Source organism: Bifidobacterium polysaccharolyticum (assembly GCF_016101585.1).
Taxonomy (GTDB): domain Bacteria; phylum Actinomycetota; class Actinomycetes; order Actinomycetales; family Bifidobacteriaceae; genus Bombiscardovia; species Bombiscardovia polysaccharolytica.
Genome location: NZ_JACFQG010000001.1, coordinates 519,045 through 576,715 on the forward strand (window position 1 = coordinate 519,045; position 57,671 = coordinate 576,715).

At 59.0% G+C, this 57,671-nt stretch carries 45 protein-coding genes (1 of these 45 only partly in view); 15 read left to right on the forward strand and 30 right to left on the reverse strand.

The features are described from left to right. The 11 genes from H3T90_RS02100 to msrB form a co-directional block, all read right to left on the reverse strand. Positions 1-391, reverse strand: the 5' portion of a protein-coding gene (locus tag H3T90_RS02100; RefSeq protein ID WP_198229429.1) for an alcohol dehydrogenase. The gene continues 74 nt to the left of window position 1, outside the view; 391 of the gene's 465 nt are visible here — the first part of the coding sequence; the start codon lies at positions 389-391; its stop codon lies off the left edge, out of view. A gap of 71 nt (positions 392-462) precedes the next feature. Then, positions 463-2,382 carry a translational GTPase TypA gene (typA, locus tag H3T90_RS02105; RefSeq protein WP_046322747.1) on the reverse strand — a complete coding sequence of 640 codons (1,920 nt, stop codon included), beginning with the start codon at positions 2,380-2,382 and terminating at the stop codon, positions 463-465. Positions 2,383-2,496: 114 nt separating this feature from the next. Continuing rightward, positions 2,497-3,159 carry an SMC-Scp complex subunit ScpB gene (scpB, locus tag H3T90_RS02110; protein ID WP_198229430.1) on the reverse strand — a complete coding sequence of 221 codons (663 nt, stop codon included), beginning with the start codon at positions 3,157-3,159 and terminating at the stop codon, positions 2,497-2,499. Beyond that, positions 3,156-3,959 (reverse strand): segregation and condensation protein A, encoded by an 804-nt coding sequence (locus H3T90_RS02115; protein ID WP_198229431.1) that lies wholly within the window; start codon positions 3,957-3,959, stop codon positions 3,156-3,158. The genes scpB and H3T90_RS02115 overlap by 4 nt, the downstream gene beginning before the upstream one ends. Beyond that, entirely contained in the window at positions 3,956-4,795 is an 840-nt protein-coding gene (locus H3T90_RS02120) for a ParA family protein (protein WP_046322744.1), read from the reverse strand. Before H3T90_RS02120 ends, H3T90_RS02115 begins: the two co-directional genes overlap by 4 nt. A 45-nt stretch (positions 4,796-4,840) precedes the next feature. Continuing rightward, a complete protein-coding gene (gene xerD / locus H3T90_RS02125) occupies positions 4,841-5,770 on the reverse strand; it encodes a site-specific tyrosine recombinase XerD (protein WP_198229432.1) in 930 nt (309 codons plus the stop codon). A 109-nt stretch (positions 5,771-5,879) separates the two neighbouring features. Then, positions 5,880-7,475, reverse strand: coding sequence for a spermidine synthase (locus H3T90_RS02130; RefSeq protein ID WP_232350487.1), 1,596 nt, complete (start codon positions 7,473-7,475; stop codon positions 5,880-5,882). Positions 7,476-7,757: 282 nt separating this feature from the next. Further along, on the reverse strand, positions 7,758-8,141 hold the full coding sequence (gene rplT / locus H3T90_RS02135) for a 50S ribosomal protein L20 (protein WP_015021618.1): 384 nt from the start codon (positions 8,139-8,141) through the stop codon (positions 7,758-7,760). A gap of 48 nt (positions 8,142-8,189) precedes the next feature. Continuing rightward, positions 8,190-8,384 (reverse strand): 50S ribosomal protein L35, encoded by a 195-nt coding sequence (rpmI, locus tag H3T90_RS02140; protein ID WP_015021617.1) that lies wholly within the window; start codon positions 8,382-8,384, stop codon positions 8,190-8,192. Next, entirely contained in the window at positions 8,365-9,057 is a 693-nt protein-coding gene (infC, locus tag H3T90_RS02145; protein WP_121913680.1) for a translation initiation factor IF-3, read from the reverse strand. Before infC ends, rpmI begins: the two co-directional genes overlap by 20 nt. Before the next feature lie 238 nt (positions 9,058-9,295). Next, positions 9,296-10,273, reverse strand: coding sequence for a peptide-methionine (R)-S-oxide reductase MsrB (msrB, locus tag H3T90_RS02150; protein ID WP_198229433.1), 978 nt, complete (start codon positions 10,271-10,273; stop codon positions 9,296-9,298). Positions 10,274-10,445: 172 nt separating this feature from the next. On the opposite strand from msrB, the gene H3T90_RS02155 reads away from it, so the two are divergent. The 5 genes from H3T90_RS02155 (at position 10,446) to gap (ending at position 14,049) form a co-directional block, all read left to right on the forward strand. Then, positions 10,446-11,183, forward strand: coding sequence for an AzlC family ABC transporter permease (locus tag H3T90_RS02155; RefSeq protein ID WP_198229434.1), 738 nt, complete (start codon positions 10,446-10,448; stop codon positions 11,181-11,183). Continuing rightward, positions 11,180-11,536 (forward strand): branched-chain amino acid transporter permease, encoded by a 357-nt coding sequence (locus H3T90_RS02160; RefSeq protein WP_198229435.1) that lies wholly within the window; start codon positions 11,180-11,182, stop codon positions 11,534-11,536. The genes H3T90_RS02155 and H3T90_RS02160 overlap by 4 nt, the downstream gene beginning before the upstream one ends. Positions 11,537-11,550: 14 nt before the next feature. Then, positions 11,551-12,336 (forward strand): thiamine diphosphokinase, encoded by a 786-nt coding sequence (locus H3T90_RS02165; RefSeq protein WP_198229436.1) that lies wholly within the window; start codon positions 11,551-11,553, stop codon positions 12,334-12,336. Between the two features lie 42 nt (positions 12,337-12,378). Further along, positions 12,379-12,804: an arsenate reductase family protein gene (locus H3T90_RS02170; RefSeq protein WP_121913685.1), complete on the forward strand. Its 426-nt coding sequence runs from the start codon at positions 12,379-12,381 to the stop codon at positions 12,802-12,804. Between the two features lie 189 nt (positions 12,805-12,993). Next, on the forward strand, positions 12,994-14,049 hold the full coding sequence (gene gap / locus H3T90_RS02175; protein ID WP_029677985.1) for a type I glyceraldehyde-3-phosphate dehydrogenase: 1,056 nt from the start codon (positions 12,994-12,996) through the stop codon (positions 14,047-14,049). A 73-nt stretch (positions 14,050-14,122) separates the two neighbouring features. On the opposite strand, the gene H3T90_RS02180 is transcribed toward gap, so the two are convergent. Further along, complete coding sequence (locus H3T90_RS02180) at positions 14,123-14,719, reverse strand: DedA family protein (protein WP_198229437.1); 597 nt, start codon at positions 14,717-14,719, stop codon at positions 14,123-14,125. Between the two features lie 76 nt (positions 14,720-14,795). On the opposite strand from H3T90_RS02180, the gene ybaK reads away from it, so the two are divergent. After that, a complete protein-coding gene (ybaK, locus tag H3T90_RS02185) occupies positions 14,796-15,302 on the forward strand; it encodes a Cys-tRNA(Pro) deacylase (RefSeq protein ID WP_198229438.1) in 507 nt (168 codons plus the stop codon). Positions 15,303-15,321: 19 nt separating this feature from the next. On the opposite strand, the gene H3T90_RS02190 is transcribed toward ybaK, so the two are convergent. Next, positions 15,322-16,389: a 4-hydroxy-3-methylbut-2-enyl diphosphate reductase gene (locus H3T90_RS02190; RefSeq protein WP_198229439.1), complete on the reverse strand. Its 1,068-nt coding sequence runs from the start codon at positions 16,387-16,389 to the stop codon at positions 15,322-15,324. A 172-nt stretch (positions 16,390-16,561) separates the two neighbouring features. On the opposite strand from H3T90_RS02190, the gene H3T90_RS02195 reads away from it, so the two are divergent. Beyond that, positions 16,562-17,530, forward strand: a complete 969-nt coding sequence (locus tag H3T90_RS02195) for an aldose 1-epimerase family protein (protein WP_198229440.1) — start codon at positions 16,562-16,564, stop codon at positions 17,528-17,530. A gap of 85 nt (positions 17,531-17,615) precedes the next feature. Then, complete coding sequence (locus H3T90_RS09080; protein ID WP_099327425.1) at positions 17,616-17,690, forward strand: 50S ribosomal protein bL37; 75 nt, start codon at positions 17,616-17,618, stop codon at positions 17,688-17,690. 156 nt (positions 17,691-17,846) lie between these two features. On the opposite strand, the gene H3T90_RS02200 is transcribed toward H3T90_RS09080, so the two are convergent. Continuing rightward, a complete protein-coding gene (locus H3T90_RS02200) occupies positions 17,847-18,134 on the reverse strand; it encodes a hypothetical protein (protein ID WP_232342039.1) in 288 nt (95 codons plus the stop codon). Between the two features lie 39 nt (positions 18,135-18,173). Then, positions 18,174-18,794 (reverse strand): sigma-70 family RNA polymerase sigma factor, encoded by a 621-nt coding sequence (locus tag H3T90_RS02205; RefSeq protein ID WP_046323714.1) that lies wholly within the window; start codon positions 18,792-18,794, stop codon positions 18,174-18,176. A 154-nt stretch (positions 18,795-18,948) separates the two neighbouring features. On the opposite strand from H3T90_RS02205, the gene H3T90_RS02210 reads away from it, so the two are divergent. Both H3T90_RS02210 and H3T90_RS02215 read left to right on the forward strand, forming a co-directional pair. Then, a complete protein-coding gene (locus tag H3T90_RS02210; protein WP_198229441.1) occupies positions 18,949-19,707 on the forward strand; it encodes an exonuclease domain-containing protein in 759 nt (252 codons plus the stop codon). Between the two features lie 205 nt (positions 19,708-19,912). Then, complete coding sequence (locus H3T90_RS02215) at positions 19,913-21,481, forward strand: Mur ligase family protein (protein ID WP_198229442.1); 1,569 nt, start codon at positions 19,913-19,915, stop codon at positions 21,479-21,481. A gap of 177 nt (positions 21,482-21,658) precedes the next feature. Here H3T90_RS02215 and smc read toward each other — a convergent pair whose 3' ends face one another. Further along, complete coding sequence (gene smc / locus H3T90_RS02220; RefSeq protein WP_198229443.1) at positions 21,659-25,297, reverse strand: chromosome segregation protein SMC; 3,639 nt, start codon at positions 25,295-25,297, stop codon at positions 21,659-21,661. After that, positions 25,297-26,718 carry a bifunctional folylpolyglutamate synthase/dihydrofolate synthase gene (locus H3T90_RS02225; RefSeq protein ID WP_198229444.1) on the reverse strand — a complete coding sequence of 474 codons (1,422 nt, stop codon included), beginning with the start codon at positions 26,716-26,718 and terminating at the stop codon, positions 25,297-25,299. Before H3T90_RS02225 ends, smc begins: the two co-directional genes overlap by 1 nt. 155 nt (positions 26,719-26,873) lie before the next feature. Here H3T90_RS02225 and H3T90_RS02230 point away from each other — a divergent pair, with 155 nt between their 5' ends. Further along, the gene (locus H3T90_RS02230; protein WP_046322722.1) at positions 26,874-28,475 is read left to right on the forward strand and encodes an aminopeptidase P family protein; all 1,602 of its coding nucleotides are present in this window, start codon (positions 26,874-26,876) and stop codon (positions 28,473-28,475) included. Positions 28,476-28,478: 3 nt separating this feature from the next. Beyond that, on the forward strand, positions 28,479-29,021 hold the full coding sequence (locus H3T90_RS02235) for an NUDIX hydrolase (RefSeq protein WP_198229445.1): 543 nt from the start codon (positions 28,479-28,481) through the stop codon (positions 29,019-29,021). Between the two features lie 40 nt (positions 29,022-29,061). Here H3T90_RS02235 and H3T90_RS02240 read toward each other — a convergent pair whose 3' ends face one another. Further along, positions 29,062-30,297, reverse strand: coding sequence for an ROK family protein (locus tag H3T90_RS02240; protein WP_198229446.1), 1,236 nt, complete (start codon positions 30,295-30,297; stop codon positions 29,062-29,064). A gap of 192 nt (positions 30,298-30,489) precedes the next feature. Between H3T90_RS02240 and H3T90_RS02245 the strand changes: the two genes are divergently transcribed. Next, the gene (locus H3T90_RS02245; protein ID WP_198229447.1) at positions 30,490-32,031 is read left to right on the forward strand and encodes a xylulokinase; all 1,542 of its coding nucleotides are present in this window, start codon (positions 30,490-30,492) and stop codon (positions 32,029-32,031) included. A gap of 19 nt (positions 32,032-32,050) precedes the next feature. Here H3T90_RS02245 and H3T90_RS02250 read toward each other — a convergent pair whose 3' ends face one another. The 12 genes from H3T90_RS02250 to H3T90_RS02305 form a co-directional block, all read right to left on the reverse strand. Beyond that, positions 32,051-35,374, reverse strand: a complete 3,324-nt coding sequence (locus H3T90_RS02250; protein WP_408610678.1) for a glycoside hydrolase family 2 TIM barrel-domain containing protein — start codon at positions 35,372-35,374, stop codon at positions 32,051-32,053. A gap of 55 nt (positions 35,375-35,429) precedes the next feature. Further along, on the reverse strand, positions 35,430-36,524 hold the full coding sequence (locus tag H3T90_RS02255) for a LacI family DNA-binding transcriptional regulator (protein ID WP_232350488.1): 1,095 nt from the start codon (positions 36,522-36,524) through the stop codon (positions 35,430-35,432). Positions 36,525-36,582: 58 nt separating this feature from the next. Continuing rightward, on the reverse strand, positions 36,583-39,138 hold the full coding sequence (locus H3T90_RS02260; RefSeq protein WP_198229448.1) for a glycoside hydrolase family 31 protein: 2,556 nt from the start codon (positions 39,136-39,138) through the stop codon (positions 36,583-36,585). 87 nt (positions 39,139-39,225) lie between these two features. Next, positions 39,226-40,494 carry a glycoside hydrolase 5 family protein gene (locus H3T90_RS02265; protein WP_198207137.1) on the reverse strand — a complete coding sequence of 423 codons (1,269 nt, stop codon included), beginning with the start codon at positions 40,492-40,494 and terminating at the stop codon, positions 39,226-39,228. A 16-nt stretch (positions 40,495-40,510) separates the two neighbouring features. Beyond that, on the reverse strand, positions 40,511-41,344 hold the full coding sequence (locus H3T90_RS02270; RefSeq protein WP_110425066.1) for a carbohydrate ABC transporter permease: 834 nt from the start codon (positions 41,342-41,344) through the stop codon (positions 40,511-40,513). Then, complete coding sequence (locus H3T90_RS02275; RefSeq protein WP_082097733.1) at positions 41,334-42,308, reverse strand: carbohydrate ABC transporter permease; 975 nt, start codon at positions 42,306-42,308, stop codon at positions 41,334-41,336. The genes H3T90_RS02270 and H3T90_RS02275 overlap by 11 nt, the downstream gene beginning before the upstream one ends. Beyond that, entirely contained in the window at positions 42,308-43,573 is a 1,266-nt protein-coding gene (locus tag H3T90_RS02280) for an ABC transporter substrate-binding protein (RefSeq protein ID WP_046322711.1), read from the reverse strand. The genes H3T90_RS02275 and H3T90_RS02280 overlap by 1 nt, the downstream gene beginning before the upstream one ends. A 21-nt stretch (positions 43,574-43,594) precedes the next feature. Further along, positions 43,595-46,741: an alpha-mannosidase gene (locus H3T90_RS02285; protein ID WP_144176829.1), complete on the reverse strand. Its 3,147-nt coding sequence runs from the start codon at positions 46,739-46,741 to the stop codon at positions 43,595-43,597. A 30-nt stretch (positions 46,742-46,771) separates the two neighbouring features. Then, complete coding sequence (locus tag H3T90_RS02290; protein WP_198229449.1) at positions 46,772-49,930, reverse strand: alpha-mannosidase; 3,159 nt, start codon at positions 49,928-49,930, stop codon at positions 46,772-46,774. A gap of 505 nt (positions 49,931-50,435) precedes the next feature. After that, positions 50,436-50,660, reverse strand: coding sequence for a hypothetical protein (locus H3T90_RS02295; RefSeq protein WP_198229450.1), 225 nt, complete (start codon positions 50,658-50,660; stop codon positions 50,436-50,438). 416 nt (positions 50,661-51,076) lie between these two features. Next, entirely contained in the window at positions 51,077-52,420 is a 1,344-nt protein-coding gene (gene xylA / locus H3T90_RS02300) for a xylose isomerase (RefSeq protein ID WP_045935202.1), read from the reverse strand. Positions 52,421-52,873: 453 nt separating this feature from the next. Next, positions 52,874-54,880 carry a glycoside hydrolase family 20 zincin-like fold domain-containing protein gene (locus tag H3T90_RS02305; RefSeq protein WP_198229451.1) on the reverse strand — a complete coding sequence of 669 codons (2,007 nt, stop codon included), beginning with the start codon at positions 54,878-54,880 and terminating at the stop codon, positions 52,874-52,876. Positions 54,881-55,289: 409 nt separating this feature from the next. Between H3T90_RS02305 and H3T90_RS02310 the strand changes: the two genes are divergently transcribed. After that, the gene (locus tag H3T90_RS02310; protein ID WP_198229452.1) at positions 55,290-56,567 is read left to right on the forward strand and encodes an ROK family transcriptional regulator; all 1,278 of its coding nucleotides are present in this window, start codon (positions 55,290-55,292) and stop codon (positions 56,565-56,567) included. Continuing rightward, entirely contained in the window at positions 56,557-57,456 is a 900-nt protein-coding gene (locus tag H3T90_RS02315) for a carbohydrate kinase family protein (protein ID WP_198190622.1), read from the forward strand. The genes H3T90_RS02310 and H3T90_RS02315 overlap by 11 nt, the downstream gene beginning before the upstream one ends. Positions 57,457-57,671 lie beyond the last annotated feature (215 nt).

Consider the following 57,671-nt stretch of genomic DNA (forward strand, 5'->3'; position numbering starts at 1 on the left):
GGATCAGGACCAGCCCGCCCATCCAGAGGAAGACCGCATACTTGGCAAAGAATGTAGGGAAGTTGGCATAGGGCATGAGCACATCGCCGCCCGGCCCCCGCATGGAGAGCAGCCAGACCGTGACCGTGGAGGCCACCAGATGCAGGGCCAGGCCCATGGTGCCGCTATCGCAACGAACCCACCAGGCGGCCAGGGCCACCAGCAGATAGGCCAGGACCATCCCCCAAGGCAGACCCTGAGCGGCTCCGGAACGCTGAACCAGAGTACCCAGCACGCCCACCGCCAGCCCGATGGGCAGGCCCAGCAAACAACGGAAGGGACTTGCCTTGTCAGACTCCCCCGTCGAATGGGAGACGGTCTGGTCCTTGGATTTGGAAACCTGAGACTTCATGGATTCAAGACTAGTCCGACCCGGTCACCGTGGGGCGGCCGGGTCGCACTGATCCGATTGTGAGAAAAGGTTTACTTGTTGTTGGCCCTGCGCTGACGGGCGTTCCACTTATACCAGGCATCCCGGTCCAGGATGATCTTGCGCACGCGGATGGACTCGGGTGTCACCTCCACGCACTCGTCATCGTTGGCGAAGTCCAAAGACTCCTCCAGGCTCATGTCGATGGGCGGAGTCAGGGTCTCCAGCACGTCGGCGGTGGAGGAACGCATGTTGGTCATGTGCTTCTCCAAGGTGATGTTGATGTCCAGGTCGCCAGGCTTGTTGTTGATCCCCACGATCTGCCCCTCGTAGACGGGCGACTGGGGCTTGACGAAGAACTCACCGCGGGCCTGGAGCTTCTGCATGGCATAGGGGCTGGCCTTGCCGGAGCGGTCGGAAACCATGGATCCGTTCTGCCGTGTCTTGATATCACCTGCCCAAGGGGCGTAGCCAGCGGAGATCGACGAGGAGATGCCGGTGCCGCGGGTGGCGGTCAGCAGGGCGGTGCGGAAGCCCAGGAGGCCACGGGAGGGCACAGTGAACTGCATCCTAACCCAGCCGGAGCCGTGGTTGGTCATGGTCTCCATACGACCCTTGCGATCGGCCATGAGCTGGGTGACTGCGCCCATGTATTCCTCGGGCACATCGATGGTGTCGGACTCCATGGGCTCCTGAATCTTGCCGTCCACGGTCTTGGTGACCACCTGGGGACGACCTACGGTCAGCTCGTAGCCCTCGCGGCGCATCTGCTCAGCCAGAATGGCCAGGGCCAGCTCGCCACGGCCCTGAACCTCCCAGGCGTCGGGCCGATCGGTGGGCAGCACCTTGATGGAGACGTTGCCGATCAGCTCGCGGTCCAGACGGTCCTTGAGCATGCGGGCGGTCAGCTTATGGTCCTTGCCCTCAGTGCCGGCCAGCGGCGAGTCGTTGGTGCCGAAGGTCATGGAGACAGCCGGGTCGTCAACGTGAATCAGAGGCAGGGGGCGCGGATCGTCCTGGTCGACGATGGTCTCGCCGATCATGATGTCCTCAACACCGGCCACAGCCACGATGTCGCCGGGGCCGGCCTCGTCCACTGGGGAGCGCTGCAGGCCCTTGGTACGCAGGATCTCAGTCAGCTTGAAGTTCTCAATGGATCCGTCCACGCGCGACAGGCCGTACTGGCGGCCCTTGGTCAGGGTGCCGTTGTAGATGCGTACCAGACCCAGACGGCCCAAGTAATCGGACGCGTCAATGTTGGTCACATGGGCCTGCAGGGGGGCGCCCTCCTCATACTCCGGGGCGGGGATGTTATTCAGGATGGCCTCGAAGAGAGGCTCCAGATCGTCGTTGTCTGGCACAGCGCCGTCGGCGGGCTGGTTGACGGAGGCCTTACCAGCCTTGGCAGCGCAGTAGATGACCGGCAGGTCCAGGAGGGAATCCAGATCCAGGTCCACTCCCTCCTCGCTCACGTCCTGAGCCAGGCCCAGGAGCAGATCGGTGGATTCTGAGACCACTTCGGAGATGCGGGCATCAGGACGGTCGGTCTTGTTGATGACCAGGATGACGGGCAGCTTGGCCTCCAGGGCCTTACGCAGGACGAAGCGGGTCTGGGGCAGAGGCCCCTCGGAGGCGTCCACCAGCAGGACTACGCCGTCGACCATGGAGATGCCACGCTCCACCTCGCCGCCGAAGTCAGCGTGGCCAGGGGTGTCCACCACGTTGATGGTGATGCCGTCGGGCTCGCCCAGCTTGGCTGCCAGGGGGCCTGTGTACTTGACGGCGGTGTTCTTGGCCAGGATGGTGATGCCCTTCTCCTTCTCCAGGTCGTTGGAGTCCATGACTCGGTCGGGCACCTCCTCCCGCTCGGAGAAGACGTGCGACTGCTGCAACATGGCGTTGACCAGGGTGGTCTTGCCGTGGTCAACGTGTGCCACAATCGCCACATTTCGTATATCGCCGCGTACCGCCATCAAAACCTCATTCTCGTGAATGCTATCCATGCCCCCACCGGCCTAGCTGCCGGCTGGCGTGGTCCAGGAATTGGACAAACAGAGACAAGTGTAACCGCTTTGCGTGACAGGTGTTCACTCCCCCTCGCCCTGGGGAGAACCCTGGGCAGGATCCGAGGATCCGGGCTGCCCAGACAGCTCCTGGCGTGCTTGGGCCAGAGCTGAGTCCTCGTCGGGCAAAAAGGGGGCCAGGGAGGGCAGATCCTCCAAGGATTGCAGACCCATCCGTTCAAGGAAGAGGTCGGTGGTAACCAGCAGCGCGGCGCGGGTCTGCTCGTCCAAGCCCTCCTCGCGAACCAGGCCACGCACCAGCAGGGCCCTGATGACCCCGTCTGAGTTGACCCCGCGAATCTGGCCCACCTGGGCACGGGTCATGGGCTGGCGATAGGCCACAATGGCCAGGGCCTCCAGGGCCGCCTGGGAAAGTCTGGCCGTCTGACCGTCCTTGACGAAAGCCGCCACCACGGGCTGGTAGGCGGCCCTGCTGGTCAACTGCCAGCCTCGGGCGGTCCGACGCAGTTCGAATCCTCGGTCGCTATAGGATTCGGCCAGCGATTCCAGGGCGGCATTGACCGGACCCGGATCCACGGCCAGCACCCGGGAAAAATCCTCTGCGGTCAGCGGCCGGTCCGTGGCCACCAAAATGGCCTCCAGGCAGGCAGTCAGTCCACCGGGAAAGTCCTGCACGTCGAAGTCCACGTATTCAGGACGGGTGTCGGGCGCCGAGGATTGGCTCATGCGAAGTCCCCCTCACTAATCAAGGCAGTTTCCGGCTCCTGGGTCGGCCCAACCCAGCGCAGGTAGAGCGGCTGATAGGGGCCATCCTGACGGTACTGGATCAGCTCCTGCCTGAAGAAAATCAACACAGCCAGGAATCGGGCCACCACCTGCGCCCGGCCCTTGGAGGAGGCGACAAGATCGGCGAAAGCCAACGGCTGCCCGGGCTGCGCCAGCAGGGCTTGGCGAACCTGGTCGGCCTCCTTGTTCAGGTCGACCAGGGGCACGTGCAACTGGTCCAGACGGACCTGGGAGGCCGGAGCGTTGACCAGGGCATTGGCACAGAGCAGGGCCAGATCCTCTGGCTCCAGGGTCCAGACCAGATCAGGCAGCAGATGGGCCAGCTGGGGCTCCAGATGGCCGGGATGCGGGTAGCGGCCCGAGTTGGCGGCCAGCCTGGCTCGAAAGTCCTGTCCAGCCTGCTTGAAGGCCCTGTACTGCAGAAGTCTGGCGAAGAGCAGGTCACGCTCACGAAGGGCATCCATGGAGGCCTGGTCACGCATGGATTCGTCCTCCACTGGCAGGAGGGCAGCGCTCTTGGCCTCTACCAGAACAGAGGCCACGTCCAGGAAGGCGCTGGCCTGATCCAGACCCTGACTGAAGTCCAGTGTGCGTACGTAGTCCAGAAACTCCCCAGTGATGGAGGCCAGCGAAACCTCCGTCAGGGAGAGCTTTCGGTTGGCCAGCATGCCCAGCAGCAGGTCGAAGGGCCCCTGGTAGACATCCAGGTCGACGGCGAAGCCGTCCGCTGATCCGCTCACGCCACGATGCCGCGGGCGATCAACTCCCGGGCAACCTCCCGATACTCCTTGGCGGTCTTGTGCTCGGGTGCGAACATAGTGATGGGCTCACCGGCCACCGTGGCGTCGGGCAGCTTGATGGACCGGCTGATGATGGAGTGCAGGACCTTGCCCCTGAAGGCCTCGTAGATACGCTGAAGCACCTCGTCCGAATGCAGGGTCTTGGTGTACATGGTGACCAGAACCCCGTAAACCTGCAGGTCAGGGTTGATGCGGCTACGGACCTTCTCAATGGATTGCATGAGCAGGGCCACGCCGCGCAGGGCGAAGAACTCGGCCGCCACGGGAATGATGACCCCGTCCGCGGCAGTCAACGCATTGACGGTCAGCAGTCCAAGCGAGGGCTGACAGTCGATGATGATGGCATCATACTCCTGCCGCAGGGGCCGGATGGTGGCTGCCAGAGCCTGTTCCCTACCGACCTCGGTAACCAGCTGAATCTCGGCGGCCGACAGATCAATATTGGCCGGGATGATGTCCAGCCCGTCAAAACGGGTGTGCCTGACTACCTCGTGAACATCCAGTGACGGGTCGAACATGGCAGTGTAAATGGTGTTGTCCACGCTGTTGGCATTGATGCCCAGACCCACAGTGGCCGCACCCTGGGGGTCGAAGTCCACGATCAGCACCCTTCGCCCGTACTGGCACATGGCCCCAGCGATGTTGATTGATGAGGTGGTCTTGCCCACACCGCCCTTCTGGTTGCACATGGCGAGGACACGGGCCGGGCCGTGCTGTTTCAAAGGCTCCGGGGCAGCGAACGTCTCATACTCGCGCCCTAACAAATCCGTAGGCATGCCTCTACCCTATCAAGTTTCCACCAGCATTCGCGGGTTGGCGGGTCAGCGGGCGCGGGGATGGGCCGTCTGGTAGGTCTCCATAAGGGCCTGGGGACTGACGTGTGTGTAAATCTGTGTCGTGGTCACCGAGGCATGGCCCAGCAGCTCTTGGACCGAACGCACGTCGGCGCCTCCCTCCAACAGATGCGTGGCGAAAGAGTGCCGCAGGGTGTGGGGATGCAGAGGTCTGTTCAGGCCCGCCCGGCGACCGGCGTCCCTGACCACCTGCCAGACGGTCTGCCTGGTCAGCCGCTTGCCCCGCTTGTTAAGGAAGACTGCCCTCAACTCCCTGCTCTTGGTGGCTCGATCACACAGGCTGGCCCGTCCCAGATTCAGGTAGGCCTCCATGGCCTGGCAAGCGTAGGAACCTATCGGCACTAGACGCTGCTTGTCGCCCTTGCCGGTCAGACGGACCACCCGCTCGTCCAGGTCCATGTCCTCCAGGTCGGTGCCAACGGCCTCCGAGACCCGGCAGCCGGTTGCGTACATGAACTCAAGCAGGGCCTTGTCCCGCAGGACCACTGGATCCTTGGACCCGCCCATCGCAGCCGCATCCAGCAGCCGGGTCACCTGGTCCACGTCCAACACATCCGGCAGGGCCGAGGTGCCCTTGGGAGCCTTGACCGTACGAGAAACATCCTGGTCGGTCACTCCCTGCTTGAGAGCGAACCGGTGCCACTCATGAACAGCGGCCATCCTCCGTGAGCGGCTGGCTGGACTCTCGTCGGCCAGGTGGGCCAGAAAACCCTCCACATCGACGGTTTGGATCTGCCCCATGCTGGTGATGCCGTGACCGGACAACCAGTTGATGTACATAATCAGATCGGACTTATAAGCCTTGACCGTGGCGGGGGCAAGACCCCGCTCCAGACCGGTGTAAGCCAGGAACTGATCCAGCAATGCAGTCAGCCCCTCCTGATGATCACCGTCCACTACTGCTTAACCTCCGGTTCTCTTCATCAGTGCTGGTCTTTAGGGCATATTCTAACGCTCCACTCCCCTGTTCCTGTACTTCCAACGTGCTTGGGATTGCGGCGGCATCTCAGGAAACATCCCGGATCAGTCCTTGAATCCCCTCTTGCTGAAGGATCCGTCGATAGGGGCCGGCCTCCCTGCTGATGATTCCGTCAATGGCGTGCATGCCAAGCAGCTCCACTGGCGCATTGTCATCAGTCAATACCCTCCCATTTACTTCCCCAACCGTGTTCAGGCGGGAGCTAACCTGCTTCATCATCTCGGACAGGTCTGGATCAGGGCTGACCCTGGCAGCGGACTCCGCCAGCAGATCGGAACCTGGATAGTCCCTCATGGCCTCCCTCTTATCCCCTCCTGCTCCCGAAAAATCCTCGGAAGCGGGGCGACGTGCAAAGAGCTCGCGGTTGGTGGTCTGGGGCACATCGGCCGTCAGGATGGCATCGGAGCCGAAGACCCTGGTAATGGTATTGGTCAGGGCTGCATTGATGGACCCCTGACCGTCGTCGATCATATTCATGTTGACCACCATGACCCCGCCAGGATTCAGGTGGTTCCTGACCAGGCTAAAGAACTCGGTGGAACTCATCTGAAAGGGTATGGTGATGTCCTGATAGGCGTCGACCATGATCAGGTCGTAGCACTGGCGACTGGCCGCCAGCCAGGCTCGGCCGTCATAGGTGGAAACCGGAACATCAGCTGGCTGGTCGAAATACTTGATGGCCAGGTTGCTGATGGACTGGTCGATCTCCACCCCCTGGATGGCCATCCGCGGATAGTACCGCTTCAGCTGCCGGGCGTAGGTCCCGGTCCCCATGCCCAGGATCAGGGCCGAGCGGGCCTGATTGGCCATGAGCGGCGCTGCCAAAGCCGTGTCGTAGTACATGCCGGTCATCCCGGGGTGCTTCATGGTCACCGACTGGACGCCGAAGAGGACGTTGGTGGAAAGGATGGTTCTATCCGCTAGGGTTTTGACCTGCAGGTAGTTGTAGATGGACTCGCCCTCATATGCCAGGCCCTTCTCCCAGAAGGCGAACCCCGTCATCGGCGACAGGGCGGCCGAGATGACAAAGGCCACCGTGGCCATGAAGCAGGCCAGGCGATGCACGTGGGAGGAAAGAAAGTAGATTAAGGCCACTAGGAGCAGTATTCCGGAGAAGATCAGGAAGGTGACGAAGGTCCCCACGGCCGGGATGGTCACAAAGGTGGGCAGGAAGGTGCCCAGGATGGATCCCACGGTATTGCAGGCGCTGAGCCGGCCGACCACCGAGGCGTTGTCGTCCAGGGAATCGGTGGCGCTCTTGACCAGGCCCGGGGTGATGGTGCCCAGGAGGAAGAGGGGCGGAACAAAGATGATCAGGCAGGAGATAAAGGCCGCCAGGACCAGGAAGTTGGTGGAAACAGCCACGATCAGCAGTCCCGAAACCAGGATGATCAGATACTTGCCGACCAGGGGGATCAGGGCGATCCAGACGGCCGCCGCCATAATGCACAGGTAGAGCCTGTCCGGGTCTGGATTCCTGTCGGCCCAGCGTCCGCCGACGACGGCACCCAGGGCCAAGGCGATCATGATGGTCCCGATTATGATGGTCCATACAATCTGAGAAGACGAGAAGTAAGGAGCCAGCAGACGAGAGGCCCCCAGCTCGGCAGCCATGACGGCCATGCCAGAAAAGAACTCCGTTACATAAAGAAAGATCCGCGACCGAAGGATGGGGCGCGGCTGATTAATTCTGGCCAGTATGGATGTACCGCTGCGAGATGATGGACTGGCTTGACCTGCTGATTCTGCCGAGACAGCCGACGCGTCTAGGCTGTGATCATCATTCATGGCGGCTCCCGGCATCATTGTCGTCAATCAACTTACCGTTCCACCGAGGAATGGTCAAATATGCAAAGAACCCCGCGAAAGGCGAGGTTCTTGCAATACAGTGTTCAGGTCCGCTGATCAGGCAGCGACCGGAGCATTTACGTCGGCAGGCAGGGCCTTCTTGGCCTCAGCCACGATGGCGTTGAAGGTGTCGATGTCGTTGACGACCAGATCGGCCAGGGCGCGGCGGTCCAGCTCGATCCCGGCCAGGCGCAGACCCTGGATGAAGCGGTTGTAGGTGATTCCCTGGGCGCGGCATCCGGCGTTGATGCGCTGGATCCACAGCTTGCGGAAGTCGCCCTTACGGGCCTTGCGGTCCCGGAAGTTGTATGTATATGAATGGAGCAGTTGCTCCTTGGCCTTGCGGTAGAGACGTGAGCGCTGGCCACGGTAGCCTGACGCCCGCTCCAGGACGACCCGACGCTTCTTATGCGCGTTGACTGCCCGCTTGACTCGTGCCATAGATATTCCTCAGCTTTCTAAAATCTCACTCGACGCGACAGCACCCGCTCAGCGGGCCAGCATCCTCTTCATGTTCTTGGACTGGGTCGGAGCGAGCACCTCATCAGTGGACAGGTGGCGACGCTTCTTGGCCGACTTGTGCTCCAGATTGTGGCGCATACCGGTCCCGGCGTGCATGAGCTTGCCCGAACCCGTGGTCCGGACGCGCTTGGATGCGGCGGAGTTACTTTTCATCTTCGGCATTGCTGCCCTCCTTGGATTTCATCTGCTTGGGAGAAGTATTGTTGGAGCCCGCAGTCTCTTTTTCATCGGCCTTGGCAGCCAGATGGGCCGCCTGACGGGCCTTGCGCTCGGCACGGGCCTGTCCGCCCCGCCGACGCTGCTCGGACTGGGTATGGATCTTCTTGCCCTTGGGTGACAGGGTCATAATGATGTTGCGCCCCTCCTGCTTGGGGGCAAACTCGATGGAGCCCAGATCCGCGACGTCATCAGCCAGCTTGCGCAGGAGCTCCACGCCGCCGATGGGCCGTGACTGCTCGCGCCCACGCAGCATGATGGTGACCTTGACTTTGTCTCCGGCGGACAGGAAGCGACGCACATGCCCTTCCTTGACCTCGAAGTCGTGGTCGTCGATCTTCAATCTGAAGCGGATCTCCTTGATCTCCGACATACTCTGGTTGCGGCGCGCTTCACGAGCCTTGATCTTCTCGTTGTATTTGAACTTGCCGTAATCAATGAGCTTGGCGACCGGAGGCTTGGCCTTGGGCGCAACCTCGACCAGGTCAAGGTTGGCCTCCTTGGCCAGGTTGAGGGCGACGGAGGTCGCAATGATTCCCACCTGCTCGCCGTTGGGCCCGATCAGGCGTACCTGAGACACTCGTATATCGTCGTTAATCCTTGGTTCGTCGCTAATGATGACTCCTTCTCAAATACCACAACATCCACTGCCCGGCGAAGAACCCATAGGTTTCGAACATGACCGTCGCAGCCGTATAGCAACGAAACCGTCAATGCCTGCACCGTAATACTGACGGTCAACCGTCACCGGCGCGGGTCGAACCCGAAGCCATGGAAGGCTCCCAGGTGGGATCATCCGCTTTCTTGATTTCTCAAGCCGAGTAGCAGTATAACACAACCCTTAGGACCGGGCCTAGTCAGGCGGTTGCTCCGTCCACCAGGGGCAGGTAGTCTCCGTAACCCTCCTCCTCCATCCGGTCCCGCGGAACGAACCGCAGGGCGGCGGAGTTCATGCAATAGCGCTGCCCGCCACGGTCAGCCGGGCCGTCGTCGAAGACGTGTCCCAAATGGATTCCGGTCTGTGCCGTCCGCACCTCGATCCGAGGACGACCCAGCAGCTTGTAGTCCTTGCGGTTGACCAGCAGGTCGGGATCTATGGGCTTGGTGAATGCCGGCCAGCCACAACCCGAGTCGTACTTGTCCGTCGAGGAGAAGAGCGGCTGGCCGCTGACCACGTCCACATATATGCCCGGGCGGAATTCCCCATCGTAGGCGTTGGCGAAGGGCCGTTCGGTGGCCGAGTGCTGGGTGACCTCGTAGCTTTCAGGGTCCAGGGACCAGATGCGCTCGATGTAGCGCTGGCGGGAGGCGGCGTTGGCGATGGCCTCCAGGGGAATGTGGCAGTATCCGCCGGGGTTCTTGAGCAGGTAGTCCTGGTGGGACTCCTCCGCCGGATAGAAGTTGATCAAGGCCTCCACCTGCACAGCGGGCTGACGGCCGGTCCTGCGCTCCAGCTCCTCCAGAGCGCGACGGAAGACAGGCTCTTCCTGCTCGCGATGCTCGGAATCCCAGTAGAGGCCGCTGCGGTACTGCCTGCCCCGGTCATTGCCCTGCCGATCCACCGAGAAGGGGTCGATCAGATCCAGCAGAAGCAGGGTCAGGGTCCGCAGAGTGACTGTCTGGGGATCATAGGTCAACCGCACGCTCTCCACAGCGTCGGTGACACCGCTGCAGACCTGCTCATAGCTTGGGTTGGGCACTGTGGACTGGGCGTATCCCACCTGAGTGTCGATAATCCCGTCCACCTCTTGGAAGAACCGCTCGATGCCCCAGAAGCATCCCCCGGCCAGAACGACCGTGGCCGGGTTGTTGGTCGAAATCTTGTTCTTGTCCATGATTCCTCCTCACATACCAGTGCCTATCGCCAGGTTCAACCAGATCCGCAGAGCCGCTATTCCGTCCTTCCTGCCTCTTGACAGCCTTCTCACATTGTCGACCAGTCTGTCCTTGCGGCGCAAGAGGCGATTATCATATGACCATCTCCAAATCGAAGTCAGGAGGCGGGTCATGCAGCGAGCGCAGGAAGACGCTGACGAAGACACGAGGTCCTCCGGGACCATCCTGGGCTCCCTGGCTGCGGCCTTCCCACGGACCCTGCCCATCATGGCCGGATTCTTGGTGCTGGGGATCTCCTATGGCTTCCTGATGACCAGCCGCGGATTCCCGGTGATTTACCCGCTGGCCATGAGTGCCCTGATCTACGCCGGATCCATGGAGTTCGTGACCGTGGACCTGCTCTTGTCCACCTTCAATCCCTGGGGCGCGCTGATGCTGACCCTGATGGTCAATGCACGCCATCTCTTCTATGGCCTGGCCATGCTGCCGGTCTTTCGAGGGACGGGCCGGAAGAAACCCTACCTGATCTTCGGCATGTGCGATGAGACCTTCGCCCTGGAGTCCGCCGATCCTCACCCGGCCGGAACCGACAAGGGCTGGTACCTCTTCTTCGTCACACTGCTCAATCAAATCTACTGGGTGGGCGGCGCCACACTAGGCGCTGTGCTGGGCAACCTGGCGAACTTCGACACCCGGGGACTGGATTTCGTACTGACCGCCATGTTCCTGGTGCTCTTCCTGGAGCAGTGGCGGCAGGCCGAGGCCCGCGTGCCGGCCCTGATCGGTCTGCTGGCCTCCTTGGCCTGTCTGCTGGTCTTTGGACCTGACCGGTTCATCATCCCGTCCATGGCGGTCATCCTGGCCGTCTTCATCCTCTTGGACTTCCGTAGCCAAAGGGAGGCCTCATGACCACTGCACAGCAACTGATCACCATTGGCATTGTGGTATTGGGAACCATGGCCACCAGATTCCTGCCCTTCATAATCTGGCCGGAGGGACGTCGGCCACCGGCCCTGGTGACCAGGCTGGGACGTCTGCTGCCAGCCGCCGTCATGGGACTGCTGGTGGTCTATTCGTTGAGGCACACCAACCTGGTCGGAGGCGATCACGGGCTCTACGAGGCCCTGGCTCTGCTGGTCACAGCCCTGGTCCACCTGCGCTGGCGAAACATGATGGTCAGCATCGCCTGCGGAACCCTGACCTACATGGCCCTGGTGCAAGGGTGGCTGCTCTTCCTGATCCGTCTGGTTGGTCTGGAATGATGGGGGCGCGTCCAATGGACGAGCGCAGAAAGAAGAATCTTATGCAGGATGACGGTCAGTCGGACCGTACAGGTCAGGCACCGCTCTGCCGAATCTGGGGTGCCGGACAGTACTTCGGTGAAGAGACGGCACGCGGCGAACAAGCCCTGGTCATAGCTGCGGATGGAGGACTGGAGCCGGCTCTGGAGCACGGTGACGAACCCGACCTGGTCGTAGGCGACTTCGACTCCCTGCCCGCTGGCAGCCGAAAGCTGCGCACAGACATCCCACGCCGTGTCCTGCCTGCTGAAAAGGACGACACCGACCTGCTGGCCGCAGTCAAAATAGGCTGGCAGCGGGGTTACCGACGATTCCTTATATATGGCGGTCTGGGCGGGCGTATGGACCACACGCTGGCCAATCTGAACCTGATCCATCTGATTGCTGCCAGCGGTGGCCGCGCCGAACTCTGGGGCCAGGGAATGCTGGTCACGGCTCTTGGACCCGGAAGCCTGGACTTCCCGGCCTGGGACTGCCCGCCCAAGTCCATGGTCTCCGTCCTGGCGGCCGACGACCAGGCTCTGGGTGTGGTCGAGCAGGGCCTCAAATACCAGACGGACGGCATGACCATGACCAACCAGCAGGTCACCGGTGTCAGCAACGAGTTCCTGCCCAGCAGACCGGCCCACATAGCACTGAAGCAAGGAACAGTGTTCGTCACCTACCCCACATCAGCGCCCGAGCCGGTCTGGAGCACCAGTCTGGAACCCAAGGCCGACCTGGGCCCCTTGGAGACCCGACCCTCCCGTCGTCTGGCCTGAGACCTCTTTTGACTTGAAACCCCACGTGGAAAGGAACAATCTATGACAGCATCATCAACCAAGCAGCCAACGACCCCGACAGCCGAGCACCCGCTCTTCATCTGCTACAGCCGCTGCTCCACTTGCGCCAAGGCCCGCACCTGGCTGCGTGACCACAATGTGGACTTCACCGAGCGCGACATCAAGGAGGACCGCCCCACTCAGGATGAACTGACCGCTTGGTTGGACATGAGCGGCCTGCCCGTCCGGCGATTCTTCAACACCTCAGGTCAGGCTTATCGCAGTCAGGGGCTGAGCAAACGCCTGCCGCAGATGGACACGGAGCAGGCTCTGCAGCTGCTGTCCACCGACGGCATGCTGGTCAAGCGTCCCATTCTGCTGGATGGCCGGCATGTCCTGGTCGGGTTCCGTCAGCAGCAGTGGGAGGATTGGCTGGCCGATACGAACGAAAATTCTCACAATTCCTGATCGTTTTGTTGCGCAAACAAACAACAAAACCTACCAATTTTTTTGTTCGTTTTTTCCTCGGCACAACCCGCGTAATCGCTTGCTTTAAGTACATAGGGTTCTATAAACTATGAGATGTTATCAGTAATCGGCCATATACGGTCCGGTAATTTTTGTGCTGTATACGGCCAATCTCCAAGGGAGAATTGAATGACAGTAAAGATTGGCATCAACGGATTCGGACGTATCGGTCGTCTGGCCTTCCGGCGCATCTTTGAGCTCCAGGCCCGTGGCGGCGACGCCTCCAACATCGAGGTTGCCGCCATCAACGATCTGACCACCCCGGCCATTCTGGCCTATCTGCTCAAGTACGACAGCACCCAGGGCACCTTCCGTCACGACGACGGCACCAATGTCTCGGTCACCTCCACCGACACCGCCATCGTGGTGGACGGCAAGGAGATTCCGGTCTATGCCGAGAAGGATGCCAACAACATCCCCTGGGTCAAGAACGACGGCGTGGACTACGTGCTGGAGTGCACCGGCTTCTACACCTCCTCTGAGAAGTCCCAGGCCCACCTGAACGCCGGAGCCAAGAAGGTTCTGATCTCCGCTCCTGCCAAGGACGACACCACGCCCACCGTGGTCTACGGCGTCAACGAGGAGACCCTGAAGCCTTCCGACAAGATCATCTCCGCCGGCTCCTGCACCACCGGATCCCTGGCCGCCATGGTCAAGATGCTGGATGACAACTTCGGCATCCGCATCGGCTACATGACCACCATCCACGCCTACACCGGCTCCCAGATGCTGCTGGACGGCCCCAAGGGCAACAAGCCGCGCAACACCCGCGCCGCTGCCCTCAACACCATCGAGCACTCCACCGGTGCCGCCAAGGCCATTGGCAAGGTCGTTCCCTCCGTCGACGGCAAGCTGCAGGGACATGCACAGCGTGTGGCCGTTCCCTCCGGCTCCGTCACCGAACTGTTCTGCATCCTGAACAAGAAGGTCACCGTCGACGAGATCAACGACACCGCCAAGAAGGCCTTCGAGGGCAAGGACTATTTCGGCTACAACGACGAGGGCATCGTCTCCTCCGATGTGATCGGCGACACCCACGGTGGCATCTTCGATCCCACGCAGACCGATGTCAACACCTACGGTGACGATCAGATGGTCCGCACCGTTGCCTTCTATGACAACGAGTACGGATTCACCAGCAACATGATCCGCACCCTGCTCTACTTCGCCAAGCTGGGCGACTGAGCATCCGGCCGGTTCTTCCGGCCATAGCGATTTCGGGGTCCGTTCCCTTCGGGGGCGGACCCCTTGCTTATAATCAGCGCCTCCGGGTGAGCGCCCGCATGGCCAGGTCGCAAACCAGGCCGACGACCATGCCCACCAGAAACCCGATGGCCATGACGGCCAGAGGGTTGTTTTCCAGCCAAGAGGCGGCCAGATACCCCAGGGTCCACATATAGATGGACCAGAGCAGACCAGCCAGTGCAGCCAGGGGCAGATAACGGGTCAACGGATATCGCGCCGCACCGGCAGTCAGATTTACCACGGTCCGGCCCGAGGGCACGAACCGCGAGGCCAGTGTGAAGAAGCCGCCTCCCTGCAGTAGCGCCCGGTGGGCCCATGATGTCACAGCCTTGCCTGCGGCACCCCGAAAGACGGCTAGACGATTCAACGGGACAAGTCGCCCCAGCCCATAAGTGCAGGCATCGCCGCCCGCAAAGGCCAGGGCGCAAACCAGAAAGACCAGGATGGGAAGGGGTCGCCCCGAGGCTCGAAAGGCCGAAGCCGTGGCCAGGACCATAAGCTCTGTAGGTATGGGAATGATCAGCGCATCCAGAAAAGCTGCCAGGAAAAGCACGGCCAGCCCCCATCCGCCCGTCACCGCATCGAGCAACCAGGCATTGACAGCGGTCATGGACTACCCTTTCCGCGAGATCGCACCAAAGACACCCCTAAGCCTACGCAAACGGTCAGTACCTTAGCATGGAGCCATGAGCAAGAAGAAGCGGGTGGACTCGGATGCCGCGACTCCGGCCATGGCCCAGCTGGAGCGTCTGGGGGTTCCCTTCACCGTCCACGAGTATCATCACAATGCCGACCACATGGACCAGGGGTACGGCATCGAGGCAGCCAAAAAACTGGGCCTGGATCCGCGCATGGTCTACAAGACCCTGATGGCCGACACGGGTAAGGAGCGGGTCATCGGCATTGTACCGGTGACCGGCCATCTGAACCTCAAGCACCTGGCAGCTGCCGTGGGTGCCAAAAAGGCTCGTATGGCCGACAAGGCCCAGGCCGAGCGGGAGAGCGGATATGTCTTGGGCGGCATCTCGCCCTTCGGCCAACGGACCCAACACCTGACTGTGCTGGACCAAGGTGCCCTGGAGTTCGACACCATTATGGTCTCCGGCGGCAAGCGCGGGATCAGCCTGGGTCTGGACCCGAGGGATTTGATACGGGTTCTCAAGGCCAAGACCGCACCTCTAGCCGCTGACTGAGAGATTTTAGCGCTGGGGCTCAGCCCTGCGGCTGTGGAATCTTCTTGGACGCGCGTGTTGAGCGCAGGGCAGCAGGCAGGACGAAGTGCATGTGCTCGTCGACTGCTCGTTCTCGGGTTACCCGGGTGAATCCTCGGGATGCCAGGGTTTCCAGCACCCCCTGAACCAGGTTTTCTGGAACCGAAGCACCCGAGGTAAGCCCTACCGAGTCCATGCCCTGCAGCCAGGTCGGGTCCAGCTCTCCCGCATCGTCGACCCGGTGGGCCCTCTGCTCACCCTGACCAGGAAAGCGCGCATCCAAGGCCTGACGCGCCACCTCGACCAGACGAACCGAATTGGAGGAGTTGGCCGACCCCACTACAATCATGCAGTCCGCCTGACCGGCCACCAGCTTGACCGCCTGTTGCCTGTTCTGGGTGGCGTAGCAGATGTCGGAACCCGGCGGCTCCTCTATCCAGGGAAAGCGTCGACGCAGGGCCGCAGCCAGATCGGCGGTCTCATCCAGGCTCAGTGTGGTCTGGGTCAGCATGACCAGCGGCGTGTCCGGACCGAAGTCCAAAGCCTCGATATCGGCCTCATGCTCCACCAGATGAACCCGGTCAGGTGCCTCCCCCATGACTCCAATAGCCTCGTCGTGCCCCCGGTGGCCTATGTAAATGATCGAGTAGCCGTCCCGGACGAAACGCTGGACTTCCCGGTGGACCTTGCTGACCAGGGGGCATGAGGCATCGACCACGCGCATCCCCCGCCGCTGGGCCTCCTTGACGACCGAGGGGGCGATTCCATGGGCCGAAAAGACCACGGGAACCCCGGCACGGACAGCCTGATCGGGAATCTGGTCCAGCTCGTCCACGAACACAGCCCCTCTCCGGGACAGGTCCTCGACCACATGCCGGTTGTGGACTATCTGCCGGCGCACATAGACCGGGGGCAGACCATGGTGGGGGTTGTCCGCATCCAAGATGGTCTGCACAGTCTGAATGGCACGGTCCACCCCCGCGCAGAACCCGCGCGGATCAGCAAGGATGACCCGGCCATGTCCCTGCGGGATCGGCTGTTCGCACACGGTGGTCCGAAATCCTGCCACTGCCGCTCCTTATCGATGTCAATCCGGACGGTTCCGGACGCTGCAAATCCATGGTAGAAAGCCAAAGCGGCCCCCGATAGTCCATTCGCCACTCTTTCACCAAGAAGCCAAGACCGCCCAGGCGCTAGGATGGTGGCGTACCAAGCATCAACGGCACTATGGAAGTGGGAGCATGCATACGAACGAGATGATGGGCGGGGCCGTGCCCCGGACAGGACAGCAGTACAGCATCCGTCATGGGGACTACGAGGCGGTGGTGACCGAGCTGGGAGCCATCCTGCGTGTCCTGAAATACCGGGGAAAAGACCTGCTGGCCTCATTTGACCCGAATGGAACCGTACCCTGCAGCAACGGGAACGTGCTGGTACCCTTCCCCAACCGGATCGAGGATGGCACCTACGAATTCCAGGGCCACACCTACACCCTGCCCATCGACGAGCATGACCGGAACACCGCCATTCACGGCTACGGATACCGGGCCTACTGGCGGCTGCAAGCCCTGACCGAGGACTCCGTCAGCCTCTCCTGGCGGGTGCCAGACATGGGCGGATACCCCTTCGACGTGGTTGTCACCGTCACCTACACCCTGGACGACCAGGGGCTGACCATGACCACCCGGGCTCTGAACCTGGGCGATGATGCTGCACCCTGGGCCTTCGGCATCCACCCCTGGCTAGCCAACGGCAAACAGGGCGTAGGTGACCAGATTCAGAAAGACAACGCTCCCTGCACCCTGTCCATTCCCTGCCGCACCCACGTGGTGGTCGATCCCGACAGGCTGCTGCCCACCGGTACCGAACCCGTCCAAGGGCGAACAGATCTGCGCCAGGGCCCTGCGCTGGGTGAGGATGCGGACTTCGACGATGCCTGGACTGATGTGGAGCGGGACGACGACGGCACTTGCTCGGCCTGGTTCACCAGGCCGGACGGCATCCGAATTCAGCTCTGGGGCGATGAGACCATCACCTCATGGCAGGTCTGCACTGGAACCGGCTTTGACGCGGGCATGCGCCCGGCCGGTGTTGCCGTGGAGCCCATGACCGCCTACGCCAACGCCTTCAGAACTGGTCGGAATCTGGTCATTCTGCAGCCTGCAGCCGTCTACACCACCCAGGTGGGTTACCGGGCACAAGAGGTCTGAACAGCCTGGTTGGTCGACAAAGGTCAGCCCGGTGTGCGATAATCGGCAAGGCTTATAGGTTCATCAGAAGCAAAGGAGTCCAATCATGGGCATGCGCGGACGCAAGCGCAGGGATCGCCGCAAGAAGGCCGCCAATCACGGCAAGAGGCCGAACACCTGATCGTCTGCCCCGGCACCAACGGTGCCGGGGTTTTGCATATATACATAAAAAAAAAACCATGGCTGCATAAGCATGGCCATGATCCCTGCAATAGCCTGAACAGTCGGATAGAACCGTCGTACCGCCAAGGAATCGACGGGATCTACCTAACTGAATCTACTTGTCCGTAGTGCGTTCCGTGGTCCCCTGCTCCAGTTCATCCATCTGATCGAACATGTGCCTGAGCCGGTCCAGCAGGCAGTCCGGAGCGCATTCGGGACGCAGATACCGACGCAACTCCTCGATGACCATGCGCTCCCGCTCGTCGCAGCAGGAATCCGGATCGAAGCAGTCGCTAGGATCAACGCAGGAGGCATCCTGGTAGATGCGAAGGCTGGTGTGGGTCACCCTGACAGAGCCGCCGTCATCGTATGCGTAGTGACTCATCTCCACGCGTCCGTCCATGCTCCTGCCCACTTCCTGATACCCGATCTTCGGGGGCCCTCAATGCCCCTTGCTGCTGATCTCTTTTTTTATACTAGGCCTGACCTCAACAGGTCCATGGCGTTCCGCTGAGGGCTTGCCTGCAGCCCCGCGCTCCTGCTGGTAGCCACGCTCCTTGGCATACCGCTCCAGCTCCTGGCGTAACTGCGAGCGCGCACGATTCAGTCGGCTCATGACTGTGCCGATCTTGATGCCCTCCTCGTCGGCGACCTGTTGGTAGCTCTTGCCATCGATGGCAGCGTCGATGAAGACCCGCCGGCGTTCCGGACTGAGCCGATTCAGCGCGGCCATGATCTCCTCGGGGGCGAAGGTCTCCATGTATTCCTGCTCAGCGGATTTGAGCCCTTCGGACCCGTGCTCCGATGCCGAATAAATATCCCAGTCGTTGTACTCGCCAGTCGAGTCGTTGGCCCTTTGCGGACGCCGCTTGGCCTTGTGATACTGATTGAAGTAGGCGTTGCGCTCGATGGTGGTCATCCAGGCCTCGAAATTGCTGCCGGGTTGGAAGCGGTCGAAGGCCTTGAATCCGCGCTCGAAAGTATCCTGAACCAGATCCTGGGCATCGTCGGGGTTGTTGGTTAGGCGCATGGCCTGTCGGTAAAGCACATCGACCGCAGGCATGGCCAGGGCCTCGAATTGACGTTTTCTGCTTTCGAGTTTGCTGGTATCTGCCACACCCCCTATTGTGCCATCCCCCCTCGCCCGTCGCGGCTCCGACCCGGTCGCGGGCCGGTCGCTCCTCGGTTACCATAAAGACTGAGGAGAAATCACGCTTATGGAAAACACCGAGTACACAAGCATGGAGCAGGCGCTTCAGTCAGCCCCGCAACAGGAGGGGTCGACACGCCTAGGGGACTCCTGGCTTCTGGGGTTCGACACCGAGACCACGGGCACCAAACCAGGCAAGGACGGCATTGTTTCGGCCAGTCTGGTTCTGCGTGACCCGACCAAGGGCTACGCAGGGGATGTAGTAGCCACCTGGATAGTCAATCCGCATCGGCATATCAGCAAGGGGGCCAGCAGGGTCAACGGGTTCACCGATGATCAGCTGGCCACTGAGGGCATGGAGCCTGAGCTGGCCACCGAGCAGATGGCCGGATTCATCGCCCGCGCCCAGAACAAGCGCATCCCCCTGCTGGCCTACAACGCCCCCTTCGACGTGCAGATGCTGGACGGGGACATCGCCCACTGGTGCGCAGGGTCAGTCAAGCCCCTGAGCGAGGGGAATCTGCTGGTGGTGGACCCTCTGGTCCTGGACAGGGAGATCTCCCACCGGTCGGGCCGCCGCACCCTGGGAATGACCAGCGAGTACTACGGCGTCATCCCCCATGGCAACTTCCACAATGCCACGGCGGATACGGTGGCGGCCGTGGATCTGATCAAGCCCATGACCACCCTCTTCCCCCAGGTGGCCCGAATCACCATGGACTCCCTTATGGACTGGCAGCGGCAGGCACAGGCCAAGTGGCGGGACCAGTTCAACCAGCACCTGATCTCACAAGGGCGCCGACCGGTCACTGACACCTGGCTCTGACCCCGGCCCTGACGTCCACTGGCCTCTGCCTGGAAATGCAGAGCAAGGGGCGGTCATGATGAGCGGCTACCCGCATTTGACCATTCAGTCAAAGGGTCGCCGGACCCGCCTTCTTCGGCCTCAACGGGGTTATAGACTTGGGTCTGGTCTCGGTCAGATCTCCTATCGGGACAGGCACAACCCAACGGACAAGGGGGAAGACGGCATGGCGCTGACGATGGCTTCGACCTTGGAGCTACTGCACGAACATGATCAACTGCGCGAGGTGATCCAAGGCGACCGGTGGACTTTGGATTCGCCCAAGGATATCCAGCCATCCAGGCCTTTCACCGATGTCACCTACGACACCCGTCAGGCGGGACCTGGCAGCCTGCTCTTCTGCAAGGGACACTTCCTGCCTGAATATCTGGATTCCTGCGGCCCTGAAGGACCGGCGGCCTACGTGGCCCAGCAGGACCTGTCCGCACACACCAAAGCTCCGGGTATCATCGTCAACGACGTGCGCAAATCCATGAGCCTGCTGGCCTCAGCCTTCTATGGCCGTCCCCAGGACCGGCTGACCCTGGTGGGAATCACCGGCACCAAGGGCAAGACCACCACTGCCTACTTCCTGCAGGCCATGCTCTCCAGGCTCTCCGGGGGCCACGCCGCCCTGCTCTCCTCGGTGGACAACTGCCTGGACGGCCGACACTATCAGGAATCCCAGTTGACCACCCCCGAGTCGCTGGACCTCTTCCGCATGATGCGCCATGCGGTGGATGCGGGCATGCGCTACATGGTCATGGAGGTCTCCTCCCAGGCCTACAAGGTGGACCGGGTCTATGGGCTGACCTTCGATCTGGGAGCATTCCTGAACATCTCCCCAGACCACATCAGCCCCATCGAGCATCCCAGTTTTGAGGACTATTTCTACTGCAAGCGCCGCATAACCTACAACAGCCGGCAGCTGGTCCTGGGAGCCGATGCGCGCGGAGCCGACCTGATCCGTCAGGATGCCCGCGCCGCCGGAGTTCCAGTGACCACCTTCGGCGATGGAACCCGACAGGCCGACTTCCTGGTCCGCAAGGCTCCCGGTGAGGGCGACGACTACCTGATAGGGCCCTCCGACGGAGCCCTGCGACCGGTCAGTCTGTCCATGGACGGGGATTTCAACGCCTTGAACGCGGCCGCCGCCCTGGCCATGCTGACCCGTCTGGGTCTGGAGCCTGATTCCGGAGCCATCCAGGCCATGGGGAACGTCAGAATCGCCGGCAGGATGGAACGCTTCAAGGCCGACAACCGGGTGGTTTACGTCGACTACGCCCACAACAAGGCCTCGGTCACAGCTCTTCTGAATTTTGTAGATGAGCGCTACGGCGAGCGTAAACCCCTGATTACTCTGGTTTCCGGTTCCGCTGGCGGAAAGGCCATCGATCGCAGGGAGGGCATCGTCAGCGCCGCTCAGGACCGTGTCGATCGCCTGATCCTGACCGCCGACGATGAGGACGGAGAGAGCTCGGACCAGGTGGACCAGCAGATGCTGGGCTTCGTGACCAATCCGAACCTGGATGTCAGCATCGAGCCGGACAGGACCCAGGCCATCAAGCAGGCCGTAGGGGATCCAGGCCAGCCAAGGGACCGTTTACGCGTCACCCTGGTCATCGGCAAAGGCGAGGAACGCTGGATCAAGAAGGACGGCAGCCACGTGCCCTATGAGGGCGACGACCATGTGGTAGCTCGCCTGCTGGGTACGAAAAGCTACAATCTGGGAGCCACCGGAACAGCCCGAGGATGACTATCCCGACAAGCCCCTAAGACGGAAATCCGATGCCCCGTGGCAGAACGGGACGCACAGCCACCTGGCAGGTGGTTTCAAATAAATCAAAGAATTCCAGCCGGTCATACAGGGCAGAGAAGGATCCCGCCATGCCGCAGCGGCCCATCGTGGACTCTCAGGCGGTCCTGACACAGGTCAACCTTGATCGGGCTCGGACTCTTCGCGACCTGAACGATCCGGATCCTTCAGCCGCTGAGAGATGACGGCCGTCACCCCGTCACCCCGCATGGTGACCCCATAGAGAGCGTCAGCGATGCCCATGGTCCGCTGCTGGTGGGTGATGATGATCAGCTGGGCATGCTCCCGCAGCTGCTCGAAGGCCTTGAGCAGCCTGGTCAGGTTCACGTCGTCCAGGGCGGCCTCGACCTCGTCCATGACATAGAAGGGGCTGGGCCGGGCCGTGAAGATGGCCAGAAGCAGAGCCAAGGCTGTCAGCGACCGCTCTCCACCCGAAAGCAGGGATAACCTGCGGACCTTCTTGCCGGCCGGGCTGGCCTCGACCAGAACGCCGGTGGTCAGCAGGTCGTCCGGATCCTCCAGCCGCAGTCGCCCGCGCCCGCCTGGGAAGAGGGTAGCGAAGACACGCTCGAAAGCCTGGGCGGTGTCGTCAAAGGCCTCCTTGAAGACTGTGACCATGGTCGAATCCAGATCCTTGACCAAGGCCATCAGGTCATCCCGTGAACCTATTACATCCTGACGCTGCTCGTGCAAGTAGCGGTTGCGGGACTCTAGAGCCTCGTATTCCTCGGTGGCCAGCGGGTTGACCTTGCCCAGGGCCGCCAGGTCCCGCTTGGCCTTGGCCAGCCGTTTCTCCTGCTCACTGCGCTGGTAGGGCACTGTTTTGAAAGCTGGCAAATCCCCATCTTCGCCCATCCCCTCCTGGTCCAGGGGCACCGGGTTGCCATCGTCATCCAGGACGGGAACCGGATGATCTGGGCCGTATTCGCGGATCAGTTCCTCCGGCTCCATGCCCAGGTCATCCTGGATGCGCTGACGCAGACGACCATCTTCACCTGCCAGACGCTCCCGCTCCAGGTCCAGACCGTGCTCATCCTGGCGCAGACCGGCCACCTTGGGTTCCAGAGCGTCCCTGCTGGCACGCAGATCTGTCAGTTCCTTGTCATGGGCCGAGGCCTTGGCCCTGAGCTGATCCCGGCGGCGGGCAACACGCTCCATCCTCTCCTTGATCAGCTGGGCCAGCAGGTCTGCCCTGAGAGCGATCAGCCCCAGGGAAGCCATGCCAGCCTTGCGCCGACGATTCTCCTCACCTATTCGCTGACGACGGCGTTCGGCCTGCTCGGCCTGATCCCGCAGCAGATCGATCTGACGCAGCAGGGAGGCATGCCGCCGATCGCTCTCGGTCCAGGTCAGCTTGGCTTCCATCTCGGCGGTGCGGGCCTGGTCCAGAGCCGTCTCCAATTCATGTTGCCGGTCTTCCATGCCCTCCGGGTCATCAGAGTCAGACTCCCCGTCCTCCTGGGCACGGGCCAGGCCGGTCTTGAGATCTTCCAGTTTGAGTTCGTGGGTGCGCACCTGGTCGCGCACCTGGGCCAGCCGATCATCCAGATCCTTGACTCCGGCCTGGGCTCGATCAGACTCCTTGCGGGCTGCCGCCAGCTCCCGGGCGGCCTGCTCGGCCTTGACCCGGGCCTCAGTGCACTGGTTGCGCGCCTCCTGAAGCTTCTGCTCTGCCTGCTCAAGGACGGCACGTGCCGCTTCCATCTGAGGCTGCAGTGTTTTGGATTCCTCCTGGAGGGCCTCCACCTGCGCCAGGGCCTTATCCTTACGCGCGGTCAGCGCCAAATCACTGGTGGCTGGAGCGGATCCGCCTACGGCGCCTACCCGGTCGTAGAGGTCGCCCAGGCGAGTCAGCGCCTGTTGCCATCCGTCTTCCAGGGCATGATGGGCCTGATCAACGTCATCGACGGCAGCTGTAGCGGCCAGCAGACTGCGGACAGCATCCAGCACCCCCTGGGCCCGGTCAGGATCGGCAGGATGTTCCCGCAGGGTTACCAGATCAGCGGCCGACCGCCATGGGCCGTCACCAGGCCTTACGCCTGCGCCCTTGATCGGGCCTGATGCCGAGATCAGCGCGGCGCGTCCCAAGCGATCCTGACGGGCCCGCTCCAGGATCTGGTCGACCGTCTGCTCATCCTTGGCCACCAGGGCCGAGGCATAGTCATGCAGGGCCTGGGCCAGAGGCTCCTCCCAGCCGTCCTGTACTCGGACGAAGTCGGTCAGCAGGCCCAGCAGGGCCGGATCCCCGGCCTGGGACAGGGCCTCGCCGGCGCCGCGATGGTCCAGCGTGTCCGCCAAGGCATCAGCCTTGGCCTGAGCAGAGATGGCATCGGACTGAATTCGACGTTCCCGCTCCTGAAGATCGTTGAGTCTGCTGCGGGCCTGGTCCCTGACCTGACCCGCCTGATCCAGGGCCTGTCTGCCGTCCTGCTCAGGGTTTTCCTCCTGATTATCCAGGTCCCGCACCCGGTTTCTAGCACGCTCCAGGCCTTCCCTGACCTGACTCTGCTGGCGGGTCAGGTCGCGCTCACGCTGCCTGGAAAGTTCCAGGGCCGATTCCTCCTTGGCCACCAACTGCGCCAGGTCACCAAGCCGAGCCTGTCGCTTCCTGGCAGCCTGCCGCAGCTCGGTCATGGTCTGCCGGTGAGCGGCCAGCCGCCGCTCCAGATCCGCACGGGCTTGAACGCAGCCATCCAGGGCGATCCGGTCGGCTCCGACCCGGCCCTCCTCCTGGTCGGCCTGGCCCTTGAGCTCGTCAGCCCGCCGCCTGAGCACCCCAGGATCCTGACCCTGATCGGCCACCATGCCCGCCTCCAGCGAACGGCTGCGCTCCCTGGCCAGGGATGCCAGGGACCCGGCACGCTCACCGAGCTTGGTCAGGTCATTCCACTGCTGGTTGACCGCATCCAGGGCCGGACTGGACTGCCTATCCAACCCCTCCAGCTGTTCGATGCGCAGCTTGACCCTGGTCAGGTCCTCCTGTCCCCTGGCCAGCCGCCCCCGGGTCTCAACCATCTGCGAGCGCAGATCCTCCAGCTTTTTCTGCGAAGTCAGAGCATCATCGGCATGGATACGAGCCTGGGCGTCCCGCATACTGACCTGGATCATGTCTGCCCGGCGGGAGACCTTGGCCTGGCGACCCAGCGGTCCCAACTGCCGATGAATCTCGCCAATCAGATCATCCAGACGGGAAAGGTTGGCCTCGGTGTTGGCCAGCTTGTGCAGGGCCCGTTCCTTGCGCTTGCGGTGCTTGAGGATGCCGGCCGCCTCCTCGATGAAAGCCCGATGGCCGGCGGGATCAGCCCGCAGGATGGCATCCAGCCGCCCCTGGCCGACGATCACGTGCATCTGCTGCCCTAGCCCGGTGTCGCTGAGCAGCTCCTGGATGTCAAGCAGGCGGCAGTCGGAACCGTTGATGGCGTATTCGGACCCGCCGTTGCGGTAGATGGTCCGGCTGATGGTGACCTCGGTGTAGTCGATATCCAAGGTCCGATCGGTGTTGTCGATGGTCAGGGTGACCTGCGCCCGGCCCAGCGGCGGCCTGGAGGAGGTGCCTGCGAAGATAACGTCCTCCATGGATCCGCCGCGCAGGCTTTTGGCCCCCTGCTCGCCCATGACCCAAGCCAAAGCGTCGACTATGTTGGATTTGCCTGATCCGTTGGGGCCCACCACAGCGGTGATGCCCGGCTCGAAGCGCAGGGTGGTAGCCGAGGCGAAGGACTTGAAGCCCTTGAGGGTCAGCTCCTTGAGATACATCAGGCGCGCTCCGCCTTAGGCTTGGCCAGATCGGGGTTGGGACGCTCGGCCAGCAGGGTGCGGGCATCGCCGGCGGTGACGAAGCTGCCACAGATCAGCACCCCACGGCCATAGCCCACGCCGGTCTGATCCTCGCTGTCGACCATGTCGACGGCCGTCTGGATGGCATCGGGCATCCGGTCGCGCCGGACCACCCTGTCGGTTCCGAAGACCCGTACGGCGACCCGCTCCAAATCCTCGGCCGGCATGACCCGGCCCTTCCAAGAGTTCTCGGTTACCACGACGCTGTCCAGCACGGGCTCCAGTATGCCCAGATAATCCTCCACCTGTTTGTCGGCCATCATGGAGATCACGCCCACCAGCTGCTTGAAGTCATAGTTCTCCTCGATGGCTGCACGCAGGGACTGGGCCGCGTTCAAGTTGTGTCCGCCATCGATGATGATGGTGGGCGAGGTGCGCACCTGTTCGATCCGTCCAGGAATGCGCACCTGACTTAAGGCCTCGGCCACCAGATCCTGGTCCAGGGCCCCGTTAACGGGGATGACCGTCTCGGCTGCCGCCAGGGCTGCCAAGGCGTTGTGGGCCTGGTGCTCCCCGAACTTGTCGATGGGCACATCCTTGTAGAGCCCCTGGGGTGTGCGCAAGGTGGCCACTTGACCACCCACTGCGGGCATGCGGGAGACCACCTCCAGCTCGTTGCCGTCCCTCAGCAGAGTGGGGGCACCCTGCTCGCGCACAGCCTGCTCGATGATGGGCATGACGGCATCCTCATGAGGCTGGGCGCCGACGATGACCGTGGACTTGGGCTTGATGATCCCGGCCTTCTCCCCTGCTATCTGCTCGACCGTATCTCCGAGCCACTGCATGTGGTCCATGTCCACCGGCCCGATGATGGAGGCATCGCCATCGAGGACGTTGGTGGCATCCCAGCGGCCGCCCATCCCCACCTCGACAATGGCCACATCCACGGGGGCATCAGCGAAGGCCCAGACAGCCATGGCGGTCAGGACCTCGAAGAAGCTCATGGGAGCCCTGCCCTTCTGAGCGAAGCGGTCGTCCACCATGGCGATGAAATCCTCGATCTGCTGGTAAAGGTCTACGAAGTCCTCGTCTGAGAGCTCCTTGCCGTCGATGGCGATCCGCTCATTGATCCGCTCCAGGTGGGGCGATGTATAGAGCCCGGTGCGCAGACCGTAGGCCCTCACCAGAGCCTCGGCCATCCGCGCGGTGGATCCCTTGCCGTTAGTCCCGGTGACATGGATGACCCGGAAGCTGTGCTCAGGGTGGCCCAGCAGGTCCAGCATCATCCCCATTCTGTCCAAGTCCAGATTGGGGCTGTCATGCTCAGCGGGACGCGCCATGATGGCCCGTTCGACATCGCGAATATTCTGACCCTTGCTATTGGGGTGTTCGAATGACATATTCTGCCTACGCCTCCTGCTGGCTGTGGATGCTTCCCGCCTATTCTATGCGCGACCGACCCCGATTGAAGGCCGAAACAGCCGACTGTCACATCGGCCAAACGCACTACCATGGAACCAACATAGTAAGAACCGAAATTTCAAGGAGGCCGGACGTGACCGCATCCGCACAGGAGCATTTACAAGGAGACACCGATCCCAAGAACGTGGACCTGGATGAGCAGAACATGGACGACCGGGTGAACAACCGAACCCTGCGACCCAACTCCCCCGCCTTCCAGAAGTTCATGACCACCGGTTGGCAGGCCCAGGAGCCCCAGATCGAGCCATTGGAATCCAGCAAATACACCGAGCGCCGCCTGCGTGAGCTGGGCCGGCGTTTCCCCGGTGAGCGCCTGGTCATCCCCGCTGGTTCCTACAAGACCCGAAACAACGACAACGACTACGCCTTCCGCCCAGACACCACCTTCGCCTACTACACGGGTCTGGGCGAGGACTACGAACCCGGAGCCATCCTGGTCCTGGACCCGGTGGACCCTGACAGTCCTGAGGCCGCCAAGGGCCTGACCCATACCCCTGAGCTCTTCGTCCACCCCCGGGCCGATCAGTCCACCCGCGACTACTATCGGTCCGCTCAGTACGGAGAGTACTGGGTGGGTCCCCGGGCCGGTCTGCGGGAGCTGGCCGTCATGACCGGCATCCCCACCAAGGACATTGCCTCCTTCCCTGATGCCATCGCCAAGGATCTGGGCCCGGACCAGGGAGCGGTCAAGCTGCGTGTGATCCGTACTGCAGACCAGGAGGTCCTGAACCAGGTGGAGGCCGCCCGCAAGGCCAACGGCATCGGCGGTCCGGACCGCAATGAGGAAGCCGACGACAAGCTCGAAGAGTTCACCTCAGAGGCCCGTATGATCAAGGACGACTATGAGGTAAACGAGCTGCGCAAGGCCATAGCGGCCACCAAGGACGGGTTCGACCGGATCCTGACCCATCTGCCTCAAGTGGTAGGTAAGCCCCGTTCCGAGCGGATGCTGGAGGGTGTCTTCAACGCAAACGCCCGTGAGAAGGGCAACGACGTGGGCTACGGTTCCATCATCGCCTCGGGCAAGCACGCCCCGATCCTGCACTGGATGCGCAACGATGGGACAGTCCAGAAGGGCGACCTGCTCCTGATCGATGCGGGCGTGGAGGTCAACAGCCTCTACACGGCTGACATCACCCGCACCTTCCCTGTAAGCGGCACCTTCAGCCCCCTGCAGAAGCGGATCTACCAGACCGTGCTCAAGGCCCAGCAGGCCGGCTTCGAAGCCGCTAAGCCCGGCGCCACCTACTCGGACATCCACCATGCCATCATGCGGGTGCTGGCCGAAACGCTGCACGAGTGGGGCATCCTCAAGGTCAGTGTGGAGGAGTCGCTCTCCCCGCAAGGCCAGCAGCACCGCCGCTGGCACGCCTGCGGATGCGCCCACCACCTGGGCCTGGACGTGCACGACTGCGCGGAGGCCAGGTACGAGTCCTACCAGGGTGCCCCCATCGCCCCTGGGATGATCTTCACCATCGAGCCTGGACTCTACTTCAAGGAGAACGACCTGCTGGTACCTCCGGAGTTCCGCGGCATCGGCGTGCGCGTAGAGGACGACGTGCTCATGACCGAACAGGGGCCCCAGTGGCTGTCTGCAGGCATTCCCAAGACCGTGGAAGAGGTGGAGGCCTGGATGGCGGAGCGGGCCGCTCTGGCTGATCCGGACCGGGACTGATACATGCCCACCCCTGACTTCGTGCTCAGACTGCGCCGGTCCATAGGCCATGACCTGCTTTGGCTGAACGGCGTGACGGCTTTCGTCACTGACGGCCAGGGCCGCGTCCTGCTGGGTCGGCGTTCTGACACCGGCCAGTGGGCCCTGGTCTACGGGATCAACGAACCCGGCGAGGACCCGGCCGACACCGTGGTCCGCGAGGTCAAGGAGGAAACCGGAGTGGATGTGATCGTCTCTGACCTGGCAGCGGTCACATCCTCCCGGCAGGTGGTTACTTATGCCAACGGTGACCGGACCATGTACATGGATCATCTATTCATCTGCCGGCCTGACCCCAACGGCAATGCCGACCCCTATGTCGGTGACGAGGAAAGCCTGTCAGTCGGCTGGTTCGACTCCAATCAACTCCCAGACCCGCTGGCCCGGACTACTGTGGAACGCATGGCTCGGGCCCGAACCTATCTGAAACGCCTGCATGGCGGAGATGCCCATGCCCTCTTCAAGGTCGGTGGCAGACAGCTGCCCGCCAATTCCGACCAATCCTAGGTTGGTCATTGAACCCTTGCACGGCTCAGGCCTTGGCAACTCAGTCCTCGAAGAAATCCAGCGGATCGTCGATGAAGCGGCGCAGACCTACCAGCGCTGCTCCCTTGAGGGCCGGATAATCGGCCTGGGTGGGGATGAGCACACGGATGTCCACGGCATCCCGACCTAGCGTCAGCTGATTGAGACGATCCTGCAGACGTTGGGCCAGATTTCCCCCGAAGTGCGACCAGAATCCCCCCAGGATGACCGTATCCACATCCACAATGTTGATGGCAGAGGCGATGACCGAGATCATGGCATCGAGCCCACGGTCAATGGCATCAACGGCCTTGGCGTCTCCCTGCTGCCAGCGCTGGTAGAGTTCCTCCATGGCCTGGGGCGTGACCGCCTCGGCTCCGGTGGCGATGCCGGCTGCCTCAACCAGAGCCCTGCGCCCGGCATAGGTTTCCAGGCACCCACGGCGACCGCAACGGCAAGTGGGCCCGTTCAGATCCACCGAGGCATGTCCCAATTCGCCAGCGAACCCGTGATCCCCTGTCTCCACGGCTCCGCGGCGCACCACAGCCCCGCCTATACCTATGTCAGTTGAAATGTAGATAAAAGAGTCTGTGGGTGAAAGCGGTCCCTCATGCCCGTCAGCGGGACGCTGGGCAGCGTAGCCGGGAATCTGTGCGAGGGCTGCCAGACGCGCCTCGTTGCCCACTCGGGGGGCCAGACGGCGAACCAGGGGGAAGTCCTGCAAATCCAGACGTTCCCATCCCAGATTGCGGGCCATAAGCAGGGTGGTGTCGCCGCCGACCAGACCGGGCAGGGCCAGGCCCGAACCCACTGTATGGTAATGGCGACGTGACAACTTACGTTCGATGGGCTTGGCCAGCTTTTCCAAGTTGGTGAAGACCTGATCAGGCTCCGCCTCGTGCATATCGTCCTTGACCCAGGCTGAATCGATTAGGGTCCCATCCAGATCCATGGCCAGACAGCCGTAGCCGTCGGTATTGATCTGCAAGCCCAGGCCGGCCCAGCGCCCGTGTGCGATGGACAGCGGGGTGCTGGGTCGTCCGTGGTTGCTCTGCGAGGTCTCAGGCTCCTCCTCGCGCACCACCCGATTCCTGAGCAGGAGCCCCGCCAGGAGCGACATGGTGGCCTTGGTCAGCCCGGTGGCCTTGGCCAGATCCGCCCTGCTGAGCGAGGTAGGCGACCGCAGAATGGTATCGATGATGACCGAGAGGTTGTGGTTCCTCAGATCATCCTGATTGATAGAGCGCAGGGCAGTCACGGTTCAACAACCTTTCATGAACGAACACAGACCCGCTAAATTCTAGGCCTCTTCAATATCTTACGTTCCAATCTGACGGCAGGTCAGCAATTGAGGAGCCCACACCAAGGACATTTAGTTTATCGATTTAATAATTGAGATACTATGATGGAGTATTCCAATGACCGGAGCCCGGAAAGCAAGGAGGCTGACATGAATGAGATCCTGGTGGCGGGAGTGGACACATCGACCCAGTCCTGCAAGGTGAGGGTCACCGAGGCCCGGACCGGTCGGCTGGTCCGCTTCGGCAAGGCTCAACACCCGGCAGGCACCAGCGTCAACCCCATGGCCTGGTGGAAGGCCTTTCAGGAGGCTTCAGCCCAGGCAGGAGGTCTGAACGATGTCTCAGCCATCAGCGTGGGAGGCCAGCAGCACGGTATGGTATTGCTGGACCGCCAGGGGCAGGTAATCAGGGATGCCTTGCTCTGGAACGATACGCGTTCGGCTCCTGATGCCGACAATCTCATCATCCGGCTAGCCAAGTCCAAGACCGGAGAAGCTGAAAGCACCGAAACGAAAAACGACGGGCCAAACAAGGACCCGAACTCGGATCAGGACCTGGCCATGCGCGGCAAACAAGCCTGGGTGCGGGCTGTGGGCTCCTCCCCCGTTGCCTCGCTGACCATCACCAAAGTGGCCTGGGTCAGCAGAGTGGAGCCGGATAATGCCAGGGCTATCGCAGCCATATGCCTCCCCCACGACTGGCTGAGCTGGGTCATCGCCGGTCATGGCCCCGCAGCCGACCCGGAGACCGGACCAGGGCTGGAAGACCTTTTCACCGATCGCTCGGATGCCTCCGGCACGGGCTACTACGATCCTGCCGCTGACTGCTACCGGCGTGACCTGCTGGACATGGCCCTGCCCGAGGGCATGGCCGAGCGTGTGATTCTGCCTAAGGTCCTTGGCCCCCACCAGGTCGGAGCCAAGGCTGACCCACGCATCGCCGGCAGAGATGTACCAGGCGGCTGCATCATCGCACCGGGCGGCGGCGACAACGCCATGACGGCGCTGGGCCTGGCTATGCAGGTGGGCGACGTCTCCATCTCCCTGGGAACCTCGGGTGTCGCTGCAGCGGTCAGCCCGGTTCCCGCCTATGACATGAGCGCCTCGGTGACCGGATTCGCGGATGCCACCGGCCACTGGCTGCCCCTGGCCTGCACCATCAACGCGTCACGCATCCTGGACGCAGGTCTGGCCGCTCTCGGGACGGATTATGACGGTCTGGCCGAGCTGGCGGAGAAGTCCTCGCCGGGGGCCGAAGGAATCACTCTGATCCCCTACTTCGACGGCGAGCGCACCCCCAACCGCCCTGATGCCCACGCCAGACTGGAGGGACTGACCCTGGCCAACACCACGCGCACCAACCTGGCCAGAGCATTCGTGGAAGGACTGCTCTGCTCCCAACGCGACTGTCTGGAGCTGCTGAAACGGCTGGGCACCACGGTCTCCAGAATTCTCCTGGTCGGCGGCGGCGCCAAGTCTCCAGCGGTCAGAGCCTATGCCCCAGGAATCCTAGGCATGGATGTGCAGTTGCCACGGCCGGACGAGTATGTGGCCATCGGTGCAGCCCGCCAGGCAGCCTGGGCTCTGACTGGAGAAGAGGAGCCCCCCGTCTGGTCGGTGAACATCGACACCACGCTGACGGGAGCCCCCTGCGAGCAGGTCTACCAGCAGTATCTACGCTGGCGGGGATGAAAGGCCCCGCCAGCCTTGGTCACTTGGAACGGACCCGCAGGTGCAGTCCGAAGACCAGATCGGTTTCATCCAAGCGGTAAGCGGGATCCAGCTCGGGTCCACAGCTGTTGGAGCCTACGCCGCTTGTTGCATAGTCCAGGCAGAGTACGGTCGAGCCGCACTCCTCCAGCTCGTGGTCGTGCCCCTTGGCGGTCAGCTCCTCCTGGGTGTAGGGGGAACAGTTGAAGCTGATGGGCCCATCCCCCGCTGCCTGCAGCAGGGAACGGTCATCCTCCACCAGGACGTAGTCGCAGCCATAATGGGAGCCGTTCTCCTGGGGACGCAGGTAGTGCTCTACCATGCCTGACGCAGTGTTGCGGAAAACGCCGTAGTGGCTGGCACGGTGCATGTCCCGGTAGCTTTCAAAGGGCCCATAGCCGCAGTAGGTGACCCGCTGCAGGCTCTTGGGCAGGAAGAGCCGCAGGCCGAACCGGGGCAGATAGGGGAACTCAGGATCACGGTGCAGTTCCATCTTCAGATCCAGCCCACCCTGGTCGCTCAGTGTCCAGGTGGCAAGGATGCTGCCCATGGGCTGAATGAAAGGTGCCACCAAGGACAGTTCAGCTTTAATTATGGTCAACCCCCGTTCCTGATCAGTCTGCAGCTGGCAGGATAGGGCCCTGGTACTAGCACGGTCGTATTCGGCCTTGCGCCATTCCTGCTTGATGGTGGCATCATTGTCGGTGGGCGCCCGCCAGAGGTTGATCTCCATAGGGGCGGTCAAGAGCGAACGGTTGTCGACGCTCATTGATTCCACCATGCCGGTACGGCGGTTGAAGATGTAGCGCCAATCAGCCCCCTCCACATCGAAGCGGGCATCAGTCTGCCTGACCACCGGCCGGTGGGCGCCCCGGGCTCCGCTGCCGGGATCGGAACTGATGACCCTGGCCACGCCATTGGGACGTTCAGGCATTCCCATATCGGCAGCTTCAAGCTGATCGAAGCCGAGCAGATGCCCTTGCGGAAGCACTGGATCGGCCTTGGCCAGAGCGTACTCCACCAGCAGGGTCAGACGGCCCTTCTCGGGCGGATCCATCGTCGGCAGACCCACGGTGCCCTCGGCATGGGGGGCGATGTGCAGGCCTGTCCCTCGGTCAAGCTCCAGCGTTCCGGAGGCAACCGGCTCCCCATCGCACAGAAGGGTCCACTTCAGGCTCAGGTACTCATCCAAGAAGGTGAAGTCCAGATAGTTGTGCAGGGTGAGCAGCCGGGTCTGGGGATCGTATCCGACCAGACGGGCCGGACGAAAGACGTTCTTGAACTCCTTGAGGCCAGTGTGAGGCCGCCGGTCGGGGTAGACCAGGCCGTCCATGCAGAAGTTGTCATCATGGGGGTACTCACCGTGGTCGCCACCATAGGCATAGATCCGACGGCCCTTGCGGTCCCTGCCCTGATCGATGGCATGGTCGGCCCACTCCCAGATGCAGCCACCCAGAAGCCCTGGATAGGCCTGAATGACCCGGAAGTAGTCCTCCAGATCCCCTGGGCCCAGTCCCATGGCATGGCAGTATTCACAGAGGAAGTAAGGCCGACGGCCTCCGTCCCCGTCATCCCCGTGGCTGCTGATGCCGTGAGGACCCTCCGGCGTGAAGTAATCCTTGATTTGCTTGATGCTGGGATACATCCTTGAGGTGATGTCCAGATTGCTATAGTCCAGATCCTTCCGGGGCGAACCGTGGATAGCCGACTCGTAGTGAGTCAGACGGGAGGGGTCCCGAGACTTGGTCCAGGCCAGAGCCGCCTCGATGCCGCAGCCGTATCCGCTTTCGTTGCCCATGGACCAGATCAGAATCGAAGGATGGTTCTTGTCCCGCTCCACGCTGCGCTGGACCCGATCGACGATAGCCTTGGTGAAGCGCGGCTCGTCAGCGATGCGGCCATTCCAGTAATCGGGTTCTTTCCAGTCCGGACTATGGTAGAGGGTCTCGATGCCGTGGGTCTCCAGGTCGGCCTCGGCGATCAGGTAGAAGCCCAGCTGGTCGTAGAGGGCGTAATACTGGGGGCTGTTGGGATAATGGGATGTGCGGATGGCATTGACGTTGTGTTCTTTCATCAGAGTCAGGTCGCGCATGATCTGCTCCTGATTGATGGCAAAGCCGGTGCGTGGATCCCCGTCATGGCGGTTGACCCCATGAATCTTGATGGGGCTGCCGTTGACCCTGACCACCTGGCCGTCCACACTGATGGTGCGAAGACCGATGTACTCGGTGATGACCTCGTCGGGATGCTCCCCCGGCATGGACTCAGCAGAATCGCCGGTGTCAGATGCGCTGGACCTAGTCGTCAGCGTCAGCCGGTAGAGTTCAGGATCCTCAGCATTCCAGAGGCGAGGATGGCTGACTTTCAGGACAAATTGCGCAGGCTCCTTGCAACCTGTCAGCTCGGCCCGGGCCACCTCCACCCCATCGGGGTCGGCCAGCAGAGCCTGGACATCAATAGCAGCATCGTTCTGGCCCGATACGCCGGTCGGATCCAAGTCCAGGGTCACCTTGGCATGACTCATGTCCTCGTCCAGGTCGGTGTGGACGAACCAGTCACGCAGACGTGCCTTGGGTCGACGCAGGATGTAGACATCGCGGAAGATGCCACTCATCCGGAACTTGTCCTGATCCTCCAGATAGCTGCCATCGCACCACTTGAGCACCAGAACGGCCAGCTGGTTGCGGCCCGGCCGCAGGTGGTCGGTCACATCGAACTCGCTGGTGGCGTGGGAGACCTGGCTGTAGCCGATCAGATCCCCGTTGACCCAGAGGTAGAAGCAGGAGTCCACCCCCTCAAAATTGAGCAAGGCTCGGGGCGCCGAGGAATCAGGCTCGTAGTCGAAAGCGCGCAGGTATATGCCGCAGGGATTGTCGGCAGGCACCCTAGGTGGATCGTATGGGAACGGATAACGCACGTTGGTGTACTGGGGGTTGTCATAGCCCTGGGTCTGCCAGACTCCTGGCACATGGATGGGCTGGTATACCCCTTGGCCCGCATCCCGAGTAGGGCTGTAGTCGGCTTCGAAAAAGACCGGATCCTTAGCCTCGTTGGCTGACTGAACCTCGGCGTCCAGCTGGTCGATGCTGGCGTAATAGCGAAAGTCCCAGTTTCCATCCAGATCCAGATACCGATCAGAGCGCCTTCGCAGGTCGCCACGCGTGTCCATGGGGGCGCTGGCCGGCACGAAGTAGGCACGGTTGGGCTCGGTTCCCACATGCAGTGTGGCTGGATCCTCGTAATAACGTGGTATGAACATGACGACTCCATCCTCCTCGGTGGCCTTGGCAGCAGACGTTTCACAGGTATGACTGTTTACGCTCACATTCGACCATGATACCGGTGCCATAGCACAGACTTACCGGCAGTTGTCACGGATTTCATCGCACTGGACGTGCCGTGCTCTCACGGATGACCAGCTTGGGGGTCAGAATTCGGCGGTTGCTGCTAACCGCACCGCCGTCGAAGACCTTCAACAGCAGATTGGCGACCTTTGTACCGTAAAGCCCTGCATCACGATGTACTGCGGTTATCGATGGGCTGGTGGACTGACAGATGAAGCTGTCCTCGAAACTGACGATACCCGGCAGCGCATCAGTCCTAGCTGGAAGATCCACGGCGGCGTCATCCGAACGACGCATATTTAGGGATCGCAGGCTTGCAGCCGCCAGAATTTCATTCTCATAGATAAACGCTGTATAAGGGTGCGCGCCCGAAAACAACGATAATGTCTGGTTTACGGCTTCATCAGGATCGAAATCCGTGAATTTGACTATAGCTGAATCCAGGCCATTACCTTGCGCAAAATGATGGAATGCTGAGGCCCTAGCCCTGCTGTAATCCAACTTTGGATCTCCGGAAAGGTAAGCAATTCGCCTATGGCCTTGAGATCTCAGATGTTTGAGAATAGTGGTCATGGTTTTGGAATCATCAATCGAGAGTGAAGGCAGTTCATGATGGGTATCGGGACCACCCGCCAAGACGGCCGGCATTCCCAGAGCCTTGAGTCTGCCCGGTCTCGGATCGTCAATCAACGAATCCACGAGGATGACCCCGTCAACTCTTTTGCGTCGAGCCCAATCCTCGTATGTTGTTAATTCCTCCTCCAAGGAACGGCAGGGCCGAAACAAAAGGCCATACCCGTGATCGCTGAGGGATGCATGAATTCCAGCCATGAAATGCAACATGAAAGTTTCCGTCTGGAAAGCATCTATCGATCGCGCTGGAGCAAACCCAATGGTCATGGTACGAGAGGAGCCCAGGGCCTGGGCCGCATACACAGGACTCCAACCAAGCCTGGCCGCTGCATCCTTGACCCGTCGCTTGGTGCGCCTGGAGACGCCAGGCTTGTCATTGATCGCAAACGAAACAGCCGTCTGGGATATGCCAAGCTCTTTAGCGATATCCTTCAGACTGACACGCTGTGGTTCCGAAGACGAATCCTGTCGCTCCATATCTGTTTTGACTCGACTCATACCCTTCCCCCGCTCCATCGCCAACTGACCGTCACCTTACCCTGAACGTTCAGATAACTTACTGATCCCTAAGGAAAATTTCCTCCAGACCTCGTATTACCTCCTGCGGCATGTGAGATTGGAACCAGGAAGGTTCACCATAATCTCCAGGAGGCATTTCGAGAGTATGAAGTGCTGACACTGCTTTGACGCCAAGATTCCTGACTTGATCCCAGGCCTGCTCCTTAGTGAAGTAGAACATTTGTGCACCTTGCAACAATTGCAGAGCATCATGATTCATAGGGTTGTGCGCAACTTGTGGTCGATCATTGAAGACCAGATCAATTTGCGAAGTACACAACAGACTTCGTAAGGATACAATCAAGCTGAGTCGTTCCTCATCGTAGGTGCAGGAAAAAGGAACCGCCTGACCGTCTGACAGTACAGTGATCCTCGATGCGTCCACTGGGGCTAAGCCGCGGAAAGTCAGTGTCCAATCCCTGCGCTTTGGCACTACGAGCCCCGGGTCATTGGATACCCCTGCTGCCCCTTCCTCCGGGCATACTTGAGCCGGACTAATGGTGAACTTTCCCTCTCTCCAGTTCAAGTCCAGATCCGTACGCACCCATGTAATCCTGCCCTGGGGTGCCCCGTCATCCTCCCAAAGGGTGAAATGCCCGTCATCACCAGGGAAAATACGCAAGTCCAGACCTTGTGGGTTTTCTACAGTGTTCAACGAATAATCGTAATCGTTATCATTTTGTCCCCTATGGTCATTGCGACTCTGAAGCGGAACAATACCTCCTGCCTTGGCAAAAACCGGCATCCGGTCCAGTCCACGCCAGACTTCCATGTTGCGCCCATTCTTCTGTTCTGCGTCATAATGGCGGCCATCAAACCAGTCGAACCAAAGACCATGTGGGAACCAAACTTGTGCTTTGGCTTTCTGCAAGGCACGATCAGCTGGTTCCAGGATGGGAGAGACAATTAACTCGGTGCCGAACATGAACTGAGTGGGCACATTGCCTCCTGAGTAATGCCAGTACATCGGTTCCACCAATGGCAGATCCTCATATGCGGCACGTCTATTCATGGAATACAAATATGGAATCAGCGCATGCCGCAGTCTAAGGGCCCCGACCATACTCTGAGCAACATCCACGCGGAAGTTCCAAGGTTCCTTGCCATTGAAAGGTGACGAACTTGAGTGCAATCGGTTGATGGGGCTGAAGGTCCCCAACTGATACCATCGAGCCTCCAACTCTTCATCACGGTAACCGAACATATGGCCGCCGATGTCATGACTCCACCACCCATAACCGATATTGCTGGCCATGGCAGTGAAATATGGCTGGAATCTGAGTGATTTCCAACTAACAACAGTATCGCCAGAGAATCCTACCGGATAACGGTGCGAGCCAGGACCGGCATATCTGGAGAAAGTCAGAGGTCTATGCCCCGGCATATGAGCAGAATCCAAATAATGCAGATGATTCAGCAACCACAACGGATCCAAATCCTTCTGCTTGGCAACTGATCCCTGTTGCCAATCAATCCACCAAAAATCAACACCCTGTTCTTCCATCGGGTGCAAAAGGGCATCAAAATAAGCATTCATACTTACGGGCGAAGTCACATCAAATTCGACTGTTTGCTTCGATGCAGGATCGATTCCGGCAGCTCTAGCTACGCGCTCATATGGTTCTTCAAACGACCGAACCCCATCACGCGGATGTAGGCTGAGCGTGGTTCGCATGCCATGATCGTGCAACCAATGCAGAAAGTCTTTTGGATTGGGGAATAGCTCCTTGTTCCAAGTATAGCCCGTCCAACCTGAGCCTAAGTTGGGATCAATGTCGACAAGATGCCAGTCCATATCGATGACGGCTACGGTGAATGGAATGCCTTCATGGTTGAACCGTTCCATAAGCTGTTCATACTCATCCTGCGAGTACCGATGGTATCGGCTCCACCAGTTACCCAAGACGTATCTAGGCAAGAGCGGAGTGTGCCCGCTCAAATGATAAAAATCTTTTACAGCCTCGGTTATCTTCTGATTGTAGCCAAAGAAATACCAATCCTGGCTCGGCCCTTCCTTAGGAAATACCCAGGTGCCGAAAGGATTGGGCTTCCCTCCTACCTGATCCGCTTTGCGTATCAGGCTTGTTCGGCTATCGTCAATCACTGCCCAGCCATATTTGGATATCAGGCCTGGATCCAATTCAGTGGAGCCGTCGATTTGATCGAGAGTTCTGGTGGTTCCTCCCAAATTGCCTTTCTGCTCATCTCCATAATGCCAGGTACTCTCTTGAGCGCCTGAATGCTTCATATAAATGTACAGTCCCTCAGGGCTGAAGGGCTGCCCGTCGTAGAATATTCTTAACTCTGAAGTTTCAATTTCCAACGAACCATCGTCATTGCGCGTGACTGTGTAGTCCGGAACTGGCTCGAATCGCCGATTAATGGCCATAGTCGTGGCATCGTCGACAAACACCCCAGTATCTGACCACTCGAAACGTATGAGCGCATCCGTAAGAATGCCTATTCTCCATCGGTCGCCCTGCACAACTGAACCTTCGCACATCCGAGGATGCGCCCCCATGCTCTCCAACGAGAACAAGCGAGAATCAACCATCCGTGTATCTCCCTTTGTTTACTTGCTTCAAGTGGGGATCCTTCGTTCGTTCTCGAAGGATCCCCACTGTCGCGCTCCGAGTTAGATTCAATCCGATCGGGCTACATTGCTGTACACATTCCCTGTACGAAGCTCAACTGGCAGGCATTCACGTATGCCCCTTGCATTCAGGCTCTGCTCGTCATGCACACAGGCAGATGTGACCACTGCAGGATGCTCTCCTGAGCGCGACAACTGCATCCAAGCTTCGAACACAGAGCCTCCAGGAGCCAAGGAGCCCCGCGACAGCGGCAATCCCTGCTCGTCCACATCGACTATTACAGCGACCTGTCTATCGACAACCATGGGCAAGGGCTCAGCCACTATCTGAGAAAAGGCTTTGCCGACCTCCGTTAGATTCCCTTTTAGATCAAACAGACCCAGGTGATGCTCCAATTCCGGGAAGTCAACAAAACGCCCATCGACATCGTGGGAACACCACCAGGTAATACCGTAGAGATCGCTGCAACGCAGCATCCTCTGGATTGAGCGACTGCAGAAAACCCCAGATTCACTACTGGTTATGACATTATTCGGAGCCCCAATCTCTTGGACCCATACCGGCCGATGATCATGACGTGCGAATGCTTTGGACAATTCGACAAGGTATTCAGCATGACCAACACTTTCGACGCTCAGAGCACCGTAATGCTGGGCAGTTCCGTTGAAGACCCACGAATGGATAGCTGTCACATCTCCCAGATTCGCTGCCTGGCCGGGAGTAAATGGATGACCGTCGGCATACCAGACCTCATCATTTTCACTGTGCAGAAGCACTCTCCCATCGTGGTGGGCACGTTCCTGCAAGGGCAGCAGCAAGGCGCGAAGCCAGGCATCGGCCTGCGCCTTTGTCAGTGGCATTGGCGAAGGATGCGTCATACTCGCGAACTGGTTGCATTCATTGCCTAGAGTCAATCCGGCAAAGCCTTGAACATCAGCCATAGCGTCATAGATGGCCATAACCAGCTGGCTCTGAGCCTGTACAGCTTCAGCATCGACAAACATATTGCGAGAATGCCAAGAGCGCAGCCAAGATGGAAGAAAATCAAAACTGGACAAGTGCCCCTGAAGCACATCTACATAACAGTCCAAACCTGCTTCCGCTGCCAGTTCCCCCATATGCCGTAAGTCATCCAGCGCTTGAGGATTGATATAGTTTCTGTTCGGTTGCAGGATAGGCCATAGAGGGAAGATCCTTACATGGTCCACCCTAATCGAGGCTATCTGTTCCAGATCTTCTCTGATACGTCCCCAATCAGGATGAAGCCATGTATAGAACCAACCGGCGGATGGTGTGTAATTAACGCCGTATTTCATGAGTATCTGTATTCCGTTATTCCTTAACTCCGCCGACTTCCAGTCCGTGGAAAATATAGCGCTGGAAGACGAAGAAGAAGATGAGAATAGGCACCAAGGCAATGACAGTCCCTGCGGCTACCAATCTGGGATCCGAGACAAATGTTCCCTGCAAACGAGACATCCCCAGTGTCAAAGTGTAGTGACTGTCGTCTGTCAGAACAATCAGAGGCCAGAGGAAGTCATTCCACGAACCCATGAATGAGAAGATAGCCACTAGAGCCATGGTCCCCTTGACCTGCGGCGCACAAATCATGGTGAATCTTTGCCAAACGCTAGCGCCATCCATTTCCGCGGCCTCAATCAGATCTCGAGGTATCGCACGAAATGCATTAACGAACAGCAGGATGTTCATCGCGCTTACAATGCCGGGCAAGGCGACACCTATCAAGTTGTTCTGTAAGTTCAAAGAACGGATGATCAGGAACTGCGTAATCATAACTGTTTCTCCAGGAATCAGCATGGAGAGGAACAGAATTCCTACTACGATCCGCTTGCCTTTGAACTTGAGCAAAGCAATGGCATAGCCGGCCATAGTACCGCTGATGACATTGCCGACAATATTGATAGCAGCCACGACCAGTGTGTTTAAGGCATAGCCAACTATAGGCAGACGCTTGAAGACTCCGCTGAAGTTACTGACCGTAGGGTCACGAGGCCAGAAGTATGGCGGAACTGCGTACATATCATCCTTAGGCCCCTTGAAAGCCAAGGATATCTGCCATAGCAGCGGGCAGGCAAGGAAAAGGAAGAGCAGGACCAAGACGGCATACTTCACAACTTTGCCCACTGTTATATGCTTACTCGTCATCAGAGGACCTCGATTCCAGGAACCATTCGAAGAGAATCAGAGCACCGAGCACAAAGAACATAACCAGACCCAATGCCCCGGCATATCCGGTTCGGGCATTGATGCCAGTGCCTTCGTTCTTGATTAGCATTGTCATCGTTATGTCAGCTCCGCCGATTCCACCGCTGCCGTTGGTCAACATGTAAATCTCACCAAAGACTCTGAAAGCTGACATAGAAGACAGCAGGGAGATCAGAATCATAGTCCAGGTGCATCCAGGTAGGGTTACATGGATGAATTGACGAATTGCGCCTGCTCCATCGATTTGTGCAGCCTCATACAAGACCGGATCAATATTGGCGATAGTCGTCAAATAGATAATCATGTAGTAGCCCAGACCGGTCCATATGGTTATAGTCATGGCGCTGAACAAGAGCAACCAGCGATCAGTGAGAAATGGAATGGGCTTGCTTATCCAGTGCAAGGCACGGAACAGACCGTTGACCAGACCCTTGGAATCCAGCAGGTTGGTCCATATCAATCCAACCACCACACTGGACATGATTACCGGGACATAGAACGATGTTCTAAAGAATCCCATTATTCTGGTTCTTTCGGCCACCAACGCCGCAAGAATCAACGGCAGGATAATCATGAAGGGCACAACGCAGACGACATACAGCGATGAGTTTGTCATTGCCGTTCTGAAATGCGGATCATGGAACATATCGGTGAAATTCTGGAATCCGATGAATTTTCCAGGACGCAACAAGGTCGAATCCGTGAAGGACAAGCGGATTGTGTTCAGGAACGGCAACAAGGAAAAGACCAGAATCCACAAAATCGGGATAGTCACGAAGAGCCATGGAGCAACACGACCGCTCCTGTTGGCCCCCAAAGGATGCACATAGGTGCCGTCAGGGTTAAGGCGCCGGGCGCCGGCGGAACCGGCGCCCTTACGCTGTCTATGAGACAACTGGACCATTACTTCAACCTGCCGTTGGCGTATTCAACAACATTATCCAGTGCCTGCTTGGGAGTCACCTTGCCCTGCAGGGCCTGAACAATCTGCTCCTGAAGTCTGGTGCCGTCTACTGCAGTAAACTGCGGAGGACCCCATATACGTCCTTCACGCACCTGCTTGGCGACCATCCTCATGCCTACAGCATTCATATCGTCACCAGATGGGTTGAAGAATGGATCGTCAATGGTGCCCTTAGAGGATGGGAAGACATTGGCTTTCTTATCGAAGGTCAGCTGGTTCTTGGAGTTGGTCACGAATTTGGCCAGTTTCAGCGCCATATCCTTATGCTTGGAATTGGCATTGACGGTCATCATTTCCAACATCATGTTCGGATGGGTGTTGGCTACCATGTTGGTAATGCCCATATGTTCAAAAACATTGGGGGCATTCTTTTTCATATCGTCAATGCTGTATAGGCTGCCATTGAGGAAAACCTGTGATCCTGAGTTGAAGCTCTTTGACTCGCCGCTATTGGAGGTGTTCAGCATCTCGTCAGTAAAGGCCTTGGCCTTATACATGTCCACATAATGCTGGACAAAGGCCACACCCTTAGGATCATTAAAGGTGAACTTGGTGTGATCCTTGTTCATCAGCGGGACGCCGTACATGCCGAAATCCTGGATGCTGGGGATACCGGTGGTCATAGCATACTTGCCGCCACACTTCGGTCCGAAGATTTCCGCATTGGCAAACATCTCATCCTGAGTCTTTGGCACTTTGAGTCCGCACTCATCGAGCAAGGCCTTGTTATAGAGGGTAGGGCCTGTATTCAGGTACCAAGGCAGTCCATAGGTGCCCTCCTCCAGATGCGGACCTTTGAAAGTGGCCGATTGCCATGCAGCATCAAGATATTGATCCTTGGCTTTCGGCTCCTCCTTGGCAATGTTGAGCAGCGCTCCAGCACTAGCCAAGGTATACGCAGGCTCAGGCCCCATATCAATTACATCGGGCAGGGAATTTGCGGCGGCATCGGTTGAGAGTTTGTCCTCATAGTTGTCAGCCGGCTGATCTACCCACTTAATGTGGACGCCTTTGTTCTCCTTTTCAAACTGCTTGATCAGATCCTGGAAGTATCCTGTGAACTTGTCGTTTTTGAGGTTCCATGTCTGGAACTTCAGTTCGATAGGACCAGACCCGGAGGATGCGCTTCCCCCGCATCCTCCGAAGCTCACGACTGCCGCTGCTGAGCACAGCAACGACAGCGCCGTTTTTATGGTTTTGTTCATTGTGATTTCTCCTTTACTAATTCATCCTTGAATTCCGGCTTTAGAAAGCCGAAGAGTAGCAATCTGGAAAGGTCCCAGATCAAGCCGAGCCCCCTCAGCAGCCCCCGGCTGTTTGAGAGCATCAGGCTCACCCTGATAGTGGCGGTCCCGCTCCAGCAAGTCGGTCTCATAGACCTGTGCCCCCACCATGGGCCCATTCACTGCAAGCGATGCAGATGCCGGTTGGCCTTTGGCCTCGTAGATACGCACTATCAAATCACCTGAGCCATCGTCAGCCATCTTGATCCAATCGACGACAGGCAAGCCCTGCACATTTTGCAGACCAATCAAGGGCTCCATATCAGGCACATCCTTCAACACTGGTGCATTGATTTCCGCAGCTGCAGCCAAGGTCGAATCCAGATCAGGACCAGGCACCAGAGCCCAATCAAACTCATGGTGGCCCAGATCTGCATGCGGGTCTGGTGCTTTTGGAGCACCTACCAAGGTCAGGCGTACCTGAGTGCCGACTTCCGGACCATTCTCTGGTCCATATATGGCGGACACATCGGATCCATAAGTCGACCCATTGACGATGCCAACGCCAAATTCTTCATTAGCTATGCGGACGAAACGATGCGTGCAACTCTCGAAACGTGCCTCATCACCCTCGGTATTCTTCACGATAGGACGTTCGATAAGGCCGAATTGTGTTTCATACTGGGCACGGTCTGCTCTGACAGCAAGCGGAAGAGCAACCTTGAGCAGCTTTTCCGGCACGAGCCAATCAACGTCAGCATGAAAATCAAGCTGTCTCAAACCTGGACGCAAACTGATGCTGGTTCGAATATTGCTGGCGCGGTATTTGTTGATCACATGGACGTGAACAGTACCGTCCTCGTCAGTCTTCACATCTTCGATTTGGCCTTGATCCAAATCAGAAACAGCCAAGAATGCATCGCGCTCTACATCCCAAGCATCAAAGACGCCAGGCTCATCTTTGAGTACCTGATAAAGCCCACAGGATTGGCCAGGTGCCACTATTTCTCTGCCGGTTGCCAGATCGCATATGGATGTCACTGCTCCAGATTGAGCAATGACAACGCGCAAAAGGCTGTTGTCCAGAATCAACTCGCTGTTTGCATTATGAGATACAGCGACGGCTGAAGCATTCCTGACTATTCCCTTTGCATTAACCGGACTCCAGGATGCCTGTCCCGATTCAGCTCGTCCGACCTGCATGATTCGCGCCTCAGGCCAAATTCTGGTCTTAGTAGATGCTTCGACCGCACGCAAGGCTTCGGCGGTCAACTCCCGCAGCCGGGCTATACCTTCTGCATACTCCTTGCGAGCCACGCGGTATATCCAGGCGATGCCAGATCCAGGCAAAATGTCATGGAACTGATTGAGAAGCAAGGTCTTCCAAATTCTGTCAAGCTCTTCTCGCGGATAAACATATTCCTCATTGACCAATTCGGCATAGGCACAACAATATTCCGCCATGCGCAGCCATGATTCCTCTTTGCGACAACCACGTTTCATGTCCTGCTGGGAGGTCAACGTCTTGCGATGGAGCTCGAGATACAACTCGCCTTTCCAAGTGGGCATCTCACTGCCAGCCTGGTCAGCCATATCGTGATAAGCCACGTCAAAGAAATGATCTGGATTGTCATATTCCACCCGAGGAAGGCCTTCGAAGCTACGAAGACGCGCAGCCCTCATGGTCATCTCTCTTGTTGGTCCACCACCGCCGTCTCCATAGCCGAACAGCAGAATCCCGTGATCCGACAGATCCTTATCCTTAAAATTCTGTTCCGCATAGTGCAGGTCCTTGGGGGACATGTCGGAATCGTACTTATCTGCTGGAGGGAAATGGGTGAAAATCCTGGAACCGTCAATCCCTTCCCACATAAACGAATGATGCGGCAATCGGGTCGTATCATTCCAACAGAGTTTTTGCGTCAGGAACCAACGTGCTCCCGACCGGCGAGCGATTTGGGGCCATGAACCTGAGTATCCAAAACTGTCCGGCAGCCAAACCCCATGGGTTTCAACACCGAACTTCTGCTTAAAATACCGTTGCCCATAAGAAAGCTGACGAATCAGCGACTCGCCTGAGGGAACCATTCCATCCGACTCGACCCACATGCCTCCTACAGGAATAAACCTTCCCTCCTGTACGTAGCGCTGCACACGTTTGAACAAATCCGGGTGCCGTTCCTCGAGCCAGGCATACTGCTGGGCAGAACTCATGACGTAGCAGAACTTTGGATCGTTATCCAGGAGGGTCAGCACATTGGCGATTGTCCGTCCTACCTTGCGTTTGGTCTCACGCACAGGCCAAAGCCAAGCTGAATCGATGTGAGCATGCCCCATGGCGGATAGCTGCAAAGCAGAAGGTGCAGAGGGTTTATTCATCACCGCTTCCAGCGTTTCACGCGCAGCAGGCAGGGTGGCTCTCACAGTCTCTTCATCAGCTCCATCAAAGATGTTCATGGAACGCTGTAGCGCCTTGGCCAGCTTCCAATACCGTGGCGAACCGGCATCCAACTGTTCTACAGCGCCGCTGACGATGTCGAGGTCTATCCAGTATTCATGGACTTCGTGATCATATTCGGCGATTTGCACCGATTCAAAGACGTAACGCTCATCCGCCTTGCCCGTGGGGGCATCGCCAAGACTCGTAACCGTGAAAGACGGGACGTTAGGATTGTATGCCGCTTCAACGTAGACAGTGAAGGCTCCGTCATGATCAACGACTTGGTCCGCCTTGCCTTGATCATCAACCAATGGAATCCAGTAGTTACGTGGATGGATGGCCTTGATTACCGAGCCATCAGGCCGATACACCATTCCTTCGATGTGTCCGCCAACTGGCCAATCCAGCCAACCCAGATTGAAAAGCAGTTCGATCGGGTGTCCATTGCCTGAGTTGCGAGGCAATTGGCCAGTCACTTTCATCCACGTCGTCCCCCATGTGGTGCCCCATGGCTCACCGACGGCAAGAGGGGTGAATGCCACACCCCCATGCCGTGCTTCATCAAGGAAGGTTGACGGATTCACCGGTTCCCCCGTATAACGAACAGCCTGTACATCGCACTGGGCGAGCACATGGTGGATATGAGGGCGTACCCGCTCATTCATGACCCGCTTGCAGCGATCAACCTCACGCTGTACTTTAAGCAACATAATCAATGACCCTTCATTGTTCTTTCGATCTTATTTGCCGATAATTTGTGGTTGGTGCAGTCTGAGGGTGGTGAATTGGAAGGGCATAAACTCCAGAGAGGCACCTTCAGCATTCACCTCACCTTTATCTACCAATCCATGACGCAAATCGTCAGGCAAGGGCGACTCCTCCAAGGAATCGGTCTCTCGTACCGTAGCCCCCTTCAACAACGGTCCCAGCCTCAGACGACCGCAGGCAGGGGAGGAATCAGGATCATATACACGAATCACCAGATCACCACTGCCATCGTCAGCCATCTTCATCCAGTCAATGACTAGCCTTCCGGAGATGGTGTCCAAACTCACCAGAGGCTCTGCGTCAGGCAGACCATCTGGGAAGACAGGAGCATTAAGCCGATAAGCTTGAGCTAAGACAGCGTTTTGGTCTTCGTTAGGGACCACGGACCAGGCAAACTCATGATGACCTCGGTCAGTGTCCGGATCTGGGAAAACTGGCGCAGAAAGCAGTGTCAGACGAACTAAAGTTCCTGCCTCCTTACCATGAGCCGGATCAGCTGGAATAGGTGTGGTATCGCCGCCATAGGTCGAGGCATTTACCACGCCAACGGCTAGATCGTCATCCCTAACCCGCACAAACCGGTGGGTGCAACTTTCGAATTGCGCCTCTTCAGCCGCATTGTTCTTCTGTATAGGCCGGTCAATGAATCCGTATTGACATTCAAACTGGGCATAACGTGCTTGGATAGCCAAGGGAAGATCCACTTTCAGCAACTGCTCATCCTGATGCCAGTCCACGGAAGCGGTGAAGTCCAGCCTCCTGGCCCCAGGCGACAGGCTGATGCCCGTAGTGATCCGCGTGTCACCGTGGGTTCGGACCACGTCCACCCCGGACTTCTTCGCAGTGATCTGAACAGGGTCATCCACCGGCATGGCGGTAAGCAGGGCGTCACGTTCCAAATCCCACGCATCCCACATAGTGGGCTCATCCTTGAGCAGTTCGTAGCCACCCATTGTTGAACCCCTGGGAATCAGCTCTCGTCCGGAAACGACATCCAGCAAGGAGTGGACTGTGCCATCAGTCCCCACAACCGCCTTGATAAGGCCATTGTCGAGAATATATCCCTGGTCGTTGGCAGAAACTTGGACCATAGCTGTTGGTCCGCCTGCCTTGGGCACTGACGGTACAGCCCGCCAAGCGTTATTCCCATCAATATCCATGGGGTTTATTAGCGCAGAAGGTACGCGTTCGATTTCCTTCTGTGCTCTGGTAACGACGCTGGCGGCCTCTTGACCGATTTCTCTCAAGCGATCAATGTCACGCTGATAATCCTCGCGAGCGAGTCGATGAACCCAAGAGATGGCTGAACCGGGCAGAATGTCGTGGAATTGGTTCAGCAGCAAAGTTCGCCAGATTTGATCCAGCTCAGCGTGAGGATAGTCATAATTCGCATCAGCCAGGGAAGCATAAGCGCACAGGTACTCCACAGTACGCAGCATTGCTTCTTCCTGCCGGCAGCCACGCTTCATATCCTGCTGGGAAGTCAGTGTCTTACGATGGAGCTCCAGGTAGAGTTCGCCTTTCCAGACCGGCATCTCTCGACCAGCGCGTTGATGAATCTGTTTACAGGATTCACGGAAGAAATCATCCGGAGTCTCATAACGTGCCTTTGCAACACCTTCCACATCACGCAGACGGTCAAACCGACCCAGCATTTCGCGAGTAGTGCCGCCGCCTCCATCACCATAGCCGCACAGGACTATGGCTCTATCGGAGAAGTCTTTGTCCTGGTAGTTTTCTTCAGAATGATTAAGCTCCCGGGCAGTCATGCTTGAGGAGTAGGTATCCATCGGTGGAAAGTGAGTGAATATAGGCGTGCCATCGATACCCTGCCAGTCAAAAGTATGATGAGGGAACTTTGTAGTGTCATTCCATGAGATCTTTTGCGAAAGGAAATAACGCATGCCAGCACGCCGGGCAATTTGAGGGAACTGGCCCGTATAGCCGAAACTGTCAGGCTCCCAGACTACATCGGTATCTACGCCTAAATGCTCACGATAGTAGCGTTTTCCATAGCTGAACTGGCGTGTCAATGATTCACCCGCTGGCAACATCCCATCAGATTCGACCCACATGCCACCCACAGGAATGAAGCGTCCCTCTTTGACGCGACGCAAAAGGCGAGCAAACAGATCTGGATGATCAGCCTCAAGCCAGGCATACTGTTGTGGGGAACTCATTACATAGATAAAATCGGGATCTCGCTCCATCAGCGCCAGCATATTAGAGACTGTACGGGCTACCTTTCGGCGAGTTTCACGCTTGGGCCAAAGCCAGGCCGAATCAATGTGTGAATGACCTACTACTGCATGATCCAAACTGCTTGACACAGCCGGCAGGCTGAGTTCTTCGGCCAGGGCCGTACGGGCCTGCTGCAGACTAGCTGCATCACCCTCCCGATAGCTGTTCAAGGAAGTCTGCAGGGCCTTACCCAGCCTCCAATAGCGTGGCTGCTTGGGGTCGCACTCCCGGATGATCTGGCTGACCGCTTCCAGATCCATGGCATAGTTCCACATCTCATAATCGAAATGACAGACATCCAGCTGATTCAGAGCGTTAGGCTCGTCGGCTCGGCCCGTGGTGCCTTCACCCAAACGAGTCTTAACGAATGGAGGAACTCCGAGTATGAGCGGGTTGCAGGCTGCCTCCAGATAGAGGGTAAAAGTGCCATCGGACCTGATAAGCGAAGGTTCTTCATCAATGGCTGACCCTTTCCAGTCTCTGCCATCAAGGGGAATCCATTTATTCTTCGGGTTAACGGCTTTAATTATGGAACCATCGGGGCGGTAAGCCTCTGCCTCGTAGTGGCTCCCCGGTGAGTCTGGCTGCCACCCAAGGTCCACGATTAGTTCCAACGGGGTTTCATCGCGGTGATCCTGGTCAATGCTTCCTGAAATTTCCATCCAAGTGGTCCCCCAGGTGGTCCCCCAGGATTCGCCTACGGCCATGTGCTCAAAGGGAATATCTCCTTTAGCCAAGCGAGTGAAGAAGTCCTGGGAAGCAATAGGCTCGCCAGGGATCCGGTAGGCCCTGACATTGCAATGGCCAACCGGCCGATCGACATAAGGCAACAGTCGTTGCCTCATGACTCGATCACACCTGTCGAGTTCACGCCCCACGTTTAGCTGCATCCCGCAAACCTCCTCGTTTCAGCCGATTCAACATTGATAACTAAAGCGGTTTAGTTAAATTGTAGCACGATTCGCAGAGAAGCAATGACTCACACGATAAAACCCGATAATCCAGGCTGATAACCCAAATTGCCGGCGTGTCGTCAAAGGCTGATGATCAAACGGAGAAAAGTCAGAGCAATCACTAATCTTCAGACTACTGTCTAAGGTGCAAGTAGACAGCGCTCGAACACAGACAATGCCAATGAAAAACCCATTGGCGCAACTCGACTGTCGGTACACAATTGAGATACCGGTGCCTTTTCCCCTGTTCAAGTTTGAAGATACCTTTGACGAGTCTTGTCTTTCGTACCAGAAGGAGATCTACCTTATGAATCGAATCACAGATCCGTCACTGTGTAAAACTATTTCATTGTTTTACTTGACCAAATCCTTTTGGTAGACTTTCAGCATGTATTTGAAGCAGGCTCAGCCTTCATAGGTCTTGTCGATTGTATTGTTCACGCTAGAGTTGACGCAGACCCGATAAAGCTGGAATTGCCAGACAAAGCGAATACTCTTGAATTTTGATTAAAGTCCTCATTAACTCGTTGACCATCGAAATAGTCTGCCCCTCCATGAAGTCCTGAGCATTCAAATCTTTGAAAGCGCTGGCAAAGGCTCCTGAAACTATGGCGAGATTAATGAATTCAAAGAAATCAATCGGCCGCTTGCCAAAACCGGCAGACATTGCCAGTTGTTTAGTCCTGGCATACGGCGCTCACCGGCAGCCTCTCGATGTATTCGGGAGGCGCGGCCGACAAGACCGTGGCCACGTGAAGACTTGGAACCGAGGAGCACTCACATTGAGCCATTTAGGCTGGGATTCGACTGGTTGGCGGCCTAGATAAATTCCTGACTGGGGTCGTCGCGCCATTGCATGGAATTAGCAACGGCGGCATCTGCTTACTTAATGCAGACCCCGGGAGGCACCATTGGCACGCCTGACATTGCCAGCATTCTTAACTTCAGTCAACGATACGAGGACCAAATATGACTTGTCCTAATTCATCGCGAACCTGCAGGCACAACACCTCAAATAAGAAAATTCGGCCCCACACAGTGCCAGGAGCATCGCATGAGGCCGAAGACAGAATTTTCTTATGCTCAGGCCTGGGCCAGAGCCTCGACGATGTAGTTGTTGATGGTGGCCTTGACCACTTCAAGGTGGTCGGACTTGTCGGCGGCGATCAGTTCCGCCTGTGGCTTGTCAAGGCTGTACTCCTCCAGGGAGGCCAGCGTGGCTGTGCCGTCCTCAACAGTGGCGCCGATGCCGGATTCGAAGGAGGAGTAGCGCTCCTGCTGTAGCTGCTCGATATAACCATCCTCATGCATCTTGGCAGCGACCAGAAGACCAGCGGCATAGGTGTCCATGCCCACGATGTGGGTCCTGAAGAGGTCCTCAGGCAGGAAGGAGGAGCGGCGCGGCTTGGCATCAAAGTTCAGGCCTCCGCGGGGCCCGATGCTCCCATTGGCCAGCACCTCCCACATGACGGCGGTGGCATCGTAGAGGTCCGAGGGAAATTCATCCATGTCCCAGCCGATCAGCTTGTCGCCCTGGTTGGCATCCAGGGATCCCAGGAATCCAGCCTCTCGGGCCACGCGGACCTCATGCTGATAGGTGTGCATGGCCAGGTTGGCGTGGTTGCCCTCGATGTTGAGCTTGAAGTTATCCTGCAGGTCGTAGGTGCGCAGGAAGTTGATGGTGGTGGCCGCGTCGTAATCGTACTGGTGGAGGGTGGGCTCCTTGGGCTTGGGCTCGATCAGGAACTGCGCGTCGAAGCCGATCTCCTTGGCGTAGTCCACGCACATATGGAAGAGGGCGGCCATATGGTCCTGCTCTTCCTTCATTCGGGTGTTCCAAAGGGATTCGTAGCCCTCACGACCGCCCCAGAAGACGTAGTTCTCAGCACCGAGCCGCTTGCCGATCTCCAGGCTGTGCTTGAGCTGGCCTGCCGAATATGCATAGATATCAGCGAAAGGCGAGGTGCCGGCACCGGCCTCGAAACGAGGGTTGGTGAAGAGCGACGAGGTGTTCCATAGTAGCTTGACGCCCGTGTCCTTCATGGCGGCCTCGATGCGGTCGATCACCTTGTCAAGATTGGCATCGGTCTCGCGCAGGGTGTCGCCCTCGGGAGCCAGGTCACGGTCGTGGAAGCAGAAGAACTCGACCCCCAGCTTGGTGAAGAGCTCGAAGGCGTAATCCACCTTGGCCAGCGCCTGATCCATGGGATCGGTGTAGCGGTAGTAGGGCCTCTGAGCGGTGGGATCGCCAAAGGGATCCACCAGACCCTGGTTGAAGGTGTGCCACCAGGCCACGGCGAAACGCAGCCAGTCCTTCATAGGCTTGCCGGCCACCACCTTGTTCTTGTCGTAGTAGCGGAAGCCCAGGCCTTCCTTGACGCCCTGGCGACCCACATATTCGATTTTGTCAACGTCCCACAAACCCATCCGAAATGCTCCTTTGCCTATTGCATTTGCCTTTACAGCGTTTACAGGGGAGGAAACCAATTCCTGCCTCCTGAGCAACAAGAGTAGAGGGATGAATCGATTTTGTCAATTCGTTGAATTATATAGAAGCGGTATCACTCCCCCTAGTACCACTCAGCTGATTTCAAGAAGCTCCTTCGCCGTATAAGACCCAGTGCTCAACAAGCACCCGACGACAAAAAACCGAACTCGTCTTGGTAGGACAATTATCCTGTCGGTTTTAAGCTTTGGCATAAAACCGGCCAAAGCTTAAAACCGGCAGACGAGGCACAGACCATTTTCCTGGCTCGAGATTTATGCAATCCTAAGACTTCGTGCAAGAAACGTCCAAAAAGCCGCAGAGCCATGCTCTACTCATTGATGATCATTCTCGCGCTCTTCCCGCCTTTCGATATGAACTCGCAATCGATCCGATCAGGAGTTCGCTCCCTTCCGAAGAGTGTCGGCGAAGCCCCAAATCACAGAGGCGATCCTTCCCAACTCTGATTCCCGACTGACCTGACGCCAGACCGTAGCGTAAGACTCAAACCAGATCTCAAAAGCATCGGCCAGGCCCCGATCGCCTTCTGCATCCGGAGCTCCAGGCAGAACGCCATAGCGAACGGCCAGACTACGACCCAGTGCGTTAAAGAGGCGTTGACCATGGACAGCTATCAACTGAGCCTGCAAAGTTCTGCGCGCATCAGCCCGGCATCCGGCGGCCGCCCTGCCCATGCGTACAGCCGCGTCGACCAGCAGAGCGTCACGCTGATCCACCTGCTCAAGACGAATGCGCAAAGCCTTAAGCAGGCTCCGTCGAGCTTCGTCGAGATCGGCAGACGAATCCAGTGCAGGCACGCCTGCGCCCGGCAATGTAGAGGCCACATCCTGGTTGAGGCCCCCATGTCCGTCATCAAGCTCCCAGTAACGCACCATATCGTCCCAGCCGAAGACCGCACTGGAGCCAGCTTGGATCAGTGCCGGCAGATAGTCCCCCGCCGCATCCCCATAGACCAACAGGCCCAGATCCCTGTCCACCCGGTCTCGATCATCGTCATTGGGGTTCCAGAAGCACTGCGCAGCGTAGGCCATGCCAGGCAAGCTCATGCGCGGATCGTTGATGTGCCCGTAATCACCCCAGTCGGTGACCATGGCTCCAACGGCACCGTACTGGATCCCATATTGACTCAGACGGCTGATGTTCTTCCAGGCATTGTCGATTCCAGGAAGGAGAAGATTCCAGGCATGAACGGCCGAGCAGACTACCTGTCGGGCCCCCGTCGAGGCTACAAGGGCAACCTTGTCCGGTTCCACCTGCGGGTCATAGAGCCAGTTGAGCAGCGTACAGTCCTCGGGCAGCCTGTCCAAGATTCTGGGCATGGACACAGCGACATCGCCCCAGAACATGGGATGGCGACCCTGCCCATGCAGGTGATCGCACAGGCTAATCAGATAATCGGCATACATGTCAGCAGGATCCTTGCTGGAACCATCCTTCCGCGAACGCCCCTTGCCCAGATCGAAGGTCTCATCTCCGCCGATATTGAAGTTACGCGTACGCATAAGCGGCGCATAGGCGTCAATCAGCCCAGTGGAGAATGCCAGGGCCTGTGGATGGTTGACATTGATGGTGTGATGCTCCTGGCGCTCTATAAAAGAGTAGGGCCGGTCCGCCTGCTCGGGAAACTCGCCCAGATCCCTGAATCCGCGAGTGCGAAGGCTGGTGTAATGGTGGCCGAAGGTGGAAATCGAAGGCACCAACTCGATGCCCAGGCGGGCGCAATAGTCATCGAAGTCGGTGATCTGCCCGGGCTCCAGAGGGCTTGTGCCCCTCCAGGCCTCGCTCATGCCCGGGAAAGCCATGGTGTGCTCAATGTAGAGCTGCAGCTGATTGAACTTATACAGGGCCAATATGTCCGCCCAGTGCCGCAGCCATTCCATGGTGGGCACCCGACCGCGGGTCACATCCAGACTGTAGATGCGCGTTGGATAGGCGGGGCGGTCCTGAATGTGCAAGGCGGGAAGCACCGGACCGCATTGCATGATGACCTGGCGGAGGGTCTGTACCCCCCATCGCAGTCCCTGACCGTCGCCGCCGCGGACATCCACGATGGGGCGGCGCTCCCCCTGATCGGCGATGCTCAGAAGATACTCTTGAGGACCAAGTTTTTGGTCCAGGTCCAGACTGATTGCGCCAGTCCAAGCCCCCCCTCGCGAATGATCCCAGACCATACCCGTAGCCTGCTTGATGGTATCTGTCAACTGGTCGCTGAGGACGGAAGCCAGCTCCTGGTCAACTGCTGAACCGCAGACAATTCTGCCCGCCACTGGCAACAGCAGCTGACCCCGATCCCTTTGCATGTGAAGCGGCCGGGGAATCAGGGCCAGCGGCCGCTCCTTCGACGGATCGGCGACGGTGTCGATGCCATTATCAAGACTCATGATCCATACCTTTCGTGCAATAGACTGATGCCACTGACGACCGCGTCGTTGACATGCTCCAGCCATGACCATCGATGGCCACCTCATCAGTCTACCCATAAGCCGGAGACGAGAAGAGGTGCCGGCGTTTAGGGCGAACGGGCACCGTCAGAGCCCAATATCCACCGCACAAGCAGCTCGCTTAGGACTGCGAGCCTACAAGAACCTACTATCCATCGCACTGGTGAAGAAGTAGAGGCTGATGAACTTCTTGGCTGCGATGAAGCGGCCAACGACGGGATTGTCTTGTCGAGAAACCTTGAACAACTTTGAAAGTTTGTGAAAGGATAATAAACAGTGTTAATATATAAACGTTGTTCATAAAGTGCACGAAGATCGTGAGACTGTACTACTCAAGGAGGAGGTCGACATGCGCGGCAGTCCATACGCCAGCACACCAAAGGCCCTCTCCGAACTCAATCAGTCACGCATCGTCCAATATCTGCATCAGCACGGCACCAGTTCACGAGCCCAGATGGCACGGGACCTCAACCTGACGCCGGCGGCCGTAGGCAAGCTGGTGGCCCGCCTAATCAGCTTGGGCCTAATCAGCGAGACCGGAAGCATGGACTCAGAGGGCGGCCGTCGATCCATCGGCCTGGCCCTGAACGCCGACCGCTACCAGGTCATCGGAGTCAAGTTCGCCCGCAGTTTGGTCAGCATCGGACTCTTCGACATCAGCGGCCATCTCCTGGACTCGGAGGAGCTGCCCCCCGTCGATCCCGATGACATCCCCGGCACAGTAACTGAAGTCAGAACGCGAGTGAGAAAACGTCTGGAGACAAACCCCACCATCGTGGCCGTGGGCATGGCTGTGCCGGGCCCCTACCTGCGAGAAACCGGCCGCATCGCCCTGGTTACCAGCATGCCCGGCTGGCGTGGCGTGGACTTTATACACGAATTCGGCCAGGCTTTCCGCGTACCCACCTTCATCGAGCAGGATGCACGAGCTGGCGCGCTGGCCCAGAGCCTCTTCGACCCCCGCGTGAGCGCTTCCAGCATGGCCTACTTCCTGGTGGGCGAAGGCGTGGGATTAGGAGTCATAGACAGAGGCGCCCTGGTGGACGGAAGCCAGGGAGCGGCCACCGAAATCGGCCACGTCAGCATCGACCTGAATGGCCTGTCCTGCGAGTGCGGCAACCGCGGCTGCCTGGAATGCTACTGCTCGGCGGTAGCCATCCACCGCCGCATGTGCCAGCCGGATATGCGGGATCACTTCCCTGGAATCGAGACCATGACCCACGCCAAGGCCTGCACAAGTCTGTTCGACCAGGCCCGCTCGGGCCAGCAGGTCGCCCGGACCTTGGTGGATCAAATAGCCGACTACGTGGGCTATGGCTGCGTGACCATCGTCAACGCCTACAACCCTGCTCAAATCATCATCGGAGACATGGTGGCCGCCGCTGGTTCCCGCCTACTGGAACGAGTTCGAACCATAGTATCCCAACGCGCCCTGCCCGGCTTGCGCGAGCACACGCAGATTCTGCTCTCCCGTCTTCCAGCCGATGCCACACTGACCGGAGCCGCTGCGGTGGCGGCCAGCCAATTTTTGGAGCACCCGGCCAGCATGGGCCGCACAACTGTGAAATCAGCAAACACAAGGCGGGCACATCGCCCGTCGTCAGGAAAGGAACACCATGACCAGTAAACCCGTGGTCCTCAGCATCGGCGAGATCCTCTGGGACGTCCTGCCAACAGGCAAGCGGGCCGGTGGAGCACCGGTCAACTTCAGTTATCATGCCGCAAAGAACGGGGCGGAAGGCTATGCCTTCAGCGCCGTGGGCCGGGACGACCTGGGCCGGGAGCTTGAGGAGGCGGTCCAGAAGGCCGGCGTCGATGCCTTCCTACAGCACAACGACCACCCCACCAGCACCGTCGAGGTCCAGCTGACCGAGGGCATCCCCCAGTACGTCTTCAAGCCTGATGTGGCCTGGGATCATCTGGAATACACGGATGACCTGGCCGGGCTGGCCAGCAAGGCCGACGCCGTCTGCTACGGCACGTTGAGCATGCGCAGCAGTGGGTCCCGCGAAACCTGCCTGCAGGTCCTGCGCCACACCAAGAGCCATGCCATGCGCTTCTTCGACATCAACCTGCGCGGCACCTTTTACAGCAAGGATCTAATCCAGGAACTGCTGGACATGGCCACGGTTTTCAAGCTCAACGACGAGGAACTGGTCACCCTGCGCGACATGTTCCACATTCCTGGGGCCACCGACGACGAGCTCTGCAGCTGGTTCATGGACCAGTGGCATCTGGACACCATCGTGCTGACCGCCGGCAGCGACTACAGTACAATCTACCTGGCGGATGGGCAGTCCTCACACCTGCCTACGCCTAAAATCACTGTGGCCGACACAGTCGGGGCCGGCGATGCCTTCTCCGGCACCTTCGCAATCAACCGCCTATTGGGGGCCTCCCTGACTCAGGCCCACCGGGCTGCAGTCAACACCGCTGCCTTCGTCTGCACCCAGCAGGGCGCTTGGCCCGAATATCCTGAGCATATCCCCGACTATCTAGGCCAGCAGGGCCAATGAGTCCTGTCCTTGAGCATGACTGTGGTCCCGCCAGGTCGAGCCGTCAATGCCGACAGGACGGGACCAAACTTATATCTACGGAATTGAGAATTTACCGGATGCCGATGAGCTGCCACGCGTCGACAGGACTCTGCGGCTTGACTAGGATCCAAGACAATGCCCAGGGAGAAGCGGGAATATCCACAGCGTCCATCTGTTGTATACTGACGAGGCTG

Excerpts from the sequence above, each read along its gene's own strand:
- H3T90_RS02165 (WP_198229436.1), top strand. The coding sequence starts at position 11,551 with ATGGACGAGCGCAGAAAGAAGAATCTTATGCAGGATGACGGTCAGTCG.
- H3T90_RS02200 (WP_232342039.1), bottom strand. The coding sequence starts at position 18,134 with ATGGACGGACGCGTGGAGATGAGTCACTACGCATACGATGACGGCGGC.
- H3T90_RS02290 (WP_198229449.1), bottom strand. The coding sequence starts at position 49,930 with ATGCAGCTAAACGTGGGGCGTGAACTCGACAGGTGTGATCGAGTCATG.
- H3T90_RS02265 (WP_198207137.1), bottom strand. The coding sequence starts at position 40,494 with ATGAAATACGGCGTTAATTACACACCATCCGCCGGTTGGTTCTATACA.
- H3T90_RS02215 (WP_198229442.1), top strand. The coding sequence starts at position 19,913 with ATGGCGCTGACGATGGCTTCGACCTTGGAGCTACTGCACGAACATGAT.
- H3T90_RS02180 (WP_198229437.1), bottom strand. The coding sequence starts at position 14,719 with ATGACCGCTGTCAATGCCTGGTTGCTCGATGCGGTGACGGGCGGATGG.
- H3T90_RS02305 (WP_198229451.1), bottom strand. The coding sequence starts at position 54,880 with ATGAGTCTTGATAATGGCATCGACACCGTCGCCGATCCGTCGAAGGAG.
- H3T90_RS02120 (WP_046322744.1), bottom strand. The coding sequence starts at position 4,795 with ATGCCTACGGATTTGTTAGGGCGCGAGTATGAGACGTTCGCTGCCCCG.
- rpmI (WP_015021617.1), bottom strand. The coding sequence starts at position 8,384 with ATGCCGAAGATGAAAAGTAACTCCGCCGCATCCAAGCGCGTCCGGACC.
- H3T90_RS02205 (WP_046323714.1), bottom strand. The coding sequence starts at position 18,794 with ATGCCTGCGGTCGATGTGCTTTACCGACAGGCCATGCGCCTAACCAAC.
- H3T90_RS02270 (WP_110425066.1), bottom strand. The coding sequence starts at position 41,344 with ATGACGAGTAAGCATATAACAGTGGGCAAAGTTGTGAAGTATGCCGTC.
- scpB (WP_198229430.1), bottom strand. The coding sequence starts at position 3,159 with ATGAGCCAATCCTCGGCGCCCGACACCCGTCCTGAATACGTGGACTTC.
- H3T90_RS02160 (WP_198229435.1), top strand. The coding sequence starts at position 11,180 with ATGACCACTGCACAGCAACTGATCACCATTGGCATTGTGGTATTGGGA.
- H3T90_RS02155 (WP_198229434.1), top strand. The coding sequence starts at position 10,446 with ATGCAGCGAGCGCAGGAAGACGCTGACGAAGACACGAGGTCCTCCGGG.
- smc (WP_198229443.1), bottom strand. The coding sequence starts at position 25,297 with ATGTATCTCAAGGAGCTGACCCTCAAGGGCTTCAAGTCCTTCGCCTCG.
- H3T90_RS02245 (WP_198229447.1), top strand. The coding sequence starts at position 30,490 with ATGAATGAGATCCTGGTGGCGGGAGTGGACACATCGACCCAGTCCTGC.
- H3T90_RS02310 (WP_198229452.1), top strand. The coding sequence starts at position 55,290 with ATGCGCGGCAGTCCATACGCCAGCACACCAAAGGCCCTCTCCGAACTC.
- H3T90_RS02280 (WP_046322711.1), bottom strand. The coding sequence starts at position 43,573 with ATGAACAAAACCATAAAAACGGCGCTGTCGTTGCTGTGCTCAGCAGCG.
- H3T90_RS02225 (WP_198229444.1), bottom strand. The coding sequence starts at position 26,718 with ATGTCATTCGAACACCCCAATAGCAAGGGTCAGAATATTCGCGATGTC.
- msrB (WP_198229433.1), bottom strand. The coding sequence starts at position 10,273 with ATGGACAAGAACAAGATTTCGACCAACAACCCGGCCACGGTCGTTCTG.
- H3T90_RS02210 (WP_198229441.1), top strand. The coding sequence starts at position 18,949 with ATGGAAAACACCGAGTACACAAGCATGGAGCAGGCGCTTCAGTCAGCC.
- H3T90_RS02235 (WP_198229445.1), top strand. The coding sequence starts at position 28,479 with ATGCCCACCCCTGACTTCGTGCTCAGACTGCGCCGGTCCATAGGCCAT.
- H3T90_RS02170 (WP_121913685.1), top strand. The coding sequence starts at position 12,379 with ATGACAGCATCATCAACCAAGCAGCCAACGACCCCGACAGCCGAGCAC.
- H3T90_RS02195 (WP_198229440.1), top strand. The coding sequence starts at position 16,562 with ATGCATACGAACGAGATGATGGGCGGGGCCGTGCCCCGGACAGGACAG.
- H3T90_RS02295 (WP_198229450.1), bottom strand. The coding sequence starts at position 50,660 with ATGTCTGCCGGTTTTGGCAAGCGGCCGATTGATTTCTTTGAATTCATT.
- H3T90_RS02130 (WP_232350487.1), bottom strand. The coding sequence starts at position 7,475 with ATGGCCGTCATGGCTGCCGAGCTGGGGGCCTCTCGTCTGCTGGCTCCT.
- rplT (WP_015021618.1), bottom strand. The coding sequence starts at position 8,141 with ATGGCACGAGTCAAGCGGGCAGTCAACGCGCATAAGAAGCGTCGGGTC.
- xylA (WP_045935202.1), bottom strand. The coding sequence starts at position 52,420 with ATGGGTTTGTGGGACGTTGACAAAATCGAATATGTGGGTCGCCAGGGC.
- H3T90_RS02260 (WP_198229448.1), bottom strand. The coding sequence starts at position 39,138 with ATGGTTGATTCTCGCTTGTTCTCGTTGGAGAGCATGGGGGCGCATCCT.
- H3T90_RS02285 (WP_144176829.1), bottom strand. The coding sequence starts at position 46,741 with ATGTTGCTTAAAGTACAGCGTGAGGTTGATCGCTGCAAGCGGGTCATG.
- ybaK (WP_198229438.1), top strand. The coding sequence starts at position 14,796 with ATGAGCAAGAAGAAGCGGGTGGACTCGGATGCCGCGACTCCGGCCATG.
- H3T90_RS02315 (WP_198190622.1), top strand. The coding sequence starts at position 56,557 with ATGACCAGTAAACCCGTGGTCCTCAGCATCGGCGAGATCCTCTGGGAC.
- gap (WP_029677985.1), top strand. The coding sequence starts at position 12,994 with ATGACAGTAAAGATTGGCATCAACGGATTCGGACGTATCGGTCGTCTG.
- H3T90_RS02255 (WP_232350488.1), bottom strand. The coding sequence starts at position 36,524 with ATGAGTCGAGTCAAAACAGATATGGAGCGACAGGATTCGTCTTCGGAA.
- typA (WP_046322747.1), bottom strand. The coding sequence starts at position 2,382 with ATGGCGGTACGCGGCGATATACGAAATGTGGCGATTGTGGCACACGTT.
- H3T90_RS02275 (WP_082097733.1), bottom strand. The coding sequence starts at position 42,308 with ATGGTCCAGTTGTCTCATAGACAGCGTAAGGGCGCCGGTTCCGCCGGC.